General features: G+C 63.6%; 57 protein-coding genes and 1 riboswitch (2 of these 58 running past the window's edge). Of the genes, 22 read left to right on the forward strand and 35 right to left on the reverse strand.

Features of this window, described 5'->3' with window-relative positions; all coding sequences use genetic code 11:
- Positions 1 to 583: the 5' end (the start) of a malate synthase G gene (locus tag VOI21_RS21720; protein WP_323772058.1), read on the reverse strand. 1,568 nt of this gene lie to the left of the window's left edge; the window shows 583 of its 2,151 coding nt (coding positions 1-583); its start codon is at positions 581 to 583; its stop codon lies beyond the left edge, outside the window.
- Between the two features lie 155 nt (positions 584 to 738).
- Here VOI21_RS21720 and VOI21_RS21725 point away from each other — a divergent pair, with 155 nt between their 5' ends.
- Complete coding sequence (locus tag VOI21_RS21725; RefSeq protein WP_323772059.1) at positions 739 to 1,368, forward strand: chloramphenicol acetyltransferase; 630 nt, start codon at positions 739 to 741, stop codon at positions 1,366 to 1,368.
- Between the two features lie 143 nt (positions 1,369 to 1,511).
- Here the strand turns inward: VOI21_RS21725 and VOI21_RS21730 are convergent, their stop codons facing one another.
- The gene (locus VOI21_RS21730; protein WP_323772060.1) at positions 1,512 to 3,329 is read right to left on the reverse strand and encodes an ABC transporter ATP-binding protein/permease; all 1,818 of its coding nucleotides are present in this window, start codon (positions 3,327 to 3,329) and stop codon (positions 1,512 to 1,514) included.
- Positions 3,330 to 3,416: 87 nt separating this feature from the next.
- A complete protein-coding gene (locus tag VOI21_RS21735; protein ID WP_323772061.1) occupies positions 3,417 to 5,585 on the reverse strand; it encodes a LysM peptidoglycan-binding domain-containing protein in 2,169 nt (722 codons plus the stop codon).
- A gap of 129 nt (positions 5,586 to 5,714) precedes the next feature.
- Here VOI21_RS21735 and VOI21_RS21740 point away from each other — a divergent pair, with 129 nt between their 5' ends.
- The gene (locus VOI21_RS21740) at positions 5,715 to 6,266 is read left to right on the forward strand and encodes a TIGR00730 family Rossman fold protein (RefSeq protein ID WP_323772062.1); all 552 of its coding nucleotides are present in this window, start codon (positions 5,715 to 5,717) and stop codon (positions 6,264 to 6,266) included.
- Here VOI21_RS21740 and rarD read toward each other — a convergent pair.
- The 9 genes from rarD to VOI21_RS21785 all read right to left on the reverse strand — a co-directional run bounded on the left by rarD (position 6,209) and on the right by VOI21_RS21785 (position 15,098).
- Positions 6,209 to 7,123 (reverse strand): EamA family transporter RarD, encoded by a 915-nt coding sequence (gene rarD / locus VOI21_RS21745; protein ID WP_323772063.1) that lies wholly within the window; start codon positions 7,121 to 7,123, stop codon positions 6,209 to 6,211. The genes VOI21_RS21740 and rarD overlap by 58 nt on opposite strands.
- 162 nt (positions 7,124 to 7,285) lie before the next feature.
- Positions 7,286 to 7,810, reverse strand: a complete 525-nt coding sequence (locus tag VOI21_RS21750) for a DUF3592 domain-containing protein (protein WP_323772064.1) — start codon at positions 7,808 to 7,810, stop codon at positions 7,286 to 7,288.
- Positions 7,811 to 8,221: 411 nt separating this feature from the next.
- A complete protein-coding gene (locus VOI21_RS21755) occupies positions 8,222 to 8,821 on the reverse strand; it encodes a superoxide dismutase (protein WP_323772065.1) in 600 nt (199 codons plus the stop codon).
- A 92-nt stretch (positions 8,822 to 8,913) separates the two neighbouring features.
- Entirely contained in the window at positions 8,914 to 9,330 is a 417-nt protein-coding gene (locus VOI21_RS21760; RefSeq protein WP_323772066.1) for a hypothetical protein, read from the reverse strand.
- A gap of 70 nt (positions 9,331 to 9,400) precedes the next feature.
- Entirely contained in the window at positions 9,401 to 9,973 is a 573-nt protein-coding gene (locus VOI21_RS21765; protein WP_323772067.1) for a sarcosine oxidase subunit gamma, read from the reverse strand.
- Positions 9,966 to 12,986, reverse strand: a complete 3,021-nt coding sequence (locus tag VOI21_RS21770; protein ID WP_323772068.1) for a sarcosine oxidase subunit alpha family protein — start codon at positions 12,984 to 12,986, stop codon at positions 9,966 to 9,968. The genes VOI21_RS21765 and VOI21_RS21770 overlap by 8 nt, the downstream gene beginning before the upstream one ends.
- A gap of 62 nt (positions 12,987 to 13,048) precedes the next feature.
- The gene (locus VOI21_RS21775) at positions 13,049 to 13,378 is read right to left on the reverse strand and encodes a sarcosine oxidase subunit delta (RefSeq protein ID WP_323772069.1); all 330 of its coding nucleotides are present in this window, start codon (positions 13,376 to 13,378) and stop codon (positions 13,049 to 13,051) included.
- A gap of 108 nt (positions 13,379 to 13,486) precedes the next feature.
- Complete coding sequence (locus VOI21_RS21780; protein WP_323772070.1) at positions 13,487 to 13,735, reverse strand: hypothetical protein; 249 nt, start codon at positions 13,733 to 13,735, stop codon at positions 13,487 to 13,489.
- Positions 13,736 to 13,853: 118 nt separating this feature from the next.
- Positions 13,854 to 15,098, reverse strand: a complete 1,245-nt coding sequence (locus VOI21_RS21785; protein WP_323772071.1) for a sarcosine oxidase subunit beta family protein — start codon at positions 15,096 to 15,098, stop codon at positions 13,854 to 13,856.
- Positions 15,099 to 15,270: 172 nt separating this feature from the next.
- Here VOI21_RS21785 and ccmI point away from each other — a divergent pair, with 172 nt between their 5' ends.
- The 3 genes from ccmI (at position 15,271) to VOI21_RS21800 (ending at position 17,363) form a co-directional block, all read left to right on the forward strand.
- Positions 15,271 to 16,503, forward strand: a complete 1,233-nt coding sequence (gene ccmI, locus VOI21_RS21790) for a c-type cytochrome biogenesis protein CcmI (RefSeq protein WP_323772072.1) — start codon at positions 15,271 to 15,273, stop codon at positions 16,501 to 16,503.
- Positions 16,504 to 16,632: 129 nt separating this feature from the next.
- Complete coding sequence (gene ruvX, locus VOI21_RS21795; protein WP_323772073.1) at positions 16,633 to 17,115, forward strand: Holliday junction resolvase RuvX; 483 nt, start codon at positions 16,633 to 16,635, stop codon at positions 17,113 to 17,115.
- 11 nt (positions 17,116 to 17,126) lie between these two features.
- Positions 17,127 to 17,363: a DUF1289 domain-containing protein gene (locus tag VOI21_RS21800; RefSeq protein ID WP_323772074.1), complete on the forward strand. Its 237-nt coding sequence runs from the start codon at positions 17,127 to 17,129 to the stop codon at positions 17,361 to 17,363.
- Here the strand turns inward: VOI21_RS21800 and VOI21_RS21805 are convergent.
- The 5 genes from VOI21_RS21805 to VOI21_RS21825 all read right to left on the reverse strand — a co-directional run bounded on the left by VOI21_RS21805 (position 17,360) and on the right by VOI21_RS21825 (position 22,633).
- Complete coding sequence (locus VOI21_RS21805) at positions 17,360 to 18,814, reverse strand: calcium-binding protein (RefSeq protein WP_323772075.1); 1,455 nt, start codon at positions 18,812 to 18,814, stop codon at positions 17,360 to 17,362. The two genes, VOI21_RS21800 and VOI21_RS21805, sit on opposite strands and share 4 nt — an antisense overlap.
- A gap of 156 nt (positions 18,815 to 18,970) precedes the next feature.
- A complete protein-coding gene (locus tag VOI21_RS21810; RefSeq protein ID WP_323772076.1) occupies positions 18,971 to 19,747 on the reverse strand; it encodes a hypothetical protein in 777 nt (258 codons plus the stop codon).
- Positions 19,738 to 20,553, reverse strand: a complete 816-nt coding sequence (locus VOI21_RS21815; protein WP_323772077.1) for a sulfite exporter TauE/SafE family protein — start codon at positions 20,551 to 20,553, stop codon at positions 19,738 to 19,740. Before VOI21_RS21815 ends, VOI21_RS21810 begins: the two co-directional genes overlap by 10 nt.
- A 3-nt stretch (positions 20,554 to 20,556) precedes the next feature.
- Positions 20,557 to 21,573, reverse strand: a complete 1,017-nt coding sequence (gene dusA / locus VOI21_RS21820) for a tRNA dihydrouridine(20/20a) synthase DusA (protein ID WP_323772078.1) — start codon at positions 21,571 to 21,573, stop codon at positions 20,557 to 20,559.
- A gap of 889 nt (positions 21,574 to 22,462) precedes the next feature.
- Positions 22,463 to 22,633, reverse strand: coding sequence for a hypothetical protein (locus VOI21_RS21825; protein WP_323772079.1), 171 nt, complete (start codon positions 22,631 to 22,633; stop codon positions 22,463 to 22,465).
- Between the two features lie 451 nt (positions 22,634 to 23,084).
- Between VOI21_RS21825 and VOI21_RS21830 the strand changes: the two genes are divergently transcribed.
- A complete protein-coding gene (locus VOI21_RS21830) occupies positions 23,085 to 23,207 on the forward strand; it encodes a hypothetical protein (protein ID WP_323772080.1) in 123 nt (40 codons plus the stop codon).
- Here VOI21_RS21830 and VOI21_RS21835 read toward each other — a convergent pair whose 3' ends face one another.
- Together VOI21_RS21835 and VOI21_RS21840 are read right to left on the reverse strand one after the other, a co-directional pair.
- Complete coding sequence (locus VOI21_RS21835; RefSeq protein WP_323772081.1) at positions 23,208 to 24,143, reverse strand: formylglycine-generating enzyme family protein; 936 nt, start codon at positions 24,141 to 24,143, stop codon at positions 23,208 to 23,210. It lies immediately after the preceding gene.
- Positions 24,136 to 24,846 (reverse strand): GntR family transcriptional regulator, encoded by a 711-nt coding sequence (locus tag VOI21_RS21840; protein ID WP_323772082.1) that lies wholly within the window; start codon positions 24,844 to 24,846, stop codon positions 24,136 to 24,138. The genes VOI21_RS21835 and VOI21_RS21840 overlap by 8 nt, the downstream gene beginning before the upstream one ends.
- Before the next feature lie 98 nt (positions 24,847 to 24,944).
- On the opposite strand from VOI21_RS21840, the gene VOI21_RS21845 reads away from it, so the two are divergent.
- Both VOI21_RS21845 and VOI21_RS21850 read left to right on the forward strand, forming a co-directional pair.
- Positions 24,945 to 26,963: a sulfatase-like hydrolase/transferase gene (locus VOI21_RS21845; RefSeq protein WP_323772083.1), complete on the forward strand. Its 2,019-nt coding sequence runs from the start codon at positions 24,945 to 24,947 to the stop codon at positions 26,961 to 26,963.
- A gap of 452 nt (positions 26,964 to 27,415) precedes the next feature.
- Positions 27,416 to 28,567 carry a muconate/chloromuconate family cycloisomerase gene (locus tag VOI21_RS21850; RefSeq protein ID WP_323772084.1) on the forward strand — a complete coding sequence of 384 codons (1,152 nt, stop codon included), beginning with the start codon at positions 27,416 to 27,418 and terminating at the stop codon, positions 28,565 to 28,567.
- 33 nt (positions 28,568 to 28,600) lie between these two features.
- Here VOI21_RS21850 and VOI21_RS21855 read toward each other — a convergent pair whose 3' ends face one another.
- Positions 28,601 to 29,491, reverse strand: a complete 891-nt coding sequence (locus VOI21_RS21855) for a LysR family transcriptional regulator (protein ID WP_323772085.1) — start codon at positions 29,489 to 29,491, stop codon at positions 28,601 to 28,603.
- Positions 29,492 to 29,606: 115 nt separating this feature from the next.
- Positions 29,607 to 30,476: a dioxygenase gene (locus tag VOI21_RS21860; RefSeq protein WP_323772086.1), complete on the reverse strand. Its 870-nt coding sequence runs from the start codon at positions 30,474 to 30,476 to the stop codon at positions 29,607 to 29,609.
- 268 nt (positions 30,477 to 30,744) lie between these two features.
- Between VOI21_RS21860 and VOI21_RS21865 the strand changes: the two genes are divergently transcribed.
- The 7 genes from VOI21_RS21865 to VOI21_RS21895 are packed head-to-tail and all read left to right on the forward strand — an operon-like array spanning position 30,745 to position 36,631.
- The gene (locus VOI21_RS21865) at positions 30,745 to 31,125 is read left to right on the forward strand and encodes a hypothetical protein (RefSeq protein WP_323772087.1); all 381 of its coding nucleotides are present in this window, start codon (positions 30,745 to 30,747) and stop codon (positions 31,123 to 31,125) included.
- A complete protein-coding gene (locus VOI21_RS21870; protein WP_323772088.1) occupies positions 31,122 to 31,967 on the forward strand; it encodes an alpha/beta hydrolase in 846 nt (281 codons plus the stop codon). The genes VOI21_RS21865 and VOI21_RS21870 overlap by 4 nt, the downstream gene beginning before the upstream one ends.
- A gap of 41 nt (positions 31,968 to 32,008) precedes the next feature.
- The gene (locus tag VOI21_RS21875) at positions 32,009 to 33,283 is read left to right on the forward strand and encodes an ABC transporter substrate-binding protein (RefSeq protein ID WP_323772089.1); all 1,275 of its coding nucleotides are present in this window, start codon (positions 32,009 to 32,011) and stop codon (positions 33,281 to 33,283) included.
- A gap of 43 nt (positions 33,284 to 33,326) precedes the next feature.
- Positions 33,327 to 34,061 (forward strand): ABC transporter ATP-binding protein, encoded by a 735-nt coding sequence (locus VOI21_RS21880; RefSeq protein ID WP_323772090.1) that lies wholly within the window; start codon positions 33,327 to 33,329, stop codon positions 34,059 to 34,061.
- Entirely contained in the window at positions 34,058 to 34,774 is a 717-nt protein-coding gene (locus tag VOI21_RS21885) for an ABC transporter ATP-binding protein (RefSeq protein ID WP_323772091.1), read from the forward strand. Before VOI21_RS21880 ends, VOI21_RS21885 begins: the two co-directional genes overlap by 4 nt.
- Positions 34,774 to 35,637, forward strand: a complete 864-nt coding sequence (locus VOI21_RS21890) for a branched-chain amino acid ABC transporter permease (RefSeq protein WP_323772092.1) — start codon at positions 34,774 to 34,776, stop codon at positions 35,635 to 35,637. The genes VOI21_RS21885 and VOI21_RS21890 overlap by 1 nt, the downstream gene beginning before the upstream one ends.
- A gap of 1 nt (position 35,638) precedes the next feature.
- Positions 35,639 to 36,631, forward strand: a complete 993-nt coding sequence (locus VOI21_RS21895) for a branched-chain amino acid ABC transporter permease (RefSeq protein ID WP_323772093.1) — start codon at positions 35,639 to 35,641, stop codon at positions 36,629 to 36,631.
- A 115-nt stretch (positions 36,632 to 36,746) separates the two neighbouring features.
- Here VOI21_RS21895 and VOI21_RS21900 read toward each other — a convergent pair whose 3' ends face one another.
- The 5 genes from VOI21_RS21900 to VOI21_RS21920 form a co-directional block, all read right to left on the reverse strand.
- Positions 36,747 to 36,941 carry a hypothetical protein gene (locus tag VOI21_RS21900; RefSeq protein WP_323772094.1) on the reverse strand — a complete coding sequence of 65 codons (195 nt, stop codon included), beginning with the start codon at positions 36,939 to 36,941 and terminating at the stop codon, positions 36,747 to 36,749.
- 446 nt (positions 36,942 to 37,387) lie between these two features.
- Positions 37,388 to 38,971: a tripartite tricarboxylate transporter permease gene (locus tag VOI21_RS21905; RefSeq protein WP_323772095.1), complete on the reverse strand. Its 1,584-nt coding sequence runs from the start codon at positions 38,969 to 38,971 to the stop codon at positions 37,388 to 37,390.
- Positions 38,971 to 39,531 carry a hypothetical protein gene (locus tag VOI21_RS21910; RefSeq protein ID WP_323772096.1) on the reverse strand — a complete coding sequence of 187 codons (561 nt, stop codon included), beginning with the start codon at positions 39,529 to 39,531 and terminating at the stop codon, positions 38,971 to 38,973. The genes VOI21_RS21905 and VOI21_RS21910 overlap by 1 nt, the downstream gene beginning before the upstream one ends.
- A gap of 25 nt (positions 39,532 to 39,556) precedes the next feature.
- Entirely contained in the window at positions 39,557 to 40,498 is a 942-nt protein-coding gene (locus VOI21_RS21915) for a tripartite tricarboxylate transporter substrate binding protein (protein ID WP_323772097.1), read from the reverse strand.
- Positions 40,499 to 40,825: 327 nt separating this feature from the next.
- On the reverse strand, positions 40,826 to 41,830 hold the full coding sequence (locus VOI21_RS21920; protein WP_323772098.1) for an aldo/keto reductase: 1,005 nt from the start codon (positions 41,828 to 41,830) through the stop codon (positions 40,826 to 40,828).
- Positions 41,831 to 42,004: 174 nt separating this feature from the next.
- Between VOI21_RS21920 and VOI21_RS21925 the strand changes: the two genes are divergently transcribed.
- On the forward strand, positions 42,005 to 43,081 hold the full coding sequence (locus VOI21_RS21925) for an endonuclease/exonuclease/phosphatase family protein (protein ID WP_323772099.1): 1,077 nt from the start codon (positions 42,005 to 42,007) through the stop codon (positions 43,079 to 43,081).
- Here the strand turns inward: VOI21_RS21925 and VOI21_RS21930 are convergent.
- On the reverse strand, positions 43,057 to 43,746 hold the full coding sequence (locus VOI21_RS21930) for a D-lyxose/D-mannose family sugar isomerase (protein WP_323772100.1): 690 nt from the start codon (positions 43,744 to 43,746) through the stop codon (positions 43,057 to 43,059). The genes VOI21_RS21925 and VOI21_RS21930 overlap by 25 nt on opposite strands.
- Positions 43,747 to 43,886: 140 nt before the next feature.
- Positions 43,887 to 44,095: riboswitch (cobalamin riboswitch) on the forward strand.
- Between the two features lie 142 nt (positions 44,096 to 44,237).
- Between VOI21_RS21930 and VOI21_RS21935 the strand changes: the two genes are divergently transcribed.
- The 5 genes from VOI21_RS21935 to VOI21_RS21955 are packed head-to-tail and all read left to right on the forward strand — an operon-like array spanning position 44,238 to position 47,657.
- Entirely contained in the window at positions 44,238 to 45,038 is an 801-nt protein-coding gene (locus VOI21_RS21935) for a DUF4198 domain-containing protein (protein ID WP_323772101.1), read from the forward strand.
- 4 nt (positions 45,039 to 45,042) lie between these two features.
- Entirely contained in the window at positions 45,043 to 45,660 is a 618-nt protein-coding gene (cbiM, locus tag VOI21_RS21940) for a cobalt transporter CbiM (protein WP_323772102.1), read from the forward strand.
- On the forward strand, positions 45,657 to 46,223 hold the full coding sequence (locus tag VOI21_RS21945) for a cobalt ABC transporter permease (RefSeq protein ID WP_323772103.1): 567 nt from the start codon (positions 45,657 to 45,659) through the stop codon (positions 46,221 to 46,223). Before cbiM ends, VOI21_RS21945 begins: the two co-directional genes overlap by 4 nt.
- Before the next feature lie 4 nt (positions 46,224 to 46,227).
- Positions 46,228 to 47,016, forward strand: coding sequence for a cobalt ECF transporter T component CbiQ (gene cbiQ, locus VOI21_RS21950; RefSeq protein WP_323772104.1), 789 nt, complete (start codon positions 46,228 to 46,230; stop codon positions 47,014 to 47,016).
- Entirely contained in the window at positions 47,007 to 47,657 is a 651-nt protein-coding gene (locus VOI21_RS21955; protein WP_323772105.1) for an ABC transporter ATP-binding protein, read from the forward strand. The genes cbiQ and VOI21_RS21955 overlap by 10 nt, the downstream gene beginning before the upstream one ends.
- A gap of 16 nt (positions 47,658 to 47,673) precedes the next feature.
- Here the strand turns inward: VOI21_RS21955 and VOI21_RS21960 are convergent, their stop codons facing one another.
- From VOI21_RS21960 to cbiE, 7 genes are all read right to left on the reverse strand, one after another.
- Complete coding sequence (locus VOI21_RS21960) at positions 47,674 to 49,305, reverse strand: trypsin-like peptidase domain-containing protein (protein WP_323772139.1); 1,632 nt, start codon at positions 49,303 to 49,305, stop codon at positions 47,674 to 47,676.
- 174 nt (positions 49,306 to 49,479) lie between these two features.
- On the reverse strand, positions 49,480 to 50,211 hold the full coding sequence (gene cobF, locus VOI21_RS21965; RefSeq protein ID WP_323772106.1) for a precorrin-6A synthase (deacetylating): 732 nt from the start codon (positions 50,209 to 50,211) through the stop codon (positions 49,480 to 49,482).
- Positions 50,204 to 50,938 (reverse strand): uroporphyrinogen-III C-methyltransferase, encoded by a 735-nt coding sequence (gene cobA, locus VOI21_RS21970; RefSeq protein WP_323772107.1) that lies wholly within the window; start codon positions 50,936 to 50,938, stop codon positions 50,204 to 50,206. Before cobA ends, cobF begins: the two co-directional genes overlap by 8 nt.
- Positions 50,935 to 52,254, reverse strand: coding sequence for a cobyrinate a,c-diamide synthase (locus VOI21_RS21975; RefSeq protein WP_323772140.1), 1,320 nt, complete (start codon positions 52,252 to 52,254; stop codon positions 50,935 to 50,937). Before VOI21_RS21975 ends, cobA begins: the two co-directional genes overlap by 4 nt.
- Complete coding sequence (gene cobM / locus VOI21_RS21980) at positions 52,247 to 53,041, reverse strand: precorrin-4 C(11)-methyltransferase (RefSeq protein WP_323772108.1); 795 nt, start codon at positions 53,039 to 53,041, stop codon at positions 52,247 to 52,249. The genes VOI21_RS21975 and cobM overlap by 8 nt, the downstream gene beginning before the upstream one ends.
- A complete protein-coding gene (locus VOI21_RS21985; RefSeq protein WP_323772109.1) occupies positions 53,038 to 53,415 on the reverse strand; it encodes a cobalamin biosynthesis protein in 378 nt (125 codons plus the stop codon). The genes cobM and VOI21_RS21985 overlap by 4 nt, the downstream gene beginning before the upstream one ends.
- Positions 53,412 to 54,611 (reverse strand): precorrin-6y C5,15-methyltransferase (decarboxylating) subunit CbiE, encoded by a 1,200-nt coding sequence (gene cbiE, locus VOI21_RS21990; RefSeq protein ID WP_323772110.1) that lies wholly within the window; start codon positions 54,609 to 54,611, stop codon positions 53,412 to 53,414. The genes VOI21_RS21985 and cbiE overlap by 4 nt, the downstream gene beginning before the upstream one ends.
- Here cbiE and VOI21_RS21995 point away from each other — a divergent pair.
- Positions 54,610 to 55,365 (forward strand): cobalt-precorrin-6A reductase, encoded by a 756-nt coding sequence (locus tag VOI21_RS21995; RefSeq protein WP_323772111.1) that lies wholly within the window; start codon positions 54,610 to 54,612, stop codon positions 55,363 to 55,365. The genes cbiE and VOI21_RS21995 overlap by 2 nt on opposite strands.
- Here VOI21_RS21995 and cobJ read toward each other — a convergent pair.
- A protein-coding gene (gene cobJ / locus VOI21_RS22000) for a precorrin-3B C(17)-methyltransferase (protein ID WP_323772112.1) crosses the window boundary here: on the reverse strand, positions 55,338 to 55,463 show its end. Its footprint extends 630 nt past the window's final position; 126 of the gene's 756 nt are visible here — the last part of the coding sequence; the start codon falls outside the window, past its right edge; its stop codon occupies positions 55,338 to 55,340. The two genes, VOI21_RS21995 and cobJ, sit on opposite strands and share 28 nt — an antisense overlap.

The following is a 55,463-nucleotide window of genomic DNA, read 5'->3' on the forward strand; positions in this document are numbered from 1 at the left end:
CCCCCTGAATGTGATAGCGGCGCGCGTCGGCATGGCTGACGCCCTCGACCGGGAAGGCCTCATCCAGAAACACCCGCGCCCGCGCGATGACACGCGCCCCGCGCCCCTTGTCATAGCCGCCTTTGGGCGGGGCCGACCCCAAGGCGTCGGTGCCATAGAGGCCGTCATACAGGCTGCCCCAGCGGGCATTGGCGGCGTTCAGCGCGTAGCGGGCATTGGTGATCGGCACCACCAGTTGCGGACCGGGGACAGAGGCGAACTCCGGGTCGGTATTGGCGGTGTCGATCTCGAAATCCTCGCCTTCGGGGCGCAGGTATCCGATCTCTGTCAGGAAGGCCTTGTAGGCCTCATGGTCATGAGGCTGGTTGGCGCGGGCCTTGTGCCAGTCGTCGATCTGCTTTTGCAGCGTGTCGCGGGTGTCCAGCAGCGCGCGGTTGCGCGGCCCGAAATCATGCGCAAGCTCTGACAGCTTGTCCCAAAAGACCTCTGCCGCAATGCCGGTCCCCGGCAAGGCCTGTTTTTCGATGAACGTGGCCAGACGTCCGTCAACGTCCAGACCTGCGCGCGCTACACGGTCGACCATGGTATACCTCTTCTGATGTCTTGACGCGGACCGTAGCATTCTGTTTCCGATAGGCAACAAGCCCCGTGGCATTTATTGCCTCTCCCAAGCAGAAGCTGTTTCAGGCAGGGTTTGAAACCGCACTTTTGAGGCAAAGGCATAACAGGAGGTCACTGATGGCCGAACATATGGTCGATCTGGACAGGTGGCCGCGCGCAGAACAGTTCCGTTGGTTCAAGACCTTCGAGAAACCGCATTACGCCGTGACCGTCAGGTTAAACGCGACACATCTGATGACACAGCGCAAGCCGCAGGGCGTGTCGGTCTTTCGCGCCTGTCTGCATGCCATCGGGCATGGGTTGCACGCGGTGCCAGAGCTGAACATGCGGTTTCGGGGCGATGTCGTGGTGCGGCATGACAGCGTTGTACTGTCCTCTCCGGTGCCGCGCCCCGGAGGCGGGTTCAATTTCTCCTACGTCCCGTTCCATGAGGATTTTGCACAGTTCGACCACGGGGCCATCGCGGCCATCGAAGATGCCCGGCACCGCAAAACGCTGGAGGCGAACACCGGGCGCGGCGACGCGGTGGCCTATATGTCGTGCCTGCCGTGGATGGATTTCACGTCGCTGGACAATGCCATGCCCCATGCCGAGGACTGCATTCCCCGCGTGGCCTGGGGCAAGATCGTGCCCGAGGGCGGTGGCTGGCGCATGTCGATGAGCCTGCAAGTGCATCACGCGCTGGCGGATGGCGAGCATCTGGGCGCGTATTTTGCCGCTGCGCAAGAGGCGCTGGACGCGGGCTGACGGTGGGGTGGCGGTGGGTTGAAAACCCACCCTACGGGGCTGACGTGGTTGGTTGGCGGTGGGGTAACGGTGGGTTGAAAAACCCACCCTACGGGCCGGGCTACGGGTCGGACGGAATGCCGTGCGGCGGGGTGAACCCCGCCCTACGCGGCCTCGTCCTCGCCCGCCTGTTGCCGCGCCCAGAGGGCGGCATAGCGCCCTTGCCGGACCAGCAGATCGTCATGAGTGCCCTGTTCGACCACCTGCCCGTCCTGCAACACCACGATCCGGTCGGCATCGGCGATGGTCGACAGCCGGTGCGCAATGGTGATCACGGTCCGCCCTTCGCCCGCTCGACGCAGCGCCTCTTGAATCGAGGCCTCTGTTTCGGTGTCCAGCGCGCTGGTCGCCTCATCCAGCAGCAGGATCGGCGGGTCCTTGAGCAGGGTCCGCGCAATGCCGACCCGCTGCTTTTCACCGCCAGACAGTTTCAGGCCGCGTTCGCCCACCTGGGTCGCGTAGCCCTCCGGCAGGCTTGAGATGAAGTCATGGATCTGGGCGGCGCGGGCGGCGGCGATGATATCGTCCTCTGTCGCGCCGTCGCGGCCATAGGCGATGTTGTAGCGGATGGTGTCGTTGAACAGCACCGTGTCCTGTGGCACCACCCCAATGGCGGCGTGCAGGCTGTCCTGGGTGACGTCGCGCAGGTCCTGCCCGTCAATTGCCACCCGTCCGCCGTCCACGTCATAAAACCGGAACAACAGCCGCCCTATGGTGGATTTGCCCGACCCCGAAGGCCCGACAAGTGCCACGTTTTCTCCTGCCCCCACGGTCACGTCGATGCCCTTGAGGATCGGGCGGGCCGGATCATAACCGAAATGAACGTTCTCGAAGGTGACAACTCCGCCTGCGACATCCAAACCCGGCGCGCCGGGTTTGTCCGACACCTCGCGCGGTTGTTCCAGCAGTTCGAACATCTCGCCCATGTCCACCAGCGCCTGACGGATCTCGCGGTAGACGGTGCCGAGGAAGTTCAGCGGCATGGTGATCTGGATCATGTAGGCGTTGACCATGACGAAATCGCCCACCGTCAGCGCGCCGTTCTGCACGCCGATGGCGGCCATGACCATGACCGCAACCAGACCGCTGGTGATGATCAGCGACTGCCCGGTGTTCAGCGCCGCCAGAGAGGTCGCGGTCTTGATCGCCGCTGCCTCATAGCCCTTCATGGCCACGTCATAGCGCGCGGCCTCACGCCCTTCGGCACCGAAATACTTGACCGTTTCGAAATTCAGCAGGCTGTCGATCGCCTTTTGGTTGGCGTCGGTGTCCTGTTTGTTCATCTCGCGGCGCAGTTTGACCCGCCATTCTGTGACCTTGAACGTGAACAGGATATAGAGGCTGATCACCCCGACCACGACCGCCAGATACCAGACATCGAACAAGAAAAAGAGCACCGCCGCGACAAGTACCAGTTCCAGCATCAAAGGTCCGATGCTGAACAGCAGGAACCGCAGCAGGAATTCCACACCTTTGACGCCGCGTTCGATGATGCGGCTCAGCCCGCCGGTTTTGCGGGTGATGTGATAGCGCATCGACAGGCGGTGGATATGGGTAAAGGTTTCCAGCGCCAGACGGCGCAGCGCCCGTTGGCCGACCTTGGCAAAGACCGCGTCGCGCAATTGCTGAAAGCCCACGGTCATCAGCCGCGCCACGCCGTAGGCCACGGTCAGGCCCACCGCACCCAGCATCAGATCGGAGACATCGCCCGACAGGGTATCAACCGCCGCCTTGTAGAGGATGGGGGTGAATACGGCGATCAGTTTGGCCAGCACCAGAAAGGCCAATGCGATGACCACGCGGCGCTTGGCCCATGTCTGGCCCTCGGGCCAGAGATAGGGGCCGACGCGGCGGATGGTGCGCCAGCCGGAGCGGCGCTCTTCGCGGGCAATGTCATTGGCGGAGGTCAAATCTGGTGGCATGGGGGACCTTTGGCTGATCCCCTCACCTAGCCCTTTGGGTGCCGGGTTTCCAGAGCCGCGCCGATATTGCCACGACCTGCGCGCAGATCAGTTCCCGGTTCCGTCCGGCAGATTGAAGATCTGCCCGGGATAGATCAGGTCTGGGTTGCGGATCCGCTCTCGGTTGGCCTCAAAGATGCGGACGTATTGCATCCCGTCGCCATAGCGATTGCGCGAAATCCCCCAGAGCGTGTTGCCCGGCTGGATGGTCACGGTGCGGACCGGGCCGTCGCCACCCCCGGCAAGGGCGCGTTCCAGCACGGCGGCGCTTTCGCGCAGGAACGGGCTTTCGACGCGGGCGATGACCTGACCGCGCTCATTGATCTGGTCGATGCGCAGCACATAGGTGCCCTGATCGACCTCCGGCAGTTCCACCCGCCAGCCGCCGTCTTCGCGAATCCGCGAGGTGGTGACAGGCGTGTTGTCGAGGTAGATGCGCACAAAGGCCGATGTCTTGCCACGCCCCGACAACAGCACGTCGCCCTGATCGTCATAGCTGATGGAATCGAGCGCCACGTCCCCCGGCGCGATGGGCGCGGTGGACAGCGCCTCGATCCCGCGCGGCGTGGACAACAGCACCGTAGGCGCGCGCGGCGAGGATGGCGGGTCGCCCGCCTCTGGCAAAGCGCGGGCGGTGAGGACCGGGTCCGAGGCGGGCCGCGCCGGGTCTGCACCGTCGGCGGGGCCGACAGGTCCGGGGATCGTAGTTGTTACAGAGCCGACACGCGGCGTATCCGGGTCGGTGTCGTCAACCGGCACAGCGGTGCCGGGCACAGCGCCGGGACGCAGCGGGGCCGCGCCGACCTCGGGCGCGGGCTGCGCGCCCGGGACCGGGCCGCGCGCCGGTGCGCCGTTCCATATCGGCGCACCCAGCGGATCGGGTCCGGCCCCGACCTCGGGCTGTGGGAAGGTGCGGGCGATTTGTTCCGGCTTGGCAACGGGCGCGCCCTCGGCTGCACCGGGATCGGCATTGGGGACGGCAGCGGGATCAGAACTGGGATCGGCGGCGGCAACGGCACCGCTATCCCCTGCGGGCGGTGTCGTGACAGGCGGTGTCGTGGCAGCAGGGACCGTGGCGGCAGGCACCCGGTCCCCCGCGGGGGCGTCGGGATCGGGCTGTGTTTCAAGGATCGGGCCAGTATCGACAGGGGTCTTGGGCTGGCGTTCCGGGGTGATGTCAGCGGCAGCCACCTGCTGCGGCGCCACGATCACCTCACCCTCGGACAGGACGGTCTTTTCATCGGCGGTCTGGCGCAAGCTGATCACGGCTGCCCGGTCCGGCGGCAGGTTGAGGAAGGTGGTGAACTTGCCGTCGCTTCCGATCTCTATCGTCTCGACCGGCTTGCCGTCGACGATCACCTCCAGCTTGGCCCCCGGTTCACCGCCGCCGGCGATCAAAGAAAACCCATCGGTTTCGGCGCGCACAACGTCAAAACTGGGGCGTTTGATCGCCACATCGCCGTCCAGCAGCAATTCGGGAACCACAGCCGTTGCGCCCGGATCAAAAAGCGGCAGCAGCGACCCGGCAACGGTCGCCGGGTCCGGCTCTGTCGCATCGGGGGCGGCCTTGCCCTCAATCGGCGCGGGGGCGGCGGCGGTCTCGACCGGGCCGGGCGCGGCGGTGGTCTCATTTGGGTCTGGAGCGGAGGTCGTCACGCCCGGCAGCGGTGCCGCGACAGGTGCGGTCGGTTCCGGCTTGGCGGTTGCGGTTTCGCCAGGCACGGGGAGCGCGCCCGCCTCATCCGGCGCAAGCGGATGAGGGGGATTCGGCGGCTCAGACACCACCGGATCGACAACGGTGGCGGTTTCCACCGGCGGGGTTGCAGGGTCGGTTGCGTCTACGGTCCCGACCGGCGGGGTTGCCGGCTCGGTTGCATCCACAGTCTCAACCGGCGGAGTCGCCGGGTCGGTCGCATCCACGGTCTCGACCGGCGGAGTCGCCGGGTCGGTCGCGTCCACAGTATCAACCGGCGTGGGGTCAGGGGCCGTCACGGGATCTACCGGAGGCAAGGCCGGATCGGCTGTGGTCAGCGGCGCATCCGCATCTGGCGCAACTGGCGGCACCGGCGCGTCCGGAGCGGTGACAACGGCGGCGGGGGGCGGCGCGTCCGCGGGCCGTGCGCCCGGCATCTGGATCATGCCGGTCATCACCATCGTGGTCACGGCCCCGACGGTTCCTGCGCCAGCGATGGCCCAATAGAGTGCGATCTTGCTCATGGCAGCCTTCCGAAAGTCTGTCCCTGAGGTCGCAGCCCCCCGACGGGACCACAGGGTGGTTGAGCGTGTATATCCCACAGGCTACGAAGGGTCAAAAGTCGTTTTCTTTCGCCAACCTCGGGGCCTTTCATGCATAAAACCTCCATCTGTGTCTATTGCGGGTCGCGCAAGGGCGGAAATCCCCACTTCACGGCCGAGGCCGAGGCCTTGGGACAGGCGCTGGCCGGTGAAAGCTGGCGGCTGGTTTACGGGGCCGGGGACGTGGGCCTGATGGGCACCGTCGCGCGCGCCGCGCAGGCGGCAGGTGGCGAGACCTTTGGCGTGATCCCGACCCACCTGTTGCAGATGGAGGTGGGTAAGACCGATATCACCCGGTTTGTGATCACCGAGACGATGCACGAGCGCAAGAAGGTCATGCTGATGAACGCCGACGCGGTGGTGGTCATGCCCGGCGGGGCCGGATCGCTGGACGAGTTTTTCGAGGTGCTGACATGGCGGCAGCTGGGCCTGCATCACAAACCCATCGTGCTGCTGGATGTGGCCGGATACTGGGGGCCGCTCAAGGCGTTGTTGAACCATGTCGTCGACAGCGGGTTCGCCGATGGCTCGCTACTGGACTATGTTCAGAGCGGCGGTTCGGCGACAGAGGTCATGACGCTTTTGCGGCGTGCCCTGTCCTGAGCAAATCCCGACGCGGAGTACAGCGCCAGAGCTACCCAGATCATCCCGAAGGCCGCGATATGCCACGGGGTCAGCGGCTCACCAAACAGCACCACGGCGCAAAAGAACTGCAAGGTCGGGTTGAGGTATTGCAGCAACCCCAGCGTCGCCATGTTCACCTTCTTGGCAGCGGCAGAAAACAGGATCATCGGCAGGGCGGTCAGCACACCCGAAAACACCAGCAGGGCCGAGGTCCGGAGATCCGCGCCAAAGACGCCTTGGCCCTGCCCCTGCAAGACAAGCAGCCAAATCAGCGCCAGCGGGCTGAGCAGCAGAACCTCGGCGGTGACGGACACCACAGCGCCCACGGCCATCTGCTTTTTCACCAGCCCGTAGGCGCCAAAGGTGACGGCCAGCGTCAGCGCGATCCAAGGCGCACTGCCCAGCCCAAGGGTCAGCGTCGTCACGGCCAGAGCGGCCAGAGCCACCGCCACCCATTGCAGGACAGCCAGCCGTTCACGCAGAACCACCACCCCCAGCAGCACCGCAACCAGCGGAAAAATGTAGTACCCCAGCGAGGTTTCGCGAACCTGCCCGATCTGCACCGAAAAGATGAAGAGAAACCAGTTGGTCGTGACCATCAAGGCGGCAAAGCTGATCGTCAGGACCGCCCTGCCCGTCCCCAGCGCCTCACGCAATTTGCCCAGCCGCCCTTGTAGCGCCAGCAACCCGGCAAAGACCGCCAGAGACCAGAAGGTGCGATGCGCCAACAGTTCCAGCGGCGGCACGTTGATCAGCAGTTTGTAGTAGATCGGCGAGAGGCCCCAGATCGTGCAAGCGCCGATCATGAGCAGGATGCCTTGGGTCTGGGCGGGCATGATGGTCTCCGGTCAATACCCCTGCCCTACAGAGCGGCGCATCGGGCTGCAAGACGGGGCCATCGGTTCGGGGCATCCTCGTTGCGCTGTCCTTGAGGCCCACGCGCGCCGGTCCGGGGCGTCACCGGGTCACCGGATCACGACGGGAACCCCGGTCGTGCCTCACTCACCTGTTCCGCCGCGCAGCCAGCGGCGCACCCGCCACGCGCCGAAGAGCGACGGGATCAAGGTGATCAGGCCAATCGCAAATATCGTCAGCGGCAGTGCCCAAAGCTGTTCGAAGGCGGGGAGTTTCACATTGTCCTTGGTCGCGGGATTGAACAGGATCTCGTGGCGCGATCCGATCTCGAATCCCCAGTGGGCCGAGGACTGTCCGAGGCTGGCCTCGGTCATTTCCCCGTCGCGAAATTCATAGCGAAAGACCGGACCGTAGACCGTATGTGTACCCTGCCAGGGGGTCCAGTCCTCCCACTCGTAGACGCGGACAACCTCGCCGGTGGCCGTTTCGGCGCGCGAGACGAAGGTGACGCTGTCATAGGCCAGAAGCGCCGCCGCCGCCAAAAACAGTACCGGCGTCACGAATATCAGCACCCAGACGCGCCAAGACACCTGCCGCTGGCCGTCCGGAGTCGTACGCCACAGGAATTGCTGTGTCTGGTTCATCTGAATGATCAGGGTGCGCAGCATCGTGCCCCCCTCTCCTGACCGGCCCGTGATCGTACTGGACCGCCTTTTGGGCGATCCGCCAGAGACCTGACTGCATCCATGGCCTGAAATCCCTTTCCGAAACGGTGACGATGGCCCGGGTGGCTCCGGGCCATGACCAAGATATCGCCACGTTACGGTTTTCCTCCCCGCTTGTGAATCACGGGACTCGAAAATCACGGGCGGTGCGTCAAACCTCCCGGCACAATAGAGCCGCGGGCTACCCGCACCCAGCTATTCGAAAACGCCTCGATGTGGATCGACCGGGTTAGACGGGCCGTCAACGCACGCACCACAGGGGCAGACGCAAAACGCCCCCGCAATGTCTTGCGAGGGCGTGTTTTATTTCTGGCATCGGGGCGGGCGATCCCCTGCCCTGATACGATCCGGGACTTACAGCCGCGAGGCCACGTTTTCCCAGTTCACCAGATTGTCGAGGAAGTTGGCGAGGTAGGCCGGACGCTTGTTGCGGAAGTCGATGTAGTAGGAATGCTCCCACACGTCGCAACCCAGCAGAGCCGTCTGGTCAAAGCACAGAGGGTTTACGCCGTTTTCGGTCTTGGTGATCTTCAGACCGCCGTCGGCGTCCTTGACCAGCCACGCCCAGCCAGAGCCGAACTGGCCCGCGCCCGCAGCGGAAAACTGCGATTTGAAGTCGTCGACCGTGCCAAAGCTTTCCTTGATCGCTGCCTCGAGTTCGGACGGCATCGCATTCGGGCCGGGACCCATCATTTCCCAGAACTGCATGTGGTTCCAGTGCTGCGACGCGTTGTTGAACACGCCCGACTGCGCCACAGCGCCCGCCTGATACGTGCCCTTTACGATCTCCTCGAGCGATTTGCCCTCCCACTCGGTCCCGGCAATCAGCTTGTTGCCGTTGTCGACATAGGCCTTGTGGTGGATGTCGTGGTGGTATTCCATCGTTTCCTGGCTCATGCCCTGGCTGGCCAGAGCGTCATGTGCGTACGGAAGATCGGGAAGTTCAAAAGCCATGGTGCACCCCTTCATTATGTGGCGGTATACTGCCCATTAGGTGTCCCTCTCGCGGAGGAAGGTCAACCCTGCCGGGACGTGGAAAGATGTGTTCAGCCTGAAAGTTTTGTCACCTTGCAGGTTCCGGCGCGGCTGAACTGGCCTTCAAAGCCAATTGGACGGGCCGATACGTTCACCTTGCCATTGGCCTTGAGATAGGTGGCGCGGTACGCCATCCGCACGGTCTGGTTCGATGTCGATCGCATGTCCAACTCCCACGCAACGGTGACGCGCGCGGCGTTGTCGCGCACCAGCCTGCCCTCGACCGGAACCCCGTCATTATAGCCAAGGATCGCCGCGTCAGAGACAACAACCCGGTCGCTTGCGCGGTCCAGTGCAATAAAGATCAGCGGTTGAATCCACTGCCGCCCGGAGGCACCTGTGATCACACACTGATAGGCGGTTTTCTCGGCCAAGGCCGCGCCGCAGGTAATGGTCCAGAACAGGACCGACAGGATCATGCGGTGCATTGCGGCTCCGTCGTCAGGGTTGCGCAGGCACTATCCGCAGCCGCGCGCCCCAAAGCAACCGCGTGCGAAATTATTTGACGTGAAAGCCAACATGACTGTCCGGATCGGCCACCGTGCTGAGCAGGTTGAGCATGTAGTCCGCCACCGAACGAAAGCAGAAAACCCGCGCGCTGGTGTCGTCCACCAGCCAAACACCGGCGGCGACCTGCGCAAACCGCGTGCGACGCAATTCGCCTGCGGGCAGTGCCTCTGCGGCGAAATCGACCGGGGCCAGCTTGGCCAGCACGTCGCGGATCTGGGTTCCGCGCAGTTGGAACAGTGCCCGCATATCCGATACGTTGACGACCAGACAATGCTGTCCCGCCAGCGCGGTATTCAGACGGTCGACCGCCGAGGTTGCCTGCCTGTAGGGCACAAGGATCAGCAGTTCATCCGGTGACATCCAGAGCAGGCCGGTGTCTCCGGTGGTATTGGCACCGCGCAGATCAGGCATTGGCTGCCCGGTCAGGTCGGTCACCGCGGCAATCACCTCGGGCGAGGACAGATCGCCGCGCAGGGTGATCATCCCCTGCGGTCCGATTTCGCGCACCTCGACAAGGCCATCAAAGCTGGCGCCGCCCAGCGGCAGGACAGGTTCAGACATTCTGCTTCTCCCCTTCGGGATCAAAGAAGACCGGGTTGACGATGCGGGCCGGGTGCTCTGTCTCGCCATCGTCGCCGATGAAGGTGATGACCTCGCCCATGCGGTCGGGTCCGTGTTTGACCAGCCCCATCGCGATCCCCTTGCCCAGCGTCGGCGAATGATAGGTCGAGGTCACGCGCCCTTGGGTGTTGCGCTGGCCGTTGGCATTTTTGCCCGGTGCCACGGCATAAGCTCCGTCCGGCAGAACAGAGCCGTCCAGCGTTTCCAGCCCCACAAGCTGCCAGCGCTCCGGGTCGGCCATGTGGCTACGGGCCTGCGCGCGCTTGCCCAGATAGTCCTCTTTCTTCTTCGAGATCGCCCAGTGCAGACCCAGATCCTGCGGGATGATCGTGCCGTCGGTTTCATCGCCGATCATGATGAACCCCTTTTCGGCCCGCATGATGTGCAGCGCCTCGGTGCCGTAGGGCGTTGCGTTCCACTCCGCCCCGGCCTCAAGAACCCTGTCCCAAAAGGCCCGGCCCAGATGCGCGGGCACGGCGATCTCATAGCTCAGTTCGCCGGAAAAGGAGATGCGATAGACCCGCACCGGAAAACCTGCCAGCGTGCCATCGGCCCAGCCCATGAACGGCAACGTTTCCTTGGCCACATCCATGCCGCCCAGCTTTTCCAGCAGCTTGCGCGCGTTGGGGCCGACCACGGCGACCTGCGCGTATTGCTCTGTCACGTTGGCGGTATAGACCTGCCAGTCCCACCATTCGGTTTGCAGCCATTCCTCCATATGGGCATGGATACGGTCCGCGCCGCCGGTGGTGGTGTGGCACAGGAAGGTGTCCTCATCTATGCGCGCCACCACGCCGTCGTCGCTGAGAAAACCGTTTTCAGAACACATCAGACCGTAGCGGCATTTGCCCGGTTTCAGCGTCGACATCATGTTGGTGTACAGCATGTCGAGGAAACGGCCCGCATCCGGCCCTTTGACGATGATCTTTCCCAAGGTGGAGGCGTCGAGCAGGCCAAGGCTGTCGCGGGTGGCCAGCACCTCGCGATGAACGGCCTGTTCCACGGTTTCGCCTGCGCGCGGGAAACAATACGGACGACGCCAGTGGCCAACCGGTTCCCAATGGGCGTTGTTGTCCATGTGCCATTGATGCAGCGGCGTCTTGCGCAGAGGCTGAAAGATTTCACCGCGCGCCTCACCGGCAATCGCCCCCATGCTGATGGGCGTATAGGGCGGGCGAAAGGTGGTGGTGCCAACCTGCGGGATCGCCTCACCCAAAGATCCAGCAAGCGTCGCCAGACCGTTGATGTTGCTGAGTTTCCCCTGATCGGTCGCCATACCCAGGGTGGTATAGCGTTTGGTGTGTTCGACGCTTTCATAGCCTTCGCGGGCGGCCAGTTGCACGTCGGACACCTTGACGTCGTTCTGGTAATCCAGCCAGGTCTTCATCCGCAGGTCGTCCCACGCATTCGCGGGCATCAACCAGACCGGCATCATCGCCGCCTCATCGGCGCCCGTCGCCTTGGGCGCGGCAAAGCGGCGGGGTTTTCCCCCTGCGGCCTTGGACACGGATTTTGCCGATGTATCAGCATCTTCCAAGGCATCGTTCAGGCGCAGATAGCCGTTGGAACTGCCCACACAGGTGACAAACGCCTCACCATCGTGGCTGGTCGGCGCGCGGGCGGGATCGGGCCGGAAAAAGGCCTGCGTGTCGTCCCAAGTCAGCTTGCCTCCGCAATGCGACCACAGATGCACCACCGGCGACCAGCCGCCTGACATGGCGACCGCATCGCATTTGATTTCTTCCAGCAGCGCACCGCCGCCCGCCATTGTGCAGAGCACGACGCCGGTCACGCGCTTGCCGCCCTTGACCTTGGCAATGGCGCGCCCGGTCTCGACCCGGATGCCCAGCGCCTTGGCCTCTTCCATCAGCGCGCCGCCGCCGAATTCGCGGGCATCGATCACCACAGGCACCGTCATCCCCGCCTTTTTCAAAGCGATGGCAGTACGATAGGCGTCGTCGTTGTTGGTCACGACCACGGTCTTTTCACCCGCCGCGACACCGTAGTTCACAAGGTAGTCGCGCACCGCCGAGGCGAGCATCACACCCGGCACGTCATTGCCAGCAAAGCTCAAGGGACGTTCGATTGCGCCGGTGGCGTTGATGATCTGCTTGGTGCGGATGCGCCACAAACGGTGACGCGGGCCGCGTGAATTGGCCAGATGGTCGGTCAGACGCTCATAGCCCAGCACATAGCCGTGGTCATAAACCCCCGCCCCCATGTTGCGCGTGCGCATCGTGACATTTGGCATGTCTTCAAGGGCTTGCACGGTTGTCTTGACCCAGTCGTCGGGCGACATGCCGTCAATCTCACCGCCATCAACCGGCGCGCGCCCGCCCCAGTGGGCAGTCTGTTCCAACAGCAGCACCTTGGACCCGGACTCGCCCGCCGCCTTGGCCGCTTGCAAACCGGCGACGCCGCCACCGACCACAAGGACGTCAACGAAAGCGTAGAAATGCTCATAGGTGTCGGGATCGCGCGTTTCCGGGTCCGGTGCCTTGCCCAGTCCCGCCGACTGGCGGATGAAGGGTTCGTAAACGTGCTTCCAGAACGGGCGCGGGTGAATGAACGTCTTGTAGTAGAAACCCGCGGTCAGGTAGCGCGCAAAGAACCCGTTCAGCGCGCCAATGTCATAGTCCAGCGACGGCCAGTGGTTCTGCGAGGTCGCGACGAGGTTCGGGAACAGTTCCGTCGTGGTCGCCCGTTGGTTGGGTTCGTGATGCACGCCCTGCCCAAGGTTCACCAGCGCGTTGGGTTCCTCTGCCCCGCTGGCAACGATGCCGCGCGGACGGTGGTATTTGAAACTGCGCCCGACCAGCATCCGGTCATTTGCCAACAGCGCCGAGGCAAGCGTGTCGCCGTCCGCGCCAGTCATGGACCTGCCGTTGAAAGTGAATTTAACAGTCGAATTGCGGTCGATCAGACGGCCGCCACTGGCGAGACGGATGCTCATGGCTCAGGCCTTTACGTTTGTCTGGCGGGTGGAAAGAGGGGTATTTTTACAGAGAAGAAACATCAGGACAGATCCCTCCACGACCAGCCGGGGCGCTTGGCGGTGATCTTGTCCAGCAGGTCCTGCGGGGGTTGAAAGGTCTGCGCACGGTAGGTGCCGAAGACCTCCATCGTCATGGTGCAGCGCGCCGCGTGGAACCACTTGCCGCAGCCGTTCACATGCCGCCAGCGTTCAAAATGCACGCCTTTGGGGTTCTCGCGGGTGAAGAGGTAGGTTTCGAAATCGTCATCCGACGCATCGGGGCCATGGCGCGTGATATGCGCCTCGCCCCCGGCGTGCAGTTCGGTTTCTTCGGCCGCAACGCCGCAGTAAGGGCAATTGAGGATCAGCATGGCAGAGCCTCCTTCGGTGACGTGTTCGGTAACATGGGACGGGACGCGAAAAGGCCGGGGCGCGCATGCACCCCGGCCATACTGCCGGCCCGAAACGGACCAGTGACGTCAGTCGCTGCCCGCAGGTTTTGCGTCCGGGGCCGCGTCAACGGCAGGCGCGCCCTCGCTTTGCACGGTGATGTTGAGGTCCGCGCCGCCGCCATCCGCGGCAGGCGACCCGATGTCACCGGAAAAGATAACGTAGGACAGGACCGCGACGACAACCACGAGAATGCCGACAATGAACGCGAGACCGGAGTTTCCGCCGGTGTCACTGGTCGTGGTTGTGGTCGTATTGTTGTGCGTGGCGTCCGACATGGGGAGCCCTCCTTTGATGTCATCTCGACTTTGCGATCTGACAGAGGAACGCCTTGGCCCGCGTCCGGGTTCCATCGCCCGCGCGCAGGGTCGGCAACAAGATGCGCATCACACAACATCAGTGCGCCACCCCCGCAGCCACGCTTTCGTCGATGAACTTGCCATCGCGGAAGCGCCACATGCTGAACTCTTCGGTCAGCGGCGAATGCCCCTTGGCCATCAGTTCGGCAAAGCCCCAACCAGAGCCGGGGATCGCCTTGAACCCGCCGGTGCCCCAGCCAGAGTTGATGAAACAGCCCTCCAGCGGCGTCTTGGACAGGATCGGAGAGCGGTCGCCGGTGACATCCACGATCCCGCCCCACTGGCGCAACATCTTGAGGCGCGACAGCATCGGGAAGGTTTCGATCAGCGCGCGCACGGTTTCCTCGACGTGGTGGAACGATCCGCGCTGGGTAAAGCCGTTGTAGCCATCCGTGCCGCCGCCAATGACCATCTCCCCCTTGTCGGACTGGCTCATGTAGCCGTGCACGGTGTTGGCCATGACAACGCAATTCATGATCGGCTTGATCGGCTCTGACACCAGCGCCTGCAGCGGCACCGATTCCAGTGGCAGGCGAAAGCCCGCCATATCGGCCAGATCGCCGGAGTGCCCCGCCACCACGATGCCCAGTTTCTCACAACCGATGTCACCTTTGGTGGTCTGGACGCCGGTGACGCGCCCGCCCTCTTGGCGGACGCCGGTGACCTCACATTTCTGGATGATGTCCATACCCATGGCCGAACACGCCCGCGCATAGCCCCAAGCCACCGCATCGTGTCGGGCAGACCCTGCCCGTTCCTGCCAGAGCGCGCCCAGCACCGGATAGCGCGGCCCGGCGAGGTTGATGATCGGCACGATCTCCTTGACCTCACGCGGGGTGATGAACCGCGTCTCGACCCCTTGCAGCGCGTTGGCATGGGCCGTGCGCAGATAGCCGCGCACCTCATGTTCGGTCTGCGCCAGCATCATCACGCCACGCGGGCTGAACATGACGTTATAGTTCAGGTCCTGGCTCATCGTCTCATAGAGAGAGCGCGCCTTTTCGTAGATCGCCGCCGACGGGTCCTGTAGATAGTTCGACCGGATGATGGTTGTGTTGCGGCCGGTGTTGCCGCCGCCCAGCCAGCCCTTTTCGATCACCGCGACGTTGGTGATGCCAAAGTTCTTGCCAAGGTAATAGGCGGTGGCAAGGCCATGCCCCCCCGCGCCGACGATCACAACGTCGTAGCGTTTCTTGGGCTGCGCATTGCGCCAGGCGCGTTCCCAGTGCTTGTGACCAAAGAAGGCTTCGCGGGCGATGGCAAAGGCGGAATAACGTTTCATGAGGCTCGAATCCGGTTCATCCGTTTCGGGAGTGATGCACTCAAACGCCAATGTGCAGGTGTGTGCAACCGTCACAATACCTTACAGTTGCGACATGGCGCGCCATGCGGGGCTTTTGCCCTTTTTTCCGGCCCGTCCGCGGCTTAAGTCAGGACGAAGGAAAGGGAGGCCCATGACGCTATTCTGGATCGTGACAGGAACAGCCGCCGTGCTGGCAGCCGCGGCGCTTGTTCTGGCGCTATTGCGCGGACGGCGGGCGACCGGCCCGTCAGAGGCCTATGACCTGGAGGTGTACCGCGACCAGCTCAAAGAGGTCGAGGCAGACGCCGCCCGAGGCAAGATCCCGGAGGACGAGGCCGAACGCCTCAGGGTCGAGATTTCGCGCCGCCTGCTGGGGGCCGACGCCAAGATGCAGGCCAGCGATGACAAGGCAGTGCAGCCTCGCGTGCTGGGCTATGCTCTGGCGGCGGTGATCTCTCTGGTGGTGGTGGGGGGCGGCTTTGGCCTCTACACTTGGATCGGCGCGCCGGGATACGGCGATGCCCCGCTCAAGACACGTCTGGCCCGCGCCGAAGAAGCGCTGAATAGCCGCGTGTCGCAAGAGGCGATGGAGGCGCGCGTGCCGCCAAGGCCCGCGCCCGACGCCGCGCCCGAGTACCTGCAACTTGTCGACCGACTGCGCGGTGCTGTCGCCGAGCGGCCCGACGACATGCAGGGCCATGTCCTGCTGGCCCGGTCCGAAGCGGCGCTTGGCAATTTCGCCGCCGCCTACAAGGCACAGGCGCAGATCATCCGGCTCAAAGGCGATGCGGCCACCGCGCAGGATTACACCGATCTGGCCGACATGATGATCCTTGCTGCGGGCGGCTATGTCTCGCCGCAGGCACAGATCGTGTTGGAACAGGCCCTGTCACGGGACCCGGAAAACGGTGTGGCGCGCTATTACGGCGGGTTGATGATGGCGCAGGTTGGCCGGCCCGACGTCGGCTTTCGCATGTGGAACAAGCTGTTGCGCGAAAGCTCGGCGCAGGATCCTTGGGTCGGGCCGATCACCGACCAGATCGAGGACCTTGCCTTTCTGGCGGGTGAGCAGAACTTCCAGATGCCCAAACTGGCCGGTGCGGCCCCCGGTCCCAGTCAGGCCGATGTCGCCGCCGCAGCGGACATGACGCCCGAGGAACGGCAGGACATGATCCGAGGCATGGTCAGTCAACTGTCAGAGCGGCTTGCCGAAGAAGGCGGACCGGTCGAGGACTGGGCGCGGCTGATCTCATCGCTGGGGGTTCTGGGTGAGACGGATCGTGCCAGCGCGATCTACACCGAGGCGCAGACCGTCTTTGGGGCCAGCCCCAAGGCGCTTGCGCTTTTGCAGGGCGCGGCGCAGCGGGCCGGGATTGCGGACTGATCCTTTGACACCTCCGCCCTCGCCCCGCGCGCCCTGCCCCGAGGCACCGGCCAAAGGCCGGGGCCGAGACACCCTGCGCGCCGCAAGGCGCTCTATCGGATTGCGCCTGCCAGATGGGACACAGTGGCCATGATTCACGACAGCATCGAGGATTTTGTGGCCGATCTTGCGCCCATGTCTGCCCTTGCCGGGCTTGATCTGGGAACCCGCACCATCGGCGTTGCGGTCTCGGACAGGTTTCGCTCTGTCGCGACGCCGCTTGAGACCGTCAAGCGCAAGAAATTTGGGCTCGACGCGGCGCAACTGGTGAAAATCCTCGACGCCCGTGAGATCGGTGGCGTCATCCTCGGCCTGCCGCGCAATATGGACGGCTCCGAGGGTCCGCGCTGCCAATCCACCCGCGCCTTTGCCCGGAATTTTTCCGCGCTCTGGCCCGGCCCGATCGGTTTCTGGGATGAACGTCTGTCCACCGTGGCCGCGGAAAAAGCCCTGCTAGAGGCGGATACGACGCGAAAACGTCGCTCCGAGGTCATAGATCACGTCGCTGCCGCCTATATCCTGCAAGGGGCCCTTGACCGGATGCGCCATCTCGGTACTCCGGACGAAGGTTGAAAAGAGGCATGATGAAAGACGATATCTGGCACCGCAACGAGATCGAAAGCCCCTGTGTGAAGGTCTGCGTGATCCATCCGCAAGAGCGGCTGTGCACCGGCTGTCTGCGCACCGCGCGCGAGATCACGTTGTGGTCCAACATGTCCCATGACGAACGGCGGGAAGTAATGGACGATCTGGCGAACCGCTCTGGCCGCCTGCGCAAGCGCAGAGGCGGGCGCGCGGCCCGCCTCAAAAGTCAGGGTTAGGCAAAGCCGCCGGTCTGGACGACAACATCCGTCAAGGCGACCGGACCGCCGACCTGGACCTGTTCGACCAGGAACCCGTCTATGCGCAACTGCACCTCGACCGGGTAAAGAGACCCCGCCGGGTTATCGACGATAGTCACCTCCGCGTCCGCCAGATCGTCCGCGAACACATCGAAGGCAATCACGTCCTCGCCAGATACGAAATCGACGAACACCGGCCCATATTCCGATCCAAGCGCATCCAGCGTGTCTTCGCCTTCGCCCCCGTACACGATGGGTCCCGCCAGCAGATCGTCCCCGGCGTCGCCGTAGATCTCGACATCGCCCACGGCATAGATCTCGTCATTTCCGTCGCCGCCTCGCAGAACACCCTCAAAGCCCAAGACAATGGCGTTGACCCCAGATGAGCCGATGCTGTCATCGCCCGGACCGCCATCGACATCGACGGTATAGTCGCCGGTCGAGAACAGCTCGAACACATCGTTCCCTTCGCCGCCCTCGACCGTGACATTGGCCGAATCGACATTGATCAGGTCATTGCCGGGGCCCAGATCGACCACGTTCGCGTCCGTCAGCGGAGAGGACACAAACGGCCGGTCAATAAAGACCTGATCGTTGCCTTCACCGGCGTCGATGACGTCAGACCCAAAGCCGGATGTGATGACGTCGTTGCCAAGGCCGCCGGTCAGGGTGTCGTCGCCCTCGTCCCCGTCGATCACGTCGTTGCCATCACCGCCGTCGATATTGTCGTCGCCTTCGCCGCCGCCGGCGATGTCGTTGCCCGCACCGCCGGTCAGCACATCGTTGCCAAGCCCGCCCGCCAGAACATCGTCGTTGCTGCCGCCGCTCAGGGTGTCGTCCCCGGCACCGCCATCAAGGCTGTCCTCTCCGGTGCTGCCGGTCAGGATGTCCTGCCCGTCATCGCCGCTCAGGGTATCGTCGCCGCCGTTGCCGTTGAGGGTGTCGTCACCGGCACCGCCAGAGGCGGAATCGTCCCCGTCTTCGCCATCGACCACGTCGTTGCCATCCCCTGCCAGCAACGTGTCGTCACCGGCGCCGCCGGTCAGCACGTCGTCGTCCGCGCCCCCCGCGACGACATCGTCATTGCTGCCACCGCTCAGCACGTCAGCGCCCGGACCACCGTCCAGACTGTCTTCGCCGATGCTGCCGGACAGGCTGTCATCGCCCTCTTCGCCCAACAGCGTATCGTTCCCGGCATTGCCCCTGAGATCGTCGTTCCCCGCGCCGCCCAGCACAAAGTCGTTCCCGGCCAGCGCGGCGATAAAGTCATCGTCGCCGCCCAGCGTGATCTCATCGTCACCCATGGTGGGCGCATCAGGATCTGTGCCGCCGCCAGAGCCGCCGCCACCGGAGCCCCCGCCGTCGTCACCGGAGTCCCCCAGCACAAGGCCAAGCAGCAAAAGCGGCAAAATGGACATAAGAATAATCATGGAAATGGTCCCCCCACAGGATTTCAGGGGACGAGTGGACACTTAAACATCTCATATTGAAACAAATTTTTTCGACTGTTCCGAAAGTGGCGACAATTCTTGCCCAAACGGTATCTTTGATCACGAAACGCGCAAAGACACGAGCGCCATTGCAACTTAGGGCTGCAACCAACCCGGAACATTGCCGCTGATCAGTGGACGGAAATAGGCCACCATGCGGCCCTCGGGGGCGGCTCTGGCCCCTTCCTGCCACGGCGCGATACCGTGCAACGCCAACCGGTGCAGCAAGATCGCCTCTCCCGGCGCGGCGGGCAGCGTGATCCGGCGGCAGGTTTCGAAACAGGCGCGGCGCGCGGCGGCATAGGCCTCGGTCACATCGACACCGCCCCAGTCCTCGGGCGGATAGTCCTCCAGCGCCGCGCGCAGCGCCGCGCGGATCACCGTGTGGCTGCCCTCCCAGACCACCAGCGGGCTGGCCTCCGGATCAGCCTCGGTCAGCGGCAGGCCCAGAATCCAGGCGTGTGGTTCCAGAATGCGGCGGCGGCGGTCCGGTCCTTCGGCGATGATCCCATCGACATGCGCCGCGTCCCGCAGCATCCGATAGCGAAAACCTGCATCGCTTTCGCCCCCGCGCCGTTTTGGATAGCCCGGAAAGGTCACGGACAGTTGCGCGGGATGCAGGGCGGGCAAAGGCCCCAGCCTGTCGATGGCCGGACCGGCCAGCGGCACGCCCCCGATGCTGCCGTCGGGGGACGTGGGCAGCGCATCGACGCCGACAAACCAAGTCCCCTGACATTGCAGCCACTTGGCGCGCATCACAGGATCGGCCAGCACCTCACGCCCGACGTCCCGCGCCGCCCGCGCCCATGCCAGCGTCTGCGGGCTGGCCGCAAACCGCGCCCAGCCAAGGGTATCCAGATCGCCTAGCCCCAAAGCGCCTCTCGCATCATGTTGGCCGCAACCAACAGGATGAACCCGGCAAAGACCCGGCGCAAGACCAGCGCCGGCAGCGCATGGGCCAGACGCGCGCCCAGCGGGGCCGTCAGGAAGGTCATGCAGACGGTGATCAGAAAGGCCGGTCCGTTCACCGCACCCAGCGTCCAGGGTGGCGCACCATCAACCGAGACAAGGACAAAGCCGATCACCGAAGGCACCGCGATCAGCAGGCCAAAGCCCGCCGCCGTCGCCACCGCCCGGTGCATCGGCACGCTGTAAAGCGTCATCAACGGCACGCCGAAACTGCCGCCACCGATCCCCATCAGGACAGACAGGAATCCAACCATCGGCGACAGCACGCCACGTGTCCCGCCCTCCGGCATCTGTGGACCGATCCGCCAGTCCTTGCGTCCAAAGGCAAGGTAGAGACCGACAATCGTCGCCAGAACGGCAAAGATCAGCGCCAATGCGTCCGACCGCAGCCGTGCCGCCACCAGTACCCCCAGCACCGCGCCCAACGCGATCCCCGGTGCCCAGCGGCGCAGCAGATCCCAATCCACCGCGCCGCGTTTGTTATGCGCCATCACGGACCGGGTCGACGTGACGATGATCGAGGCCAGAGAGGTAGCAAGACAGACCTGCATCAGTTGCGGCCCGTCAAACTCCAGCGCCGAAAAGACATAGTAATAGGCAGGCACAAGGATGATCCCGCCGCCCACGCCAAACAGACCCGCAAGGATACCGGCAAAGCCGGCCGCCACGACGAGGATGCCCACGAGGGGCAGAAGTATAGAGAAATCCATATGTCAGGCTGCCTTTGCCGATCCGATGTGAGAAAGCGCGCGTTCCAACAGTTCCGGCCCCGCGCCGTCACGGCTCGCGCCTTCGGACAGGATCTGCCGCCAGCGCCTTGCGCCGGGACGCCCCGCGAAAAGACCCATCATGTGACGGGTGATCTGATTCAGCCTGCCGCCCGCGCTCAGGTGCGCCTCTATATAGGGGAACATGGCGCGGGCCACGTCCTCGGGCGTCTTGGCGTCGTTTGGCTGCCCCCAGATGCGGGCATCCGCCTCTCCCAGAATGTCCCAGGGCTGGTGATAGGCAGCGCGGCCGACCATGACGCCGTCCAGACCATCGTCCAGAAACCCCTGAACCTGATCCAGATCCGTGATACCGCCATTGACCGATAGGTGCAGATGCGGAAACAGCGCGCGCATCCGGCGGATCAGGTCATAGTCCAGCGGCGGAATATCACGGTTCTCCTTTGGGCTGAGCCCCTTCAGCCACGCCTTGCGGGCGTGGATGATGATGCGTGAACAGCCCACGGCCCCAAGCCGCGCAAGGAATTCCGGCAGCACGGTTTCGGCATCCTGATCGTCGACGCCGATGCGGCATTTCACCGTAACCTCGACATCCACCGCGTCTTGCATGGCACTCACGCAGTCGATCACCGTCTGCGGGTGTTTCATCAGCACCGCGCCGAACGTGCCCGATTGCACCCGGTCCGACGGGCAGCCGCAATTCAGATTGATCTCATCATAGCCCGCCGCGGCCCCCAACCGCGCCGCCTGCGCCAGTTCCGCCGGGTTCGATCCGCCCAGCTGCAACGCCACGGGGTGCTCCTCTTGCGCGTGGTCCAACAGATGCAGCGCCCCCCCACGGACCAACGCGGGCGCGGTCACCATCTCAGTATAGAGCAAGGCCTGCCCCGACATCAGACGATGAAAGTACCGGCAATGCCGGTCCGTCCAGTCCATCATCGGGGCCACCGATAGGCGAGAGGCCCTCAATGCATTTGGTTTTGCTGAACTTTCTTGCTTCATCAAGTCATACCATTTCAGCTCATTTTCCCCATGTACCTACGTTAAGTCATACGAAATCTAGCGGAGTCATATGAGATGACGAGCATCAGAGAACGCACCCACGGGGATGGATCGAAGGCATACCTTGTTCAGATCACCCGGCGCAAGGCAGGGGTCAGTGAATCCCGGCAGGTCGACAAGCGCAAGACGGCTGAGACGTGGGCCAAGAACCGTGAGCGAGAGAATGACGAGGACATCACGGCGGGCGGTCAGTCGAGACCCGGAACGAGAAGCGCGTCACACTGCGCGATGAGCGTGTCATTCTGGACGATACCATCGACAGATCATTGCAGAGTCCATGTGCGAGATCGGCGACACCAAGGCTCAGGTCCTGCGAACTGTTCGGAAGGAATCGACATCGCGGACATGCGCAGCGACGAGATCGAGCCCAAGCACTTCGTGGCTTTCGTACTGTCGCTGAATAACCGCCCTGACTTGACCTCGGCCTCGACAGCAGGGCGTAACCTCTTACGCCTCTCCGGCGTGATCTCCTTCACTCGCTGTGGAGCTTCCCGCTCAATCAGCAAGCCATCAAGGACGCAGAGAAAGTCTGCTCGACCATGGGCTTCATCAGCAAATCCAAACAGCGGCCCTGTCGCCCGACCTTTTGCGGCCCTTGGCATCCTTGGCACAGAAGCCGTGAAATGAACCCGTCCGGGGGGGGTAGACGGTCTTCGACCGGGGCCAGATTGCCTGCCGCGACCAGATCGTCGAACAGGCGCGCCTGACCATACTCCGTCAAACAGACCGGCAAGGCCCAAACTCAGGGCCAATGCGGCCAGTCCGGACGCCAGCGCACTGCGTGCTTATCGTAAATTATCCATCTCTTCCCCTTCAGGGCTGGGAACAGTCACCATTTGATGACAGAGCCATCCTCGGTCTCGATCCGCAAGAGTAACTGATTGCGTCCGCCGACCCGCGCCAGGATCGGGTCGATCGCGGCTATGACAGCGTGCTGTTCTTCCGAACAGGGCAACACGGTGGGCGATGCAGTTGCGGGGCTTGGCGTGTTTGCGGCCAAGGGCGGCTTCTCCTGGTAAAATCTCTCTCCACCAGAAATGTACAAACCTTCTAAACCTTACATTAATTAGTATTTTTAATGTTCGATATAGGCGTTCTGGACCATAAATGACGGAGAGACGCTGCACTGATCACCTTCACCGCCGATCACATAGAAATGCTTGGCCCGCATGGATGGGTCAACAAGGGGCCTCTCTTCGACTATGAAGTGCTGCGCATCCCGATGATTGTTCGTGCCACGGATGCGGAACCGTGCATATCAGCACGCAGTTTCTGACGGTCGGACGCCGGTTGCGCGATTTCGCATAAGATGCCTTTCCGGGCTGACAGTTCCAGTTTCGTTGTATCCGAGACGCGCCTTAGAAATATGTCTGAAGCCCATACGACACTGCCGAATTCTCCGATCTGGAGACCGATCGGCAGAATGCACGGACGACACGCGACTGAGTGACGTGCAACAGGACCTGCATGTGCGCCGCTTTGACTGGCTGGCTGGCCCCGGTCATCCCCCTTTGGTCGGCAGCGACATCGACGGGCGGGACCGGAGCGAACAGCACAACCACGGCCCGATGTGATCAGGGTGCCCGGCTATAGACCACACGAAACCCTGTATGGCCGCTGGTGCTGTCCGGGGTATTTCCCGTGCGCGCCGCAATACGATAGCGGTAGCAATAACTGCGGTGGCACAGGAACGATCCGCCCTTGAGCAGCTTTTTTCCTTTAGCGGCCGCATTGATCTGGCGCGCCGCCGATGAGACGCTGCGCGCACGGAACGGCTCTGCCGTCCATTCCCAGACATTTCCCACCATCTGGTGCAGCCCATGGCCATTTGGCTGAAATGCCAGAACAGGGGCCGGCCCGGTATAGCCATCTGCGCCGGTGTCATGCGTTGGGAAATGGCCCTGCCAGATATTGAGCCTGTGGGCATTTTCATCCGTCGGCTCGTCTACGCCCCACGGAAACGGCACATCGCCAAGACCACCGCGCGCGGCATGTTCCCATTCGACCTCTTTGGGCAGTCGCCCCCCGGCCCAACTGGCAAAGGCGCGGGCGTCTTCCCACGCCACATGTGTAACCGGCAGGTCATCTTGCGCGGCAGGACCGTCGGGGCCCGCTGGCTGCGCCCAGGTGGCACCGTCGATACGCCGCCACCATTCCAACCCCTCTACCCCCAAGGTGTGTTCCGCGCCGCCCGGAACATGGGTGTGAAAGACGAACGACCAGCCCAGTTGTTCCGCCACGCTCCGATAGCCGGTGGCTGCGACAAAGCGGCGGAACTGCGCGACGCTGATTGCACCGGCTTCCCACCACAGGTCCGGGACCGTCTTGCGGGTCAGCGGCCCCTCGAAATCCTGTGCGATCCACGGCTGATCGGTTCCCAACAACGCTGTGCCGCCGGGAACGTGGACGCAATTGCGCAGATGCGCCTTCGGGTCGGGCGGGATGTCGGGGCGGGCAAGCACGCTGTCCTGACCGGCCCCCGACGGGACACAGCAACCGCCCTCACTCATTGCGATTTCGCGCCGACCGGGTTTGATTGATCCTCAACTGGTCCACCACGTGACGCCCCGCGTCCTGAATGTGCTGGTTCAGGACAGCCACCGCCTTGTCCACATCCTGTGCCTTGATCGCGGCGATCAGCGCACGGTGTTCGCGAATGATGGCCTCTTGACGACCGATGGCGATCGGCACCCGCGTGCTGATAGAGCCAAGGATTTCGCGGTGCTGTTTCCACACGCTAAAGGCCACGCGATTGTAATGCCGGTCATACATCGTTTCGTGGAAGAGGTGGTTCAGCTCGGTGTGACGTGCCTTGTCAGAGAAATTCAGCGACTCGATCTCGGACTGGATGCGTTCCAGTTCGGCAATGTCCTCGACGCTGGCGGTTTCAACGAACAATCGCAACAGGTAGGGTGCAAGCTGATAGCCGACCTCAGCCACGTCGCGTACAAAGTCCATGTCGATGGGCCGCACTCTGGCCCCTTGGTTCGGCGTGAACAAAACCAACCCTTCGCCGCGCAACTGCTGAAGCGCCTCTCGCACGGGATTGGTGGATGTGTTGTGCGTCTTGGCCAGTTCCGAGATCTTGAGCCGCGCGTTCGCTTCAAGCACGCCGGTCAGGATATCGTGGCGGATTGCATCATAGATGGACGTGGGCGAAGTGCCGCTTTCGTCTTTGTCCGCCGCAAGGGCAATGGGGCCTGATGTGCTCATATCTGATCGTCAGCCGAAGAATTTGTGGCGTCAAGGCTGCCCACCCATTCGCGCATGATTTATGCAGTTTCGTACATTATTCTGCCGGGAGTGCTAAGATGAGCTTACCGATTTGTATGGACCCGGCCAAGGCCGGTTGTGGTGAGGGCCTGTTGTGGGATCCGGGGCGGGAATACCTGTGGTGGACCGATTTTTCCGGCGAACGGCTGCATCGCTTCGACCCGCGCACGGGTGCCTCTTCTGACCTGCCCATGCCTTATTTGATCAGCGCCCTCGCCCTTGATCAGACAGGTGGACTGTTGATCGCCTCGGCGCGCGGGTTGGGACGGGTCGATCCCAAGACGGGCGACATGCGCCGCCTGCACGACCCGGAACCGGAGATCGACGGCAACAGGTTGAACGACATGATCGCAGGTCCCGATAGGACCTTGTGGATTGGCACAATGTCCGAAGGTGCCAAAGGGGCGACGGGGGCGCTTGATCGCTATGAGCGCGGCATTCCCGCCCCGATGATGACAGGCACCACGATCTCGAACGGGTTGCCATGTACCCCGTCCAGCGCGCCCTTCTTGAGAAAGGCCTTTGCGATGAACCGAAAACCCAATGTCATTCTCATTTCAACCGATCAGCACCGTGGCGATTGCATCGGACCCGAGGGACGCGGCGTGCGCACGCCGAATATCGACCGGATCGGAACAAACGTCGTGCGGTTTTCCAACTGCATCGCCCCACATCCGATGTGTCAGGCGGCGCGCGCCTCTATCCTCACCGGAAAGCTGCCCTACAGCCACGGCGTCCGGGACAATGGCCGCGACCTGGACAAGACTTTGGCCAAGGCCGGTCTGGGCGGTCTCTTTGGCAAGGCGGGATATGCCACGCATTTCATCGGCAAGGCGCATCTTTCCAGTCAACAGACCTTTGCCCCCACCGGACGGCCAGAGTGCTACAAGAGCGCAAAGGATTTCGCCCCCGACTGGCGCGGCAGCTACATGGGCTTTGACAATGTCCAGATGATGCTGCGCCCGCATCACCATACGCAATGGTACGACCCACCCGAAGCGCTGCATCACGAATACTGGCTGGATCAGGGCGGCCACGGGCAAGACCGCTGGGACCGGGCCAAGGTTCGCCTGACACCGGACACCGACCATTTTCAGGCTTGGCGCTCTGGTCTGGAGGCCCCTTGGCATTCTTCGCCGTGGATCAGGGACCGCGCTGTCGAGATGATCCGCAACAAGGGCGCGGAACCGTTGATGGCCTGGGTTTCCTTCCCCGATCCACATCCACCCTTTTTGGCCCCACAACCGTGGTGCGACATGTACGGCCCCGACGATGTGACCATCGCCAAACACAGCGACCTTGATCTGGACAAGCGCCCTTGGTGGCATCGCGCCTTCGTCGAAGACCGCACCAAGCCGATCAAACAAGGCGCAGAACATAACGCAGGCGGCGTCGATTGGGGCCAGAAAGGGGACCTGACCGAGTCCGCCCTGCGCGACATCACCCGTATCTATTTCGGTATGATCTCCTGCGTCGATTACGAGGTCGGACGAATCCTGCATGCGCTGGAAGAAGCCGGAGAACTGGACGACACCTACGTCATCTTCATCAGCGACCACGGCGAATGGCTGGGTGATCACCGTCTGCTGCTGAAAGGTCCGATGATGTATGATGGACTGCTGAGGGTCCCCTGCCTGATACAGGGACCGGACGTTCCATCCGGGCGTGTGATCAACGATCCCGTCGGTTCGGTGGACGTCTTGGCCACTGCCGCGGATATGGCTGGCTTGGATGCAGCTGGCGGCCATGGCCGGTCCTGGCGCGGACTTTGGACGGGCGCGGAAAGCCGAGACTTTGCCTTGTCGGAATACGGGGTGGACAGTCTGCGCTCAGCCGTGGACATGGATTTGATGACGGTCCGCAGCGCAGGCTACCGCATGTCGATGGACCTGCGGACGCAGACAGGCGAACTCTACGATCTTCAGGACGACCCACAGGAAAAGGTCAACCGCTTCGAAGATCCTGACTTTGTCGCCATCCGCCGTGAACACCACGACATGATCAGGTCACGCCCTGACGATATGATCCCCGCCGCACCTCGCGTCGGGTGGCACTAGCCCCCGCAGACCAAGACGGAGTTGGCACCCGCACAGCGCAACAAGAGAGCGCCACGCAAAGATACGTCTTGCCTCCGGCCGTCTCTCATAAAACGCGCGCCGCCTGACATGCCAAGGGTCTGGATTAGTGCAAGACTTGTCTTTGTCTCGACAAGTTCATCCCGCCAACCCTTTGGGATGGCTGTTTCATTCCATCTGGCCGCCCAAGTTGTCATAGAGGCAATGTCCTGCGATTTCCGTCGGCGATGAAATCAACACCCCAACGGACCGCGACATCGTATGGCGGAATGTATGGATGTCGTCATGAGGCACGCCACACCAAGAACGACCGGCAGGCTTTGACGTGTCTGACCATAAGCGTTGGGTATCACCCAAGACCATCCCAGTATTGGACTTATTCGACCGCGCGCGCGACCCTCTGGCCAATGATACAGCGACGGATGGTAGGCCCCGTGACCAGAATTGAACGCATAGAGACAACAATTGTCGATATTCCCACGATCCGGGGCCATGTCTTGTCGATGACAACGATGATGGTGCAGTCAATCGTTCTGGTACAGGTGCGGTTTTCCGACGGGTCCAAGGGCTTGGGCGAAGGTACGTCTATCGGCGGCATGAGCTATGGCGCCGAAAGCCCCGAAAGCATCAAGTTGGCGATTGATCGTTACATTGCGCCAACCCTCGAAGGTCTGAATGGCGACGATGTGAACGCCGCAACCAACCTCATGCAAAAGGTCGTGCGCGGGAATCCCATTGCGCGGTGCGCGGTGGAAACAGCGCTTTGGGACGGCCTCGGGCGGCGGCTGGGCGTGTCGGTCGCCCAGTTGTTTGGCGGCAAAGTGCGGACAACGATGCCCGTTGCCTGGACCTTGGCGAGCGGCAATTCGGATCAGGATATTGCCGAAGCAAAAGACATGATCGCGCTGCGTCGGCACAACATCTTCAAGCTCAAGATCGGAAAACGCTCGGTGCGCGATGATGTCGCCCATGTTGCGGCGATCAAATCGGCGCTTGGGGACGACGCCAGCATCCGGGTCGATGTCAATCAGGCATGGACCATTTCACAAGCGCGCTGGGGCCTGTCGGGATTGCAGGAGATCGGCGTCGATCTTGTCGAACAACCCATCGGTTCCAAACACCTCAAGGCGCTGAAGCAATTGACGGACACCTATGAAATCGCGGTGATGGCGGATGAGGCTTTGCAAGGTCCCGAAGACGCCTTGCTTGTGGCAGCGGATCGCTCTGCCGATGCTTTTGCTGTCAAGATCGCGCAGTCAGGTGGCCTGAAACGCGCATCCGAGGTGATAGCGATTGCCCGGGCAGCGGGCATCGGGCTTTATGGTGGCACAATGCTTGAGGCTGGGGTCGGCACCGCCGCTGCGGTGCAGGTGTTCTCCACGATAGAGAGCATGGAGTGGGGCACCGAATTGTTCGGGCCGCTGCTGCTCAAGGATGAAATCCTTGCAGATCCGATCCGGTATTCCGACTTTGCCCTGACCGTTCCAGAAGGTCCGGGTATCGCCGTCGATCTGGACGCTGACAAGGTGGCGCACTACAGACGCGATCGCAGCGACAGCCTGCACCGCGTCGCTGCAATCCCATAACGCATCCCCCCAAGGACATCGGACTGCACCGGATCACAACGTCTTGCGGGCGACCGACTGGGCGAGTTTCACGAAATTGCGGACATGGACACTTTGTTCGTCCAGCCGGTTATTCAACGACAGTTCGGTATGGGCCAAAGCCTGCTCAATCTTGCAAAACCGGATGCCGTTGCGGGTCCCGGACGCAACAGAGGCAGGGACGATGCAGACGCCTTCGCCAATCGCGACAAGGCTGAGGGCGGTTTGCAGATCCATCGTAAAGACCCGGTTGGTGATCTCGACCCCTTGGTCAGCGCAGCTGTTCAGCACAAAATCGGCAAAGCTGGGGCGTGGATATTCCGGGTAAAGAACAAAGTTCTGCGCTGTCAGGTCATGCAGGTTGGCCATACCCCGACTGCCTGTCTCCACCGTGTCGGGCACCGCCAGAACAAGCGGCTCCTCCCCCAATTTTCGGGTGACAAATTCGCTGTCTTTCAATGCGGGGCGGGCAAAGGCCACATCGATTTCGCGACTGACCAAAGCGCGATGCAATTGGGCATTGTTCATCGGGATCAGGCTTAGATTGACGTCCGGGTAGTTGGCGCGAAACGATTTGATGATATTGGGCAACATGCCAAAGGTGGACGAGCCGACAAAACCGATCCGCAGACGCCCCTCTGCCCCCTGCCCGATCCGGCGCACTTCTAGCTTGGCGTCCTCGATCTGGCGCAGAATATCAGAGCCGCGCTGATAAAGCCGCTCGCCGGCTTGTGTCATCGTAATGGCGTTGCGGCCACGGTTGAACAACAGCGCGCCCAACTCTTCCTCTATCTGTTTGATTTGACGGCTGAGTGGTGGCTGCGCCATGCCAAGACGTTCTGCCGCACGACCAAAATGCAGTTCTTCGGCCACGGCGACAAAATACGTCAGTTGTTTGAGGTTCATGCGACAGGCCTCCCCAACCCGCTGCGCAACACTAATGGAGAACGACGTTCGAATTGCACGCTAAATGCAAATGGCCCCCGACGCATCGAGGGCCAAATAGCAGCTTTGCGTGGCGTTACTCGGCGGCCATCGCCTTGGCGTCGGCCTTGAGGACAAAGTCGAACTCGACATGCAGATCGTCGTGCATTTCTGTCGGGGCTTTCTTGAATTCCCCCACAAGGCTCTGCTTGACCGCAAAGACAGAGTCGTTCTCCAGCCAGTCGCTAGAGCTGTCGTAAATCTGGCTGATCAAGGTGCCATAGCCGTCCTTTGACAAGATAAAGTGCATATGGCCGGGCCGGTTCGGATGGTGCCCCATGTAGCGCAACAACTCGCCCGCGGTTTCATTGTCGGGGATCGGATACGGCACAGGCCGCACGGCGCGAAAGGCATAGTGGCCGTTCTCGTCGGTCACAAAACGGCCTCGCAGGTTGTAATCCGGCTGGTCGGGATCGTGATTTTCATAGAGGCCGTTGGGGGCGTCTTCCCAGACATCCATGATCACACCTTCGATCGGCGCGCCGTTGGTGTCGCGCACATAGCCTTCGAAATAGGCGGATTCCTCGTTGTCGAAATGCTTTTGCACCACTGAGGCGCCTTTGGGCAGGACCGGTGGGTTCTCACGGTAAAACGGTCCCAGCACGGTGGATTCGCTTTCGCCACTGTCGACCGGGTTGGTCAGCATGTCGACCAGCACCTCGACGCCAAGGATATCGCCCAGCAGAATGAATTCCTGCCGCTTGTCATCACAGGTCTGCCCCGCACGCGCCAGATAATCGCAAGCGGCCATGAACTCGCCGTGCTGTAGTTTCACGTCTTTGCAGAACCCATGCAGATGCGTGATCAGCGAGGTCATGATTTCGCGCTGCCGCGCGTCGATGTCGCCATTTTTGCCAAGTGCGGCGATCACAACGTCAGTGACGTTGTCGATAGTAACGATGCCCATAAGATGTCCTCCTCCTCAGGTGCCGTGCATAGCCGATCAAGCTGGATGTCGCCTGATCCAAGTGCTGTGCGATCATTCCCCAGCCACCCGCGTCGTCCAATGCCCTGCGTGGTATCGCCCAATACCCTCACTGCTTGGCGATGCGGTTTGGAGGCGGACAGGCCCCCAAGGGTATTGCCGGATACCTGCACGGACATTGCCCAAACTTCCCTCCACAGCCCAGTTTGACCGCAACGAAAGGCGATCATCACGCCTGCAAGGGGGGCTCATGCGATCCAAACTAAAGACAATGCAGGCGCGTTTGAATGCGTCTGGTCATTTGAAACGCCTTGGCCGCCTGTTTTCTGAAACGGTGCTGATCGAGATTGATGGCGATGAGTTCTATCTGACGTTCGAAAAAGGCGCGCTTGTTTCCCTGGAAGCAGGCCCCAGCCGCAAGACGCCCTGGCGGTTTGCCCTGCGCACCGACGCCGCGGCACTGACCCAGTTCTGGGAGCCACGCCCTACGCCGGGATTTCATGACATTTTCGGGCTCGTCAAGATTGGCCGTGGCCGGATCGACGGCGACATGCTGATGCTGGTCAAGAACCTGCGCTTTTTCAAGGAATTCATGGCGCTGGGGCGCCCTCAGACGGGGGCAGACCAATGATCGAACCGATTGTCGGACGCTATGTGACGATCAATGTCCAAGGCATCACCCAGCGAATTTACTTCGAGGAATCCGGTCAGGGTCGCCCCGTCCTGTGCCTGCACACCGCCGGAGCGGACACGCGCCAATGGCGTCACCTGATGAACGACGCCGAGGTCACGCAGGGCAATCGACTGATTGCCTTTGACATGCCTTGGCACAGCAAGTCCCTGCCGCCCGAAGGGTTCCAGACGCAAGAATACCTGCTGACCACGCAAACCTATATCGACACTGTTCTGGCGATGGTCGCGGCGCTCGGCTTGGACCGTCCGGTGCTGGCGGGCTGCTCTATGGGCGGGCGCATTGCGCTGCAACTGGCCGCCCTGCACCCCGATCAATTCAGCGGCTTCATCGCCATTGAAGCCAGCGATTTCCAACCGGCGTGGTATGACATCGACTGGTTTGACCGGCCCGACGCCCATGGCGGCGAAATGGGCGCGGCGCTTGTGTCGGCCAATATCTCGCCTTTCGCGCCAGAGGCCGAACGCTGGAATACCCTTTGGATGTTCATGCAGTCCGGCCCCGGCGTGTTTCGGGGCGATCTCAGTTTTTACACTCGGGACGACAGCCTGATCGCGCGGCTGGGCCGGATCGATACGGCCAAGACCCCCGTGCATCTGATCGTTGGTGCCTATGACCTGACCTGCACACCCGAGGATGCCAAACGCACGGCGGATGCCATCGCTGGCGCGACCCTCTCGGTGATGGACGAGGTCGGCCATTTCCCGATGAGCGAACACCCCGAAGGCTTCCGCCCGTTCTTTGTCGAGGCTTTGGGCAAAATGCCCGAACCCGCCGCCTGAGGCCGCGCATCCCCCCATCCGGTGTAAGGAGGAAACACCCAATGACATCCAAACCCACGCTTTCACGCCGCCAATTCGGGGCTGGCGTTGCCGCCCTTGGCGCCGCATCGACCCTGCCGCTGCCCGCTCTGGCGCAATCGAAAACGATCAAGATCGGCTTTGTGACCCCCCAGACCGGCCCCTTGGCCGTCTTCGCGGAATCCGACGCTTTTGTGCTGGACCAATTCCGCACCCGGCTTGTGGACGGGCTGAAAATCAACGGCGAGACCTACAACGTGGTCTTTATCGTCAAGGACAGCCAGTCGAACTCGAACCGCGCCGCTACGGTCGCGCAGGAACTGATGTTCGACGAAGAGGTGCATCTGTTGACCGCCACCTCGACGCCGGACACCACAAACCCGGTCGCCGATCAGGCCGAACTGAATGAAATTCCCTGCCTGACCAATGACACCCCTTGGCAGCCTCACTTTTTCGGACGTCAGGGCGATCCCGCCAAAGGGTTCGACTGGACCTTCCATTTCTTCTGGGGTCTGGAAGACGTTATTTCCACCTTCACCGGCATTTGGAACCAGACCGAGACCAACAAGGTTGTCGGCGCGCTGTGGCCGAACGACCCCGATGGAAATGCCTGGGGCAGCCCCGATGTCGGGTTTCCACCCGCCCTTGCGGCGCAGGGATACACCCTCGTCGATCCGGGTCGCTATCAGGTGATGAGCGATGATTTCAGTGCCCAGATCAGCGCGTTCAAAGCGGCAGGCGTCGAAATTCTGACGGGCGTTGTACCGCCACCGGATTTCGCGACTTTCTGGCTTCAGGCGGCCCAGCAGGGGTTTGAGCCGAAGGTCGTGACCTTTGGCAAGGCGCTGGAATTCCCGCAGGTCATCGGGTCTTTGGGGGACCGCGGCGACGGGCTCAGCACCGAAGTCTGGTGGTCGCCCGGTCATCCCTATTCCTCGGGCTTCACCGGACAAAGCTCGGCCGAACTGGCCAACGCCTATGAGGCCGCGACCGGCAATCCGTGGACCATGCCGCTGGCATTCAAACACTCCCTGTTCGAAGTCGCGATAGATGCTCTGAAACGAAGCACCGACCCGATGGACCCCACCGCGATCCGTGACGCGCTGCGGGCCACGGATTACCAATCGGTCGTGGGGCCCGTGAACTTTATGACCGGCCCGGTGCCAAACATTTCCAAGACGCCACTGGTTGGCGGGCAATGGCACATCAAAGACGGCAAGCCTGTGCTGGAGATCGTCGAAAACAGCGATCACCCGGCCATTGCCAAGACGGCGGATGTCACTCTGATCGGCGGATAACCTGCCTGCAACTGGCCCTGCCGCCTTGGCGGGGCCATTCCATATGAAAGGCAACGCGGTGAGCCACTTGCTAGAGACCAAAGGCCTGACCAAAAGCTTTGGCGCAGTGCGTGCCGTCGACAACGTATCGCTGACCTTGGCAGCCGGTGACACGCTTGGGATCATTGGTCCGAACGGCGCTGGAAAATCGTCCCTGTTCAACCTGATTGCTGGCGTCATGATGGCGGATGCGGGTCAGGTGTTCTGGCAAGGGCGGGACATAACAAAGCTGTCCGCCGCTGAACGCTGCCGGGCCGGCGTTGGGCGCACCTACCAGATTCCCAAACCGTTTGGCGGCTTGACCGTCTATGAAAACCTGTTGGTCGCAGCCGAATTCGGGGGCGGCAACGGCGCCGAGGCGAAACCGCTTTGCCGCGCCATTCTGGACCAGATGGAGCTGTCTCACCTCGCCAATGCGCCAGCGGCAGAGTTGCGCCTGCTGGAACGCAAACGGCTGGAAATGGCGCGCGCGTTGGCGACACGGCCAAAGGTGCTGCTGCTGGACGAAATCGCCGGTGGTTTGACCGATCTGGAATGCGGCAGTCTGATTGCGGCCATACGCGACATCAAGGCCCAAGGCGTTGCGATCATCTGGATCGAACATGTGGTGCATGCGCTGTTTGCAGTGGTTGACCGGCTGGCGGTGATCAACTTCGGTGCCAAGATCGCCGAGGGCCCACCCAAAGCGACCTTCGACAGCGCCGAAGTCCAATCCATCTATCTGGGGATCGAGGCATGAGCGCTTTGCTGAACATCGACAGCCTTGATGCCTTTTACGGCGACTTTCAGGCGTTGTTCGGGATCGATTTCCAGATGGCAGAGGCTGAAACCGTCGCTCTTGTGGGCGCCAACGGTGCGGGCAAATCGACCTTTCTAAAATGCCTGACCGGGCTGCTGCCCGTACCGGGCCAGCGCATCCTTTATAAGGGCCGCAACATCGCCAAGGCCCGCGCCTTCGAGATCGCGCGGCAGGGCATTGCCATGTCCCCCGAAGGCCGCCGCCTCTTCCCGTCGCTTTCGGTCAGGGAAAACCTGATGCTGGGCGCGAATGTTGGCCGCAAGGGCCAATGGAACCTTGACGCCGTGCAGGCGCTCTTTCCGATCCTCGAAGAAAAGCGCGATATCCCCGCCACCCTGTTGTCAGGCGGGCAGCAACAGATGGTCGCCATCGGCCGCGCGCTGATGAGCAACCCTGCCCTGCTCTTGCTGGACGAGGTCAGTCTTGGCCTTGCACCGGTGATCGTGCGCGACATCTACGCCGCCCTGCCCCGGATACGCTCAGGCGGCACGGCCGTGCTGCTGGTAGAACAGGACATCGGCATGGCGATGCAGGTTTCCGACCGAATGTATTGCCTTCAGGAAGGCCACGTCAGCCTGAGTGGCACATCCGCCGACATGACCCGCGAGATGATTTCAGCCGCCTATTTTGGCCGCGAAAAAGAGGTGAGCTGATGGAATGGATCAATGCGATTGTGCAGGGCGTCCTGTTGGGCGGGCTTTATGCGCTCTTCGCGGCTGGCCTGTCGCTGATGTTCGGCATCATGCGGTTTGTGAACCTCGCCCACGGGGATTTCATCGTCGCCGGTGCCTTTGGCGCGCTGCTTCTGGTCGAGGGTTTGGGACTACACCCATTTCTGACCTTGGTGATCGTGCTGCCAGTCATGGCGGTGTTCGGATACATCGGACAGCGTCTGGTGCTGAACCGGGTTGTCGGGCGCGATATCCTGCCGTCCATTCTGGTGACCTTCGGGTTTTCGGTGATCCTGCAAAACCTGATGCTGGAGCAGTTCAGCGCCGACAGCAGGCGGCTGAGCGCCGGTGCGCTTGATACCGCATCCTTTGGCATCGGCGCTTTGTCCATCGGGGCGGTGCCGCTGCTGATGTTCAGTGCAGCCGTTGGCGTGCTTGGCGGACTGAACTGGTTCTTCGGGCATACGAACACCGGCCGCCTTTTGCGCGCCACCTCCGATGACGGAGAGATCATTGGCCTGATGGGTGCGGATCGGCGGCATCTGTTTGCCATCGCCACAGCCCTCGCCAGCGCGGTTGTCGCGATTGCAGGTGTCCTGATGGCGGTAAAGACCAACTTTGATCCCTCAGCGGGTCCAATCCGGCTGCTGTTTGCGTTCGAGGCCGTGATCATCGGGGGGCTTGGCAGCCTTTGGGGCACGCTGGCAGGCGGTATCATTCTGGGTGTCGCGCAAGGCATCGGGGCGCAGGTCGATCCGGGGCTGCAAATTCTGGCAGGCCACATCGTCTTTCTGATCATTCTGGTCGTGCGGCCTCAGGGCCTGTTTCCCAAGCAAAGAGGATAGAATGATGCAGGTCTCAAAGGCAGACGCCACACGCCTCGGACTACTCGTCTTGGTTCTGATTGGCTTGGCCACAGGCCCCTACTGGGCCGATCGCGGCACAATGCGCCTGCTGATAGAGGCCTTCTACTTTCTGGCCTTGGCACAATTGTGGAACCTGTTGGCGGGATACTCGGGGCTGATATCGGTCGGACAACAGGCCTTTGTGGGCCTTGGCGGGTATATGTTGTTCACGCTGACGATGTTTGCCGGTTTGCCCGTGCTGTTGGCATTGCCGCTGGCGGGCGTGCTGACGGGCATCCTCGCGTGGCCGACCGCGCTGGTCGCCTTCCGCCTGTCGGGGCCCCATTTTGCCATTGGCACATGGGTCATCGCCGAGGTCTACCGCCTGAGCTTTGCCCAGATCAGCGCCTTGGGTGGCGGGTCGGGCATCTCATTGCGCACCGACATCGTGCGCGGCATGGCCGACAGCCGCGCCGCCCGCGAAAGCCTGACATACTGGATCGCTCTGGCGATCATGCTGGCGGTGATCCTTGGCGTCTGGGCCTTGATGCGGTCGCGCATCGGCTTGGGGCTGGGGGCGATCCGCGACAACGAAGAAGCCGCGACAAGCATCGGGGTGCGCACCACCCGACTGAAATTCGGTGTCTTTGTCGGCGTCGCCGCCATGACAGGTCTGATCGGCGCGCTGATTTTTCTGCAAAAGCTGCGTATCACGCCCGAAGCGGCCTTTAGCGTCAATGACTGGTCCGTCCTTGTGATCTTTATCGTCGTCATCGGCGGTATCGGGTCGCTCGAAGGGCCAATCCTTGGATGTATCCTGTTCTTTGTCCTGCGCGAATTTCTCGCTGATCTTGGTAGTTGGTACATGATCATCCTTGGCGCCATCTCGGTCGGGATCATGCTGTTGGAACCGCGTGGCCTGTGGGGGATGCTAAACCGCAAAAGACGGGTCACCCTGTTCCCGATAGCGCGGCACGCGCCGTCAAACCCCTAAGCGCCCATTCTTCGGCCCGGATACACCATCGCCGCCCTAGCCACGTTCACGTCACGCCCCCAGGTTCCTTTCCCGCCAAGGCACACAATACCGCCGTCTCAGTCTCAATCTCCAATCAGGTGGACAGCGCGTACAGGATCACGGCCGCGACGCTTGCGACTGCGATCCGCCGCGAACGGCGGGCGATTTCGATCCCCGGCCCCGGCCGGTCAACACGGTAGACCAGCGGCACCACATCCGCAGAAAATCTGACAGAAACCCAAAGCACGGGGCCTAACGGCGTCAGCGTTGCGTCAGCCGGGCGGATCATGGCTGGGCATCAAGCATGGATCGGAAACAGGCCTGCCGATCCTGTTGATCGAGGGCGACACGGTTCTGCGCGCTGCGGCGGGTGTCCTGATCCCAGACATCGGACCCAACTTGGCACCGGGCCGCATCTTGTTGACGCATTCGGCTGCCCCCGTGGTGTCGGAGCTCGATCCGGAAGCTTTTGGCGTCCTGTGTCGAAATCTTGTCGAAAACGCCCTGCTGCACGGTTCAAAATTGACTCTGTTGGCACAGCCGACGGAGCGTTGCGCATCCCCAACGCAGGACCTGTTCTAAGCCCCGACCCGCTTTGAACCTACCGGATCAGGGACGGATGGCCTCGGCCTTGCTATCGTCGCGGCCATCACCTAGCGCCGAAGCCGTCATACGGCGTCACAGGTGGTTCGCAGGCCACCCCCGCCAAGTTGCGCGCGGATCATAGCCCGCCCGTCAGCGGCCCGTTGCGGGCGGCCCGCGCAACCAGCCCGCCCCCGCAATGACAGCGACCGCCAGCGACAGAAACAGCACCGGGATCGGGCTGGTGAACAGGAACCACGGGTCGCTGCCTGACACCTCGAACGCGTTGCGGATCGTCGTTTCCAGCGGCTCGGCTAGGATATAGGCGATGAGGAAAGGCAAAACCGGCACACCGCTTTGCCGCATGAAATAGCCGACCACACCAAAGGCCAGCAGAACATAGACGTCGCTCATGCGACTGCCCTCGACATAGACAGAGGTGATCGTCAGCAAGAGCACAATCGGCAGCATGATATGACGCGGCACCCGGATCAGACCGCCCAGCAGCCGCATGATCCACGCCCCCGTCCCCCAGTTCACGAGGTTCGCCACCGCCATCAGCGTGAACAGCGCAAAGACGACGACCAACTCTGTGTTCACCTCTTCGGCGGTGAACCGGAACACCGCCGGACCGGGGTTGAAACCGCCAATCGTATCGGCGGCAAGCAAGAGGAAAACAGCCGCCAGATTTCCCGGAATCCCAAGGCTCAGCGCCGGGATCAGGTTGGCCCCCGAGACGGCGGAATTGGCGGCCTCGGTCGCGGCGATCCCTTCGGGCGCGCCGCGGCCGAAGGGCGGCGATCCCCTGTGCATCTTGCGCCCGGCGGCATAGCCCATTGCCGCGGCCAGCGTCGTGCCGACCCCCGGCAACGCACCGACAACGGTGCCGATGCTCATCGATACACCGACGAACGGCAACAGCCTGCGACGGTCGCCAAGGCTCAGCGTACTGTCGCCCAGCGCGGGCCGGTCCGGCGGTGGACCTGCGCTCCGGGTTGTGCGCCACATCTCTTGCAGGCTGACAAAGATCTCTCCGACCACCAGCAGCCCGATCACAACCGCGATCGTCGGCAAACCAGAGGCCAGACCATCGCTGCCCAGCGACAGCCGGGGATAGCTGTCGGTGCCACTTGCGACGGCGGCAACAAACAGCCCGAAACAGGCGGCCAACAGCCCTTTCCAAGTGTCTTTGCCCACCACAACCGCGACAAAGGACAGCGACAGGATCATCAACGCGGCCTTTTCCGGCAAGCCCAGCATGGCCTCGATGGAAATGGCCAGAAATGGCGCACAGACAAACAGCACGATGTCCGAAAACGTATCGCCGCTGACAGAGGAGAAATGGGCCACCCGCAGCGCCTGTCCGGCCTGCCCCTTTTGCGCCATCGGGTGCCCGTCCAACGTTGTCATATAGGCATCGGGCGTGCCGGGGGTGTTGAACAGGATCGCAGGCACCGCGCCGCCAAGGGTCGCGCCCTTCATGATCCCGACAAGAAACCCCAGCACCGGCAGCAAGGCATCGGGCGCAAAACCGAAGATCGAGATCAGGATCGGCAGGGCAAGCGCCATGGCAAACGGCCCCGACAACCCCGGCGTCGCCCCGATCAGCACGCCGGTAAAGAACCCCGCCACCACCAGAACAATCGGCCATGACAGCACGACAGGACCAAGCACCAACGCCGGATTGCCAAAAAACGCCTCCACGATACCGGCGCTGATATAGTCCAGAACGCCCATCACATATCGCCATTGGGAGGCAACAACAGGCTGCCAAACGGCAGATCATACAGCAGCGCGATCAGAACCGTCGCCGCCAGCGCCAACAGGGCAAGCCGCCCTGACACCCGATGCCCGGCCAGCGCCATGAACCCAAAGGTCATGACCGTGCCGCCGGTCACAAAACCCGCGTATTTCCAAGGGGCCGTGTCCAGCATCAGCCGGTAAGGCGTCTGACCACCCGACCAAAGCCAGACCATCGCCGGTCCCGTGACCTGCATCGCACCAAGGCCCGTCCCCATGATAAGCAGGCAGCAAAGCACAAACCGCAGGTCGATGACCCCTGCGTCCTCACCACGTCCGCGCAGGCTGGTCCGCAGGGCAATCACCGCGCCGGCCAGCAGGATCCCCACAGCCGAAAACACCGGCAGCATCGCATCCCCGATGCGCACGGACCGTCTCCAGACCTCTATGACGCCGGACTCGATGTCGACCGGAATCCAGACCAGCAGCGCCAACAGCGCAAAACCGACCGCCACACACCCGACGGCGATGTCGCGGGTGGTGGCTTTGCGGTTCATGGCTTTGCCCCCACCGAACTGGCGTTTAGTCTGCCGTGGCCGCCAGCAGGGCTTTGGCCTCGGTCATCTCCGCCGCGACAAAGGCATCCGCCGCGTCGCCGGTCACAACCTTCAGGACAAGCACCCTGTTGATGAATGTGTTGGATTTGCTGCCGTCTTTCTGGATCACTGCGGCGATTGCGTCGCTCAGTGCCGCGCGCGTCTCTTCGGGCAATCCGGCGGGTGCCAACGCCACAAAAGTGGCGCCAAAGTGGAAATCGACACCGATTTCAGCCAGCGGCTGCGCGTCCGGCGACACCTTCAGCGGCAGGGCCTCTGCGTTGGCCAGATTGATCAGGTCGCCCGACCGCACGCCCGCCGCCTGTGGCCCCCCAACCCAGCCGATGTCCACATCAGAGGCGGTGATCGCGTTCAGAACCGCCCGCCCACCTCTGAATCCGGTGACAATGTTGAACTCGACGCCGTTGACCTTGCCAACGTAATAGGCCCCATCCGCTAGGCGCGGCGTCATCGACCCGAATGAGATTTTCTCACCCGCTTTCGCCGCCGCGATCACGTCCGACATGGTTTTCCAGCCCCGGTCGGCCCGCGCGACGATCCCCATCTGGGTGCCTGCGATGGTCGCCAGAACGTCGAAATCGTCCAGACCATACCCCGGCTCTTGGACGGCCAGCACGCCATAGGCAAAGGTGTCGGTAACGCCGACCCCGATGGTCAGCCCGTCAGCGGCAGCGGACCGAAGTTCCCGCGCCATCACGGCACCCCCCGCCCCGGTGACGTTTTCGGGGATCATGGTCCAGCCATAGCTGTCGGCGATGTCCTCCGAAATCAGGCGGGCCAACGTGTCCGCGCCGCCACCGGCCCGGAACCCGATCAGCACCTTCACCGGTCCCGATGGCACCCAGTCGGCCAAAACGGACGACACGGACAGCATCACTGCCACGGCGGCGGTCAAAAGCGTTTTCATGGGTCCTCCCGAGGCTCGACAACGTCGACGTCCAAGATAATCACATTTGTCACTCAGACAGAGGTATAGCAGTTAAGCTGCGCGCCCATAGAAAATTGCATCTCGCCGCATCTACAGATGCGCCTTGTCCCGCCTGTTCTGGGGTCGTCAGGTCCGCTACCCCCGTCGCCCGGCGCAAAGAGTTGGATGCCTTTAGATGGGGCCAGTAGATGAAGCCAGCGACCCTCCGGTCCGGCCACAACGGCCCGCGCCGACCGTCTGCCGGTGCGCGCCACTGCGCCTTGCGTGATCCGGGGTTCCGGCCCCTGTCACCCACGAGTGAGGCGCTCAGCAGTAATCTTCGGGGCCGATGGACTGATCGGGCGAATAGCGTGCGCCGTGGGCCCAGCCAACCGGCAGGCGCGCCTCGATCACACCCTTCAGATCGTCGCCCAGCATCATGCAGGCACCGCGCACCAACTCATGCAGGTGGCCGGGGCTGCGCGTGCCGGGGATCGCGTGCATCGTACGCCCCTGCGACAGCACCCATGCAATAGCCAGCGTCGCCGTGGGATAGCCCGCCTCGGCGGCCAGATCGCGCAACGGTTGGCTGGCCTCGATGTTGCGTTCCAGATTGTACCCGGTAAAGCGCGGATTGACCTTTAGAAACGCTGCGGCCTCTACCCGCTCGGGCGTCGGCGGCGTGTCCGACAACAGCCCGCGCCCGACCGGCGAAAAGGCAACCAGCGCGGTGCCCAACTCTTCGCAGGCCTGAATCAAACCCATTTCCGGCTGGCGCGTCTGCAACGAATATTCTGACTGTACCGCAGCGACGGGGTGCACGGCAGCAGCGCGGCGCAGGCTGGATGGCGCGATTTCGGAAAAGCCGAAGGCCCCGATCTTGCCCTTCTGGACCAGCCGCGCCAGCGTCTGCGTGACCTCCTCGATCTCGAACCTTGGGTCGCGGCGATGGACATAGAACAGGTCGACCCGCTCCAGCCCCAGCCGTTTCAGGCTGCGGTCCAGTTCCGACTCCAGATGGGCGGCGGAATTGTCGAAACAGCGCGCGCCGGTGTCCGGGTCGCGAGTGATCGAGGCTTTGGTGGCGATACGGAACGGGAGGCCGCCCTTGCCCGCATAACGTTTCAGAAAGCCGCCAATGATCTCTTCGGACTTGCCCATGCCATAGACATTGGCGGTGTCGATGTGATCGACCCCCGCATCCAGCGCCGCGTCCAGAACCGCGTGGCTGCCCTCGACGCTGACCGCGCCGTAGAACCCGGCAAAGGACATTGCCCCGATGCCCAGCGCCGAAACCTCTGGCCCGCCTTTTCCCAATGCCCTGCGCAACATGTCCTGCCCTCCGCCCAATGTCCGGCGGAGAGTGGCGGCGACAGCCCGGATTGGCAAGACCCGCCCGAGGCTCCCGCACCCGCAGGCGATTGCCTTTCGCCCGTCCCGCCCGCATCTTCGCCAAGGCGCGTCGGACACCGGCGCCCCCCCCGCGCCCGTTTCCAAAGGAAAGCCATGCGTCCCGTTTTGACCCAAACTGTTTCCGAAATGGAAACGCCCAGCGCCGCCGCCCGCGCCGAGGCCATCGCCAACGGCGGCGACGCCGCGTTCAATGCCCGCGCGCAGGCGCAGTGGCCCTGCCTGAACACGCTGGAACTGCGCCAGCCCCCCGCGCCCCTGCCCGCGCCGCAGCGCCTGACCGTTGCCGCGTGGAACATCGAGCGCTGCAAGCGCGTCGAGGACAGCGCCGAGCTGTTGCGCAGCCTCGGCGCGGACGTGGTGCTGGCGACAGAAGTGGACATCGGTATGGCCCGCTCCGGCCAGCGCCACACCGTCCGGGATCTCGCCGAGGCGCTCGGGATGGGCTATGCCTTTGGCACCGAGTTTGTCGAACTGGGCACCGGCGATCCCTATGAAACCTCGCTGTTCGCCGATATCCCCAACACCCACGGCCTGCACGGCAACGCCATCCTGTCGCGCTACCCGCTGGAGAATGTCGCCCTGATCCCGCTGGATGCGGGCGGCATGTGGTTTGTCTCTCAGCCCAAGAACGACGGCCAGTTGCGCCTTGGCGGACGGATGGCCGTGGCCGCGCAAGTCGCCACCCCGCACGGACCGCTGACCCTGACCGCCGCGCATTACGAAAGCGAAAGCGACGCCGCAGGCCGCGCCGCCGATACCCGCACCCTGATAGACAGGCTGGACAGCACCTACGGCACCGGCCCCACTGTGATCGGCGGCGACCTCAATACCAAATCCCTGATGGACGGCATCCGAACCTACGCCAACATCCTTGCCGATCCGGCCCCACATGAGCCCTGTTTCGACGTCTTTGAAAGCCACAGCTTTGACTGGCGCGGATGTAATGCGGGCCTGCCCACAACCCGCGCCGCTCCCGGCAAACCGGTCAACTACCCGCTGTGGATGCTGGACTGGCTGTTCACGCGCGGCGTGGCGGCAACCGACGCCCGCGTGACCCCGGCGCTTTCTGCGGCCGGTCAGTACCTGTCAGACCATGAACTGCTGACCTGCCGCATCGACATGACCGGCGCGCCGCGCGTGCGCGCTCAGGCCGCGAGCCATTTGGCGTAATCGCTGACCAGCAGGTGCAACGGCGCCTCATCCTCTTCGATCTCGGCAAAGCGGCCAATCGGTTCGCGAAAGATGTTGTCGGTCTCGTCGTCGTTCACGGTGCTGACCTCACCGATCAGCACATCGCCGCCCTCGCCCCAAAAGGCGTGCCAGTCGCCGGGGCGCAACGTCACGCTCTCACCGGGGGCAAGTTGCAGCTTTTCGCCCGGCGTGTAGTCATGCACGATCCCGTCGCACATCACCCGCCCGCCGCGATCCTCGGCAAAGCGGCCCTCATCGTCAGAGCCATACAGCTCGACCACCAGCGTCGCACCGCCCCGGTTGATGATGTCCTCTGCCTTGATCACATGGGTGTGCATCGGCGACAGTTGATCCTGCTTTGAGATCAACAGCTTTTCGGCGTAGCACATGCCGCGCCCGCTGGTCAGATCCGAAAGCAGTCCGTTGCGCAGGGTAAACAGGAACAGCCCCATCTCGTCATAGCGCCCGGCACCGTAATCGGTGATGTCCCAGCCACAGCGCGCATCGATCACATGCCGCGCCGCCCCCGCCTGCGCCACAAAGGCCTCTGGCGACCATTGTGCAAAGGGAGGCAACACAAAACCATGCCGCCGGATCAGATCATCCGCCTCTGTCATGATGGCGTTGATGCGTGAACGTTTCATAGTGCGCCCCCCGTTGGCGATAACAATCCTGCGACCAGCTATCGACCGCAACCCGCGCGCCGTCAACCGCCCTGTTCGGATGTCGCAGCCGGCCTTGTCCCGTGTCGCTTTGTCCATTGCCCCGGCACCGGCCATCTGTCAGACACAAGGACGTGACCGGTCCCAAAGGCGCGTCCTTTGGGGGAAAGAGGGAATGCCGTGCCGCGCGTGTCTTGCGCGCCAAACCGGCAGCTGCCCCCGCAACTGTAAGCGGAGAGTCCGGGCCAAGACGCCACTGGAGAAATCCGGGAAGGCAGGCCCAGACAGTGACCCGCGAGCCAGGAGACCTGCCGGACACCCGTCGCCCGCATAGGGGCTGCGGTTCCACCGGACGACGGGGTAAGCGTCTGGCCTTCGCCGCCCGGAGTCCGCTCTGGTCCGACATTGGCCGTCCGATCCCGCCGTCCATCACGCTTTGCGCCGGGGATGGCGCGACATGGACAAGGACGGTCATGGTGAAGCTGCTTCCCACACTGAAACCGGCGCTGTTGGCGGGCCTTATGGCCCTTCCCGCCGCCGCCTCTGCGCATTTCCTGCTGGAATACACCGTCGACACGATGATCGACCGCCCTGGCGATGTGCCGGTCAAACTGGTCTTCTGGCACCCGTTCGAAAACGGCCACGTCATGGACCTTGCCCGCCCGCTAGAGTTCTTCATGATCCATCGCGGTGAACGGACAGACCTGCTGGACACGCTGGAACCCGTCGCCTTTCAGGGGTCGGGCAATACCGGCGCGGCCTTTCGCGGCTCGGTCCCGGTGCGGCGCTCCGGCGACTACATTCTGGTGACGGTGCCTGAACCCTATTTCGAGGAAACAGAGGACGTCTATATCCAGCAGATCACCAAGGCGTTCCTCAATCGCGGGACAATGCCCACCGACTGGATGGACCCCGTGGGACTGCCGGTCGAGATCGTGCCGCTGAACAAACCCTACAACGTGATCGCCGGATCGACCTTCACGGGCCGCGTGCTGGCCAATGGCGCGCCCGTCGCCGGGGCCGAAATCGAAATCGAGTACATGGCCGCAGAGCCAGACATGGACAGCAGCCGCGCCTCGGCCCCCGTCACCACCCCGCCCCCCGGCGGCGCGGTTGTGGCGATTTCCGACGTGAACGGCTATTTCACCTTCGGCGTGCCGCGCGCAGGCTACTGGGGCTTTGCCGCGCTGGGGGCCGGGCCGGTGGTCGAACATGAGGGCAAGGAATTGAGCCAGGACGCCGTGCTCTGGATTCGCGCCTGGGATCTGGAGTAGGCCGATGCATATCGTCGACGGAGCCTTGTCCAACCCTGTCGTGATCGGCGGCGCGGTGGCGGCCGTGGGCGGCATCGCCCTTGGCCTGCGCGCCCTGCCTCTGGAACGTATCCCGGCGGCAGGGATGCTGTCGGCGGCATTTTTTGTGTCTTCGCTGATCCATGTGCCCGTTGGTCCGTCGTCGGTGCATCTTATCCTCAATGGACTGGCCGGGTTGATCCTTGGCTGGGCGGCCTTTCCCACCCTCTTTGTCGGGCTGCTGTTGCAGGCGGTGTTCTTCGGCTTTGGCGGCGTGACGGTGCTGGGCATCAACACGGTCAATATCGCGCTGCCCGCCGTGCTGGTCGGCCTTGCCTTTCGCCCGCTTATCCCGCGCAGCCGTCCGGTGATGGCCGCGCTGCTGGGCGGTTTTGCCGGCGCGCTGGCCATTGCCCTGACCACCTTGGGCGTCGCCCTGTCACTGATGATGACGGGGCAAGAGTTCCTCGCCGCCGCCCATCTGATCCTTGTCGCCCATCTGCCCGTCATCGTGATCGAGGGGCTGCTGACCGGCTTTGCCGTGCTGCTGGCGCGCAAGGTCAAACCCGACCTGTTCACCGCACTTCAGGGGTCCACGCCATGACACGCCTCATGCTGCTCCTGACGCTCTGCGCCCTGCCGCTGCCTGCGCTGGCGCATAAGGTCATCGCCTCGGTCTTTCCCTCCGGCACCGCCATCGAGGGCGAAATCGGCTTTTCCAACGGGTCCATGGCGCCCGACCTGCCGGTGCAGGTCTACGGCCCCGACGGCGCGCTGCTGGGGGAAACCGTGACCGACGCCGAGGGGTTCTTTCTGTTCACGCCAACCGCCCCTGTCGCCCATACCTTCCGCGCCGATCTGGGCGCGGGCCATGTCGCCGACACCACCATGCCTGCCGATGAGGTCGCGGCCCTGCTGGGGGTCGCCCCCGCCGCCGCCCCGCCGCCCGCGACACCCCAAACCGCCGCCCCCGGCGCGGGCCTCAGCGCCGCCGACCGGGCCGAAATCGCCCGCATCGTCCGCGACGAGATGCGCCCCCTGCGCCGCGAAATCGCCGCCTACCGCGAAAAGAACGACCTGCAAACCATCCTTGGCGGGATGGGCTATATCCTTGGCCTGTTCGGTCTGGCCTTCTACATCGCCGCCCGTCGGCGGCTGAACGGCTAGGCGCATGGCACACGTCCTGTCCAACGGCGACAGCACCCTGACCGACACCGGGGCAGAGCGCAGCGCCAGCCGCCTCGGCGCGCTGGACCCACGCGTCCGCATCGTGGCCGCGCTGGTCTTTGCCATCACCACGGTCGCGCTCGACACCCTGCCCGCGCTGGCCGCCGCCCTTGCCGCAGCGCTCACCTTGCTGGCCCTGTCGCGCCTGCCCGCCCTCCCGACCCTGAAACGGGTCGCCATGGTGGACGGGTTCATCCTGTTCATGCTGGCGCTCTTGCCCTTCACCGTGCCCGGCGACGCCATCTTTACCCTCTGGGGTTATCCCGCCACATGGCAGGGCGTCGCCCGCGCCATAGAGATCGGCCTGACCGCCAATGCCGTTGTCCTGACCCTCATGACCCTTGTCGGCACGCTGGAGCCTGTCACCCTTGGCCACGCGCTCTATCGCCTGAAAACCCCCGAAACCCTTGTGCACCTGATGATGTTCACCATCCGCTATATCGAGGTGCTGCGCGCCGAATACCTGCGCCTGCGCGCCGCCATGAAGGTGCGCGGCTTTCGCTCCGGCACGAACTGGCACAGCTACCGCAGCTTTGGCTATCTCGTCGGCATGATGATGGTCCGCGCCATCGAACGGTCCGAGCGGGTGCTGGCCGCGATGAAATGCCGGGGCTTTTCGGGCCGCATCCTGCTGCTGCACGACTTTCGCACCACCCGCGCCGACGCGATATTCGCCACCGCGCTGACTGTCCTCCTGATCGCCCTCATCACATTGGACCTGACATGGCGCTGATCCAGCTTGAGGACATCCACTTTGCCTACCCCGGTCAGCCCCCGGTGTTGTCCGGCGCGTCCATGCAACTGGGCGCGGGCGAACGCCTGTCGATCACCGGCGCCAATGGCGCGGGCAAAAGCACCCTCTTGCGGATGATCCTTGGCCTGCAACGGCCCACTTCGGGCACGGTGACGGTCTTCGACCAGCCCCGCTCGCGCGAAAAGGATTTCCATGAGGTCCGCCGCCGCATCGGACTGGTGTTCCAAGACCCCGACGACCAACTGTTCTGCCCCACCGTGGCCGAGGACGTGGCATTCGGCCCCCTCAACCTTGGCAAGACCCGGGCCCAGGCGCTGGAGATCACCGACCGCCTGCTGGATGATCTCGACCTCCACCACCTGCGCGACCGCGTCACGCACAAACTGTCGGGCGGCGAAAAGCGCCTCGTGACGCTGGCCACCGTCCTCGCCATGACCCCCGAAGTCCTCCTGCTGGATGAACCCACCAACGCGCTCGACCCAAAGAACGCCGCCCGCCTGACAGAGATCCTGACGGCCCTGCCGCTGCCGATCCTGCTGGTCAGCCACGATCCCGCATTCCGCAAGGCCATCGCCCCCTGTGCGCTGGAACTGACCGACGGGCAGTTGGTGCCGGTCTAGCCCCACTGGCGAGGCGCTAATTCTTGCGCGCCGAAACGCTGCACCCGTTTGAGACGCTCAGGCTCAGCGACCGACCGTCCTTTGATAATGTCCCATTGGCGGCATTCGTAACCCAACCAAACGTCTCCGTACCCGAAAAGCTGCGCCCGTTCAGAACGCCGCGCGTGCTGCCTGCCCCGGATGAGCCGCTGATCGTGCCCGTAAACGCATTGCCGCCCGCCGACCGATAGACGGTGGTACCGGTGGCGACCCCCAGCGGACAGGTTGCCGTCCAACGCCACGTTCCAGCTATCGAATAGGTCGGCGCAGCGGGCGCAGGTGCCGCGACCGGCTCTGCGTCCCTCGATACTGGTTTGGGGGCCACCACGACCGGGGCGCAGACCGTCCCGGACCGCGCCCGGATCGCATCCAACGCCTGCGCCGTGCCCAGATCCCCGACCTCCAGCGCCACATCGCTTGCCGCCAGAAAGCGGCGAAACGCCTCGCGCGTGCGCGGGCCCGTAATCCCGTCAGGCGTGCCCGCATCACAGCCCAGCGTATTCAGATGTGCTTGCGACTGACGCAGAATGTCACGACGACTCTGCGGTGTCTGTGCCGGTATCTTGACCCGCTCCGCAACAGGTTCGGCGATCGGTTTTTCAACCGGTTCCGCAATGGGTTCATCGACCGGTTTCTCTACCGGTTCCGCATCGTCCGTCTCGGCAGGAACCGCACGCAGTGCCGCAGCCTGTTCTGCGCGCAACTTCTCCAATTCCGCCAGCGCAGCGGCCAGCGCCCGCGCCGTATCCTGCTCACCGGACTCCGGGGCCTGCGGTGCCTGTACCGCCGCCTTCAATACCTTCGACTGCGCCAAGATCTCGGCCATCGGCACGGCAAAATTCACCTCGCCCGCGCGGCTGCCCGCATGGTGCAGGGCAATCACCTTTTGGCTGCCCGCGTCGATCACCGGAGAGCCGGAATTGCCCGGCAACGTATCGCAGGTATGGCGCAGCCGCTGTTTCGCCACTGCCGGACTGTCCGCCTGACATTTCTCACGGCTGATGCGCTGCGCCTCGCCCATCGGGTGGCCGATTACCCAGAACGGATCGCGGTCCGCAGGCACCGCCGCTGACAGTTCCAGCGCGCCGAACTCGGCATTGGCATCCCCCAGCACTTGCAGAACGGTGTAATCCAGCGCCTCGCTTGTCTCCAACGGCATCGGGTTGACGTGGAATGTCTTTACCCCGTCGTCCAGCCCGTCCCGCAGGAACCCCGCATGAAATTGCACCGCTGCGATACTGGTGGCGCCCTTCTCGATCATCTGGGGGTTTTTCAGGATACCCGGCACGCAATGATGGTTGGTGATCAGCTTGTTGCCCGCGACCAGAAACCCGGTGCAGGGTGCGTGGCCGATATTGGTCAGGATCTGCAACATCCCCACCGCGCGGCCGGTGCGCGCAAAAACCGAATTTGCGCCATAGTTCGATATGAACTCATTGTTATAGGCCCCCACCTGCGCCTCAAGCTGGACATCGCCCAGCAGGGATTCCGTCTGTGGCGCGACGACCTGCCCAAACGTGGACGGCGGAAACAGCATCAGATCCTGTGCGTAGGCGGCACTGGCAGCAGCCATCAGCACAGCGGCGGCGGCAAGGCGGTCAATCAGCATCTGCAAAGCGGACTCCGGGCAAAGGATTCGCGCCGCAGTCTATCACCCCGATCTCTGGTGCCGAGTGTGGATTTCCCGCCGTCTGCGCGCCGTGTCTTTCCTAACAAAGGGTAAAATCGCCTCTGCAAGCCATTGAAGACGCGACGTCACCTTGGCCGCCACATGTGGACAGCCTCACTCCCGCCGCATCAGATAGGTGTCCATGATCCAGCCATGTTTTGCCCTTGCCTCGGCCCGCTTGGCCACGATTTTCGGCCCAGCCTCCGCCAATGGCCCCGCCTCCAGCACCTGCTCGGCCATGCCCAGAAAACCACCCCACCAAATCGAAATGCCGGTCGGATCGAGGCTTTGAAACGAGCACTCCCCGTCCAGCATGACCACCACCGTCCCGGCCCCCTCGGGCCAGCCATGATCCCGCAGCCGCCGCCCCGTCGTGACCACCACGGCCCCATTCACCGTATTGAAGGGCACCGCATGGGCCGAGGTCAGCGCCTGCAAGGCCGTCACCCCCGGCACCACCCTCACCCGTGGCGCAGGGTCCAATCGGGCCGCAATCCTCAGCGTGCTGTCGTACAGCCCCGGATCGCCCCAGACCAACAGCGCCACCGGCCCCTCCAGCGCGCCCTCCAGCGCGGCCACCCAAAGGGCCGCGATTGCGTCGTGCCACCGCTCGACCCGCTCCGCATAGGGCAGGCTCTCGTCGCGCACCGGCATCTCAAACGGGATCACCCGCGCGTCCGAGCCTGAGGCCCGCAAGATCCCCAGCCGCAATTCCGCCAGATCCTCCTTGGCCGCCCCCTTGCGCGGGATCAGCACCACCGCCGCCTCGCGCAGGGCGCGCTGCCCCTCCAGCGTCACATGCTCAGGATTGCCCGTGCCGATCCCGACCAGCCAAAGCTCAGTCAAACCCCACCCCCAGCTCGGCCATTGGCCCGTACAAGATCAGCGCCGGTTTGGTCCCGATCTCCCCCGCCAGCCGCGCCGACAGCCCCGCCACCGTGTCGCGATGCAGAGACTGCTCCGCCGTGCCAACGGCCTCGGCCAGAATAGCCGGGGTCGTCTCTGGCAGACCCTTTTCGAACAGGGCCGCCGCCAGCTTGGGAAAGGTCCGTTTGCCCATGAACACCACGGTCATCGCGCTGGGATCGGCCAGCGCTTGCAAATCCAGATCCTCGGGCAGTTCACCGCTGACGTCATGGCCGGTCACAAACTGCACCCTCCGCGCCGTCAGCCGCCGGGTCAACGGGATGCCACAGGCCGCCGCCGCTGCCACAGCCGAGGGGATACCGGGGATGATTTCATAGTCGATGCCCGCCGCACGCAACGCGACCTGCTCTTCCTCTAGCCGCCCAAACAGTCCCGAGTCGCCGGATTTCAGCCGCACGATGCGCCCGCCCTCTTGAGCATACTCCACCAGCAACTGACTGACGTGATGCTGCTTCGGAGACAACCGCCCGGCCCGTTTGCCCACGCCGATCAGGTCAGCACCGGCGCGCACATGGCTGAGGATCGGGCCAGAGGACAAATCGTCGAACAGCACCGCATCGGCGCGTTTCAGACGGTCCACCGCCTTTAGCGTCAGCAGTTCGGGATCCCCCGGCCCGCTGCCGACGAAACTGACGAAACCGCTCATGATGCCACTGCCTCTGCCGCGATCAGGTGAAAGAAGGTGCCAGACACGTTGCCCCGGTGTGAGCCGGTCTCTGGCACCGGGTTGCCATCCGCGTCGGCGACCGCCGCCAAGGGCGCGTCGGGCTGGTCGAGGATGGTGGAATAGTGGAACTCATGCCCGCGTAGCGCCGTGCCGGGCGCGTAACCAGACAGGTCCGCCTGCAAGATAGCGCGCCTGTAGCCAAGATGGAACTTGCGCTTTTCATAAGACGTCACCAGCCCCAAAAGGCCCGCCATCTGATGTGAAACGCCCTCTTTGTCGACCAATGCGGCCCCAAGCGCCATATATCCCCCACATTCGCCATGCACGGGCCGCGTTTCCGCAAAGGCCCGCAGACCGGTGCGGAAGGTGTTCGCCGCCGCCAGCCGCCCTGCGTGCAGTTCGGGATAGCCGCCGGGCAGCCAAACCAGATCGGCAGAGGCATCCGGTGCTTCATCCGCAAGGGGCGAAAACGGCAGGATCTCGGCCCCTGCCGCACGCCAGCCCTCTAGCTGATGCGGATAGGTGAAGGAAAACGCTGCGTCCCGCGCCAGCGCGATGCGTTGCGCCGGGGGCTTGGGCAGCGCGCCACCCGCCGTGCCACCGCCAGAGGCCGCCGCCCGGATGCGGTCAAGGTCCACGTTCGCGCGCAGGAAATCGGCATAACCGCTGATGGCGGCCTCGAGGTCCGGATGCTCCACCGCTTGGATCAGGCCCAAATGGCGTTCCGGCAGGGTCAGATCGCCGTTCCGGGGCAGTACACCCAACACCTCGATCCCCGCACGCTCCATCCCCAACCGGGTCAGGCGTTCGTGCCGGGGAGAGGCGCAGCGGTTCAGGATCACGCCCGCAAAGGGCAAGTCCGGCATGTATTCGCGAAAGCCCAGCGCCGTGGCCGCCGCCGATTGCGCTTGCCCGCCCACATCGACGACCAGCACCACGGGCCAGCCCATGCGCAAGGCCGTCTCAGCCGATGAGCCAAAGCCGCTCTGCCCGCGTGTCGCCACGCCGTCATACAGCCCCATAGACCCTTCGCCGATGCAGATGTCCGCGCCTGCCGCCTGTCCGCTGATCGCGTCCAGCAGCCCGCCGTCCATCGCCCATGTATCAAGGTTGAACGACGCCCGACCGCTGGCGGCAAGGTGAAAGGCCGGGTCGATATAATCCGGCCCGGATTTGAAAGGCTGCACCGTTTGGCCCGCATCGCGCAGCGCGCGCAGCAGGCCCAACATCACTGTCGTTTTGCCCGTACCCGACGCCGGGGCCGAAATCATCAGGCCCGGAGGCATCTCAATCATCGCCATGTTGCCACTCCGCCCATGGGCTGTCGGCGCTTTGGGGCCGATAGCGTCTGTCATACTCTGCCGAATATAGCTGGCTTTCGGCAGTCAATCCCGCGCCCAGCGCCTTGCCGACAAGGATCAGCGCGGTGCGCGAGATCCCCTCATCCACGGCATCCGTGAGACCGCCAAGCGTGCAGCGGATCACGCGCTGATCCGGCCAACTGGCGCGATAGACCACCGCCACCGGGCAGTCCGCCCCGTAGTGCGGCACCAGTTCGGCCTGCACCTTTTCCAATTGCCCAACCGACAGATGCAACGCCAGTGTCGCGCCGGTGGCGGCGAAATTGGCAAGGCTCTCACCCTTGGGCATCGGAGAGGCGCGCCCCTGCGTGCGGGTCAGCACCACGGATTGCGCGATCTCCGGCACCGTCAATTCAGTCGCCAGCGCCGCTGCCGCCGCCGCAAAGGACGGCACGCCGGGGGTCACATCGTAGGGAATGCCCAGCGCATCCAGTCTGCGCAATTGCTCCCCCATCGCCGACCAGACAGACAGGTCGCCGGAGTGCAACCGCGCCACGTCTCGCCCTGCTTGGTGGGCCGCCGCGATTTCGGCAATGATGGCATCAAGGTCCAAAGGCGCGGTGTTCACGATCCGCGCGCCGTCGGGGCAATGCGCCAGCACCGCCTCGGGCACCAGCGACCCCGCATACAGGCAAACCGGACAGGCGGCGATCAGGTCGCGCCCGCGCAGGGTCAACAGGTCCGCCGCCCCCGGTCCGGCCCCGATAAAATGCACGGTCATGTGTCGTCTCCTTTAGCAGTCAGTGCCAGCGCGCAGGTGGCCATCTTGTCGGCGGACACCACGCGCGCTCCGATCAGCCGCGCGCCCGGTCCTGCCGCCGCCAGCGCCGCCGCCTCGGCCACGCTGCCGGTGCCGCGCGCGGCAAGGCTGTCCGGGGATTGCGTTTTTGTGACTTGCGCGCGCAGCGTATCGCCGTCAATCGCAAGGACAGGTAAGCCCGTCAGCGCAGCCAAAGCGGCAAAGGCTGGCGTTTCGGCCTTATCCGACGCGGTGGAAAGCGCGTGAACCTCTAGCGCGTGCCCTGTCTGGTCCAGCGCGTCTTCCAGGCTGCTGACCGTCGCCGCCGCGCGGAACCCGAACCCCGCCACGATCACAGAACCACGCTCCACTGAACGACAGGATAGGCGGCTTTCCATCCGGTACGCGGGCCCAGCGGGGCCGCCTCTGACAGGTCGATCCGCAGCAGCGACCCGCCGCGCGTGCGATGCGCCGCGATCAACACCGCCTCGCTTTCCAACGTTACGGCATTAGCGACCAGCTGGGTGCCCGCTGGCACATGCGCATAAAGCCAGTCCAGCAGCGCGACGCTCAGCCCGCCGCCGATGAAAACCGCATCCGGTATCGGCAGGTCCGCCAGCGCCTCAGGTGCCTTGCCCTCGACCACGCGCAGGCGATCCACGCCCAGCGCGGCGGCATTCGCCGTGATCAGCCCGATCCGGTCCGCGCGCGTCTCAATGGCGACGGCTTCGGTTGTGGGATGGCTCAGCAGCCATTCGATCCCGATGCTGCCAGAGCCGCCGCCGATGTCCCAGAGCACCTCAAACGGTTTCGGGGCCAGCGCAGAGAGCGTCAGCGCCCGCACCGGGCGTTTGGTCATCACGCCGTCGCTGTCGAAAAACCCATCCGCCAGACCGGACGCACGAGGCAGTGCCGCGCCGTCGCCGTCAATCTGCAACGCTACCGCAACCGGGTGGGTGAATGCGCCGGTCACCGCATCCGCCTGCGATTGCGTCACCGCTTCGCGCGGACCGCCCAGCGCCTCCATCACCCACAGGGTCGACGCGCCAAAGCCAAGGCCCGACAGGTAGCGGCCCAGCTCAGAAAGCGCCGCCCCGTCGCGCAATGTCACGATAATCCGAACGCCGCGCGCCAGATGCCGCCTCAGCCGCGTCAGCGGGGCCGCGTGATGGCCAAGGCACAGCGTCTTTTCCAGCGGCCAGCCAAGGTGCGCCGCCGCCAACGAAAACACCGACGGTCCCGGCAGGGCGCGCCATTCGGAGCGCGCGAACCGCCGCGCAATCACGCTGCCCGCGCCAAACCAGAACGGATCGCCAGAGGCCAGCACAGCCACCTTGCGCCCGGAAAATTCCGCCAGCAGGTCCAGCCCGTCGGCAAAGGGCACCGGCCAGTCCACCCGCTGCCCCGGCAGGTCGGGCAACAGCGACAGGTGACGCGGCGGGCCCATAATTATTTCCGCCGCCTCTAGGGCGGCACGGCTTGCGCCCGTCAGGCCGTCCGGTCCATCTTCGCCCAGACCAATGATCGTCAGCCACGGAGCGCCCTCAGCCATGACACCCAACCTCTTGATCCTTGGCGGCACGACAGAGGCGACCGCGCTGGCGAACCTGATGGCGGAACGTGGCCTGCATGGCATCGTCAGCTTTGCCGGACGGGTGGACCGCCCGCGCCGCCAACCCTTGCCGCAACGGGTTGGTGGATTCGGCGGGGTTGCGGGCCTGACCCGCTTCATCCTCGACCACGGCATCACGCATCTGGTAGACGCCACGCATCCATTCGCTGCGCAGATGAGCGGGAACGCAGTGCATGCCGCCGCAGAGGCGGGCATCCCGATGCTGGCGCTGACCCGCCCCGCGTGGCAGCCGCAGCCCGGCGATAACTGGACCCATGTGCCAGACATACCTGCCGCCGTGCGGGCGCTGGACCGTCCGGGCCGTCGCGTGATGCTGGCCGTGGGCCGGATGCATCTGGATGACTTCGCGCCCAACCCGCAGCACACCTATCTGTTGCGGCTTGTCGATCCGCCCAAGACTCCGCCGCCCTTTCCCGAGTACAACGTGATCGTCGATCGCGGGCCGTTCACGGTAGAGGGCGACCGGGCGCTGATGGAACAACACGGGATCGAGTTGATCGTTTCCAAAAATGCCGGTGGGACAGGTGCCTCGGCCAAGCTGGAGGCCGCGCGCGGCTTGCGCCTGCCGGTCCTGATGATCGACCGCCCCACCCTGCCCGACCGGCGCGAAGTGGCGACGCCGCAGGAGGTGCTGGACTGGGTTGCTCATGCCGGGACCGATCTGGGCGTATAGACCCACGGGTCCGCGCCGTCGCGTTCAATGATCCGCGTCAGGGATGAGCCGACCAAGACAACTGTGCGCATATCCGCCATCTCTGGCGTGGCATCGCG

Origin of the sequence: Antarctobacter sp., from assembly GCF_034670325.1 — a bacterium.
GTDB lineage: Bacteria > Pseudomonadota > Alphaproteobacteria > Rhodobacterales > Rhodobacteraceae > Antarctobacter.

Coding starts and splice junctions, on each gene's coding strand:
- VOI21_RS21995 (WP_323772111.1), top strand. CDS start 54,610: ATGACACCCAACCTCTTGATCCTTGGCGGCACGACAGAGGCGACCGCG.
- ruvX (WP_323772073.1), top strand. CDS start 16,633: ATGATTCACGACAGCATCGAGGATTTTGTGGCCGATCTTGCGCCCATG.
- VOI21_RS21900 (WP_323772094.1), bottom strand. CDS start 36,941: ATGATCCGCCCGGCTGACGCAACGCTGACGCCGTTAGGCCCCGTGCTT.
- VOI21_RS21730 (WP_323772060.1), bottom strand. CDS start 3,329: ATGCCACCAGATTTGACCTCCGCCAATGACATTGCCCGCGAAGAGCGC.
- VOI21_RS21815 (WP_323772077.1), bottom strand. CDS start 20,553: ATGGATTTCTCTATACTTCTGCCCCTCGTGGGCATCCTCGTCGTGGCG.
- cbiQ (WP_323772104.1), top strand. CDS start 46,228: ATGGCACACGTCCTGTCCAACGGCGACAGCACCCTGACCGACACCGGG.
- VOI21_RS21945 (WP_323772103.1), top strand. CDS start 45,657: ATGACACGCCTCATGCTGCTCCTGACGCTCTGCGCCCTGCCGCTGCCT.
- cbiM (WP_323772102.1), top strand. CDS start 45,043: ATGCATATCGTCGACGGAGCCTTGTCCAACCCTGTCGTGATCGGCGGC.
- VOI21_RS21805 (WP_323772075.1), bottom strand. CDS start 18,814: ATGATTATTCTTATGTCCATTTTGCCGCTTTTGCTGCTTGGCCTTGTG.
- VOI21_RS21935 (WP_323772101.1), top strand. CDS start 44,238: ATGGTGAAGCTGCTTCCCACACTGAAACCGGCGCTGTTGGCGGGCCTT.
- VOI21_RS21755 (WP_323772065.1), bottom strand. CDS start 8,821: ATGGCTTTTGAACTTCCCGATCTTCCGTACGCACATGACGCTCTGGCC.
- VOI21_RS21770 (WP_323772068.1), bottom strand. CDS start 12,986: ATGAGCATCCGTCTCGCCAGTGGCGGCCGTCTGATCGACCGCAATTCG.
- VOI21_RS21975 (WP_323772140.1), bottom strand. CDS start 52,254: ATGATTGAGATGCCTCCGGGCCTGATGATTTCGGCCCCGGCGTCGGGT.
- VOI21_RS21920 (WP_323772098.1), bottom strand. CDS start 41,830: ATGTTGCGCAGGGCATTGGGAAAAGGCGGGCCAGAGGTTTCGGCGCTG.
- VOI21_RS21845 (WP_323772083.1), top strand. CDS start 24,945: ATGAGCTTACCGATTTGTATGGACCCGGCCAAGGCCGGTTGTGGTGAG.
- VOI21_RS21960 (WP_323772139.1), bottom strand. CDS start 49,305: ATGCTGATTGACCGCCTTGCCGCCGCCGCTGTGCTGATGGCTGCTGCC.
- VOI21_RS21870 (WP_323772088.1), top strand. CDS start 31,122: ATGATCGAACCGATTGTCGGACGCTATGTGACGATCAATGTCCAAGGC.
- VOI21_RS21860 (WP_323772086.1), bottom strand. CDS start 30,476: ATGGGCATCGTTACTATCGACAACGTCACTGACGTTGTGATCGCCGCA.
- VOI21_RS21885 (WP_323772091.1), top strand. CDS start 34,058: ATGAGCGCTTTGCTGAACATCGACAGCCTTGATGCCTTTTACGGCGAC.
- VOI21_RS21925 (WP_323772099.1), top strand. CDS start 42,005: ATGCGTCCCGTTTTGACCCAAACTGTTTCCGAAATGGAAACGCCCAGC.
- VOI21_RS21905 (WP_323772095.1), bottom strand. CDS start 38,971: ATGGGCGTTCTGGACTATATCAGCGCCGGTATCGTGGAGGCGTTTTTT.
- cobA (WP_323772107.1), bottom strand. CDS start 50,938: ATGAGCGGTTTCGTCAGTTTCGTCGGCAGCGGGCCGGGGGATCCCGAA.
- VOI21_RS21760 (WP_323772066.1), bottom strand. CDS start 9,330: ATGCACCGCATGATCCTGTCGGTCCTGTTCTGGACCATTACCTGCGGC.
- VOI21_RS21875 (WP_323772089.1), top strand. CDS start 32,009: ATGACATCCAAACCCACGCTTTCACGCCGCCAATTCGGGGCTGGCGTT.
- VOI21_RS21955 (WP_323772105.1), top strand. CDS start 47,007: ATGGCGCTGATCCAGCTTGAGGACATCCACTTTGCCTACCCCGGTCAG.
- dusA (WP_323772078.1), bottom strand. CDS start 21,573: ATGAAGCAAGAAAGTTCAGCAAAACCAAATGCATTGAGGGCCTCTCGC.
- ccmI (WP_323772072.1), top strand. CDS start 15,271: ATGACGCTATTCTGGATCGTGACAGGAACAGCCGCCGTGCTGGCAGCC.
- VOI21_RS21725 (WP_323772059.1), top strand. CDS start 739: ATGGCCGAACATATGGTCGATCTGGACAGGTGGCCGCGCGCAGAACAG.
- VOI21_RS21775 (WP_323772069.1), bottom strand. CDS start 13,378: ATGCTGATCCTCAATTGCCCTTACTGCGGCGTTGCGGCCGAAGAAACC.
- VOI21_RS21855 (WP_323772085.1), bottom strand. CDS start 29,491: ATGAACCTCAAACAACTGACGTATTTTGTCGCCGTGGCCGAAGAACTG.
- cobM (WP_323772108.1), bottom strand. CDS start 53,041: ATGACCGTGCATTTTATCGGGGCCGGACCGGGGGCGGCGGACCTGTTG.
- VOI21_RS21930 (WP_323772100.1), bottom strand. CDS start 43,746: ATGAAACGTTCACGCATCAACGCCATCATGACAGAGGCGGATGATCTG.
- VOI21_RS21750 (WP_323772064.1), bottom strand. CDS start 7,810: ATGCTGCGCACCCTGATCATTCAGATGAACCAGACACAGCAATTCCTG.
- VOI21_RS21835 (WP_323772081.1), bottom strand. CDS start 24,143: ATGAGTGAGGGCGGTTGCTGTGTCCCGTCGGGGGCCGGTCAGGACAGC.
- rarD (WP_323772063.1), bottom strand. CDS start 7,123: ATGCCCGCCCAGACCCAAGGCATCCTGCTCATGATCGGCGCTTGCACG.
- VOI21_RS21895 (WP_323772093.1), top strand. CDS start 35,639: ATGATGCAGGTCTCAAAGGCAGACGCCACACGCCTCGGACTACTCGTC.
- VOI21_RS21910 (WP_323772096.1), bottom strand. CDS start 39,531: ATGAACCGCAAAGCCACCACCCGCGACATCGCCGTCGGGTGTGTGGCG.
- cbiE (WP_323772110.1), bottom strand. CDS start 54,611: ATGGCTGAGGGCGCTCCGTGGCTGACGATCATTGGTCTGGGCGAAGAT.
- VOI21_RS21740 (WP_323772062.1), top strand. CDS start 5,715: ATGCATAAAACCTCCATCTGTGTCTATTGCGGGTCGCGCAAGGGCGGA.
- VOI21_RS21915 (WP_323772097.1), bottom strand. CDS start 40,498: ATGAAAACGCTTTTGACCGCCGCCGTGGCAGTGATGCTGTCCGTGTCG.
- VOI21_RS21840 (WP_323772082.1), bottom strand. CDS start 24,846: ATGAGCACATCAGGCCCCATTGCCCTTGCGGCGGACAAAGACGAAAGC.
- VOI21_RS21880 (WP_323772090.1), top strand. CDS start 33,327: ATGAAAGGCAACGCGGTGAGCCACTTGCTAGAGACCAAAGGCCTGACC.
- VOI21_RS21735 (WP_323772061.1), bottom strand. CDS start 5,585: ATGAGCAAGATCGCACTCTATTGGGCCATCGCTGGCGCAGGAACCGTC.
- VOI21_RS21890 (WP_323772092.1), top strand. CDS start 34,774: ATGGAATGGATCAATGCGATTGTGCAGGGCGTCCTGTTGGGCGGGCTT.
- VOI21_RS21800 (WP_323772074.1), top strand. CDS start 17,127: ATGAAAGACGATATCTGGCACCGCAACGAGATCGAAAGCCCCTGTGTG.
- VOI21_RS21765 (WP_323772067.1), bottom strand. CDS start 9,973: ATGTCTGAACCTGTCCTGCCGCTGGGCGGCGCCAGCTTTGATGGCCTT.
- VOI21_RS21785 (WP_323772071.1), bottom strand. CDS start 15,098: ATGAAACGTTATTCCGCCTTTGCCATCGCCCGCGAAGCCTTCTTTGGT.
- VOI21_RS21780 (WP_323772070.1), bottom strand. CDS start 13,735: ATGTCGGACGCCACGCACAACAATACGACCACAACCACGACCAGTGAC.
- VOI21_RS21865 (WP_323772087.1), top strand. CDS start 30,745: ATGCGATCCAAACTAAAGACAATGCAGGCGCGTTTGAATGCGTCTGGT.